Annotated in this window: 53 protein-coding genes and 2 riboswitches; of the genes, 30 read left to right on the top strand and 23 right to left on the bottom strand. The window is 53.9% G+C overall.

The annotated features are described in order from the left end of the window. Nucleotides 1-194: 194 nt before the first annotated feature. Nucleotides 195-728, top strand: coding sequence for a glyoxalase superfamily protein (locus JTJ32_RS09325; RefSeq protein WP_210042199.1), 534 nt, complete (start codon nucleotides 195-197; stop codon nucleotides 726-728). Nucleotides 729-830: 102 nt separating this feature from the next. Here JTJ32_RS09325 and gyrB read toward each other — a convergent pair whose 3' ends face one another. The 4 genes from gyrB to dnaA are packed head-to-tail and all read right to left on the bottom strand — an operon-like array spanning nucleotide 831 to nucleotide 7,055. Continuing rightward, nucleotides 831-3,248, bottom strand: coding sequence for a DNA topoisomerase (ATP-hydrolyzing) subunit B (gene gyrB, locus JTJ32_RS09320; protein ID WP_004882454.1), 2,418 nt, complete (start codon nucleotides 3,246-3,248; stop codon nucleotides 831-833). A gap of 4 nt (nucleotides 3,249-3,252) precedes the next feature. Next, the gene (gene recF, locus JTJ32_RS09315; RefSeq protein WP_004882453.1) at nucleotides 3,253-4,356 is read right to left on the bottom strand and encodes a DNA replication/repair protein RecF; all 1,104 of its coding nucleotides are present in this window, start codon (nucleotides 4,354-4,356) and stop codon (nucleotides 3,253-3,255) included. A gap of 21 nt (nucleotides 4,357-4,377) precedes the next feature. Continuing rightward, entirely contained in the window at nucleotides 4,378-5,481 is a 1,104-nt protein-coding gene (gene dnaN / locus JTJ32_RS09310; protein WP_099231076.1) for a DNA polymerase III subunit beta, read from the bottom strand. A 38-nt stretch (nucleotides 5,482-5,519) separates the two neighbouring features. Further along, on the bottom strand, nucleotides 5,520-7,055 hold the full coding sequence (dnaA, locus tag JTJ32_RS09305; RefSeq protein ID WP_210041860.1) for a chromosomal replication initiator protein DnaA: 1,536 nt from the start codon (nucleotides 7,053-7,055) through the stop codon (nucleotides 5,520-5,522). A gap of 584 nt (nucleotides 7,056-7,639) precedes the next feature. Between dnaA and rpmH the strand changes: the two genes are divergently transcribed. From rpmH to JTJ32_RS09195, 22 genes are all read left to right on the top strand, one after another. Next, nucleotides 7,640-7,774, top strand: a complete 135-nt coding sequence (gene rpmH / locus JTJ32_RS09300; protein ID WP_002551315.1) for a 50S ribosomal protein L34 — start codon at nucleotides 7,640-7,642, stop codon at nucleotides 7,772-7,774. Nucleotides 7,775-7,790: 16 nt separating this feature from the next. Beyond that, nucleotides 7,791-8,192: a ribonuclease P protein component gene (rnpA, locus tag JTJ32_RS09295; RefSeq protein ID WP_004882450.1), complete on the top strand. Its 402-nt coding sequence runs from the start codon at nucleotides 7,791-7,793 to the stop codon at nucleotides 8,190-8,192. Further along, nucleotides 8,185-8,430, top strand: coding sequence for a membrane protein insertion efficiency factor YidD (yidD, locus tag JTJ32_RS09290; RefSeq protein ID WP_004882449.1), 246 nt, complete (start codon nucleotides 8,185-8,187; stop codon nucleotides 8,428-8,430). The genes rnpA and yidD overlap by 8 nt, the downstream gene beginning before the upstream one ends. A 2-nt stretch (nucleotides 8,431-8,432) precedes the next feature. Next, nucleotides 8,433-10,118 carry a membrane protein insertase YidC gene (yidC, locus tag JTJ32_RS09285; RefSeq protein ID WP_099231082.1) on the top strand — a complete coding sequence of 562 codons (1,686 nt, stop codon included), beginning with the start codon at nucleotides 8,433-8,435 and terminating at the stop codon, nucleotides 10,116-10,118. Between the two features lie 78 nt (nucleotides 10,119-10,196). Continuing rightward, complete coding sequence (gene mnmE / locus JTJ32_RS09280) at nucleotides 10,197-11,567, top strand: tRNA uridine-5-carboxymethylaminomethyl(34) synthesis GTPase MnmE (protein WP_099231084.1); 1,371 nt, start codon at nucleotides 10,197-10,199, stop codon at nucleotides 11,565-11,567. 668 nt (nucleotides 11,568-12,235) lie between these two features. After that, nucleotides 12,236-14,128: a tRNA uridine-5-carboxymethylaminomethyl(34) synthesis enzyme MnmG gene (gene mnmG, locus JTJ32_RS09275; protein WP_099231086.1), complete on the top strand. Its 1,893-nt coding sequence runs from the start codon at nucleotides 12,236-12,238 to the stop codon at nucleotides 14,126-14,128. Then, nucleotides 14,125-14,781 carry a 16S rRNA (guanine(527)-N(7))-methyltransferase RsmG gene (gene rsmG, locus JTJ32_RS09270; protein WP_210041859.1) on the top strand — a complete coding sequence of 219 codons (657 nt, stop codon included), beginning with the start codon at nucleotides 14,125-14,127 and terminating at the stop codon, nucleotides 14,779-14,781. Before mnmG ends, rsmG begins: the two co-directional genes overlap by 4 nt. A gap of 18 nt (nucleotides 14,782-14,799) precedes the next feature. Beyond that, nucleotides 14,800-15,591: a ParA family protein gene (locus tag JTJ32_RS09265; RefSeq protein ID WP_083184967.1), complete on the top strand. Its 792-nt coding sequence runs from the start codon at nucleotides 14,800-14,802 to the stop codon at nucleotides 15,589-15,591. Nucleotides 15,592-15,600: 9 nt separating this feature from the next. Then, on the top strand, nucleotides 15,601-16,473 hold the full coding sequence (locus tag JTJ32_RS09260; RefSeq protein ID WP_210041858.1) for a ParB/RepB/Spo0J family partition protein: 873 nt from the start codon (nucleotides 15,601-15,603) through the stop codon (nucleotides 16,471-16,473). 146 nt (nucleotides 16,474-16,619) lie between these two features. Next, nucleotides 16,620-17,027 (top strand): F0F1 ATP synthase subunit I, encoded by a 408-nt coding sequence (locus JTJ32_RS09255; protein ID WP_004882442.1) that lies wholly within the window; start codon nucleotides 16,620-16,622, stop codon nucleotides 17,025-17,027. Between the two features lie 16 nt (nucleotides 17,028-17,043). Further along, a complete protein-coding gene (gene atpB, locus JTJ32_RS09250) occupies nucleotides 17,044-17,913 on the top strand; it encodes a F0F1 ATP synthase subunit A (protein WP_004882441.1) in 870 nt (289 codons plus the stop codon). Nucleotides 17,914-18,052: 139 nt separating this feature from the next. Continuing rightward, on the top strand, nucleotides 18,053-18,310 hold the full coding sequence (atpE, locus tag JTJ32_RS09245; protein ID WP_002555987.1) for a F0F1 ATP synthase subunit C: 258 nt from the start codon (nucleotides 18,053-18,055) through the stop codon (nucleotides 18,308-18,310). A 57-nt stretch (nucleotides 18,311-18,367) separates the two neighbouring features. After that, on the top strand, nucleotides 18,368-18,838 hold the full coding sequence (locus JTJ32_RS09240) for a F0F1 ATP synthase subunit B (RefSeq protein ID WP_004882440.1): 471 nt from the start codon (nucleotides 18,368-18,370) through the stop codon (nucleotides 18,836-18,838). A 12-nt stretch (nucleotides 18,839-18,850) separates the two neighbouring features. After that, entirely contained in the window at nucleotides 18,851-19,387 is a 537-nt protein-coding gene (locus JTJ32_RS09235) for a F0F1 ATP synthase subunit delta (RefSeq protein ID WP_004882439.1), read from the top strand. Nucleotides 19,388-19,408: 21 nt separating this feature from the next. Then, complete coding sequence (gene atpA, locus JTJ32_RS09230; RefSeq protein WP_025996048.1) at nucleotides 19,409-20,953, top strand: F0F1 ATP synthase subunit alpha; 1,545 nt, start codon at nucleotides 19,409-19,411, stop codon at nucleotides 20,951-20,953. A gap of 50 nt (nucleotides 20,954-21,003) precedes the next feature. Then, nucleotides 21,004-21,864, top strand: a complete 861-nt coding sequence (gene atpG / locus JTJ32_RS09225; protein ID WP_004882437.1) for a F0F1 ATP synthase subunit gamma — start codon at nucleotides 21,004-21,006, stop codon at nucleotides 21,862-21,864. Between the two features lie 27 nt (nucleotides 21,865-21,891). After that, nucleotides 21,892-23,271 (top strand): F0F1 ATP synthase subunit beta, encoded by a 1,380-nt coding sequence (atpD, locus tag JTJ32_RS09220; protein WP_025996049.1) that lies wholly within the window; start codon nucleotides 21,892-21,894, stop codon nucleotides 23,269-23,271. A gap of 44 nt (nucleotides 23,272-23,315) precedes the next feature. Further along, a complete protein-coding gene (locus JTJ32_RS09215; protein ID WP_004882435.1) occupies nucleotides 23,316-23,741 on the top strand; it encodes a F0F1 ATP synthase subunit epsilon in 426 nt (141 codons plus the stop codon). Nucleotides 23,742-23,862: 121 nt separating this feature from the next. Beyond that, on the top strand, nucleotides 23,863-25,230 hold the full coding sequence (gene glmU / locus JTJ32_RS09210) for a bifunctional UDP-N-acetylglucosamine diphosphorylase/glucosamine-1-phosphate N-acetyltransferase GlmU (protein ID WP_210041856.1): 1,368 nt from the start codon (nucleotides 23,863-23,865) through the stop codon (nucleotides 25,228-25,230). A gap of 145 nt (nucleotides 25,231-25,375) precedes the next feature. Then, on the top strand, nucleotides 25,376-26,143 hold the full coding sequence (locus tag JTJ32_RS09205) for a DeoR/GlpR family DNA-binding transcription regulator (protein WP_184322456.1): 768 nt from the start codon (nucleotides 25,376-25,378) through the stop codon (nucleotides 26,141-26,143). 9 nt (nucleotides 26,144-26,152) lie between these two features. Then, nucleotides 26,153-27,988 carry a glutamine--fructose-6-phosphate transaminase (isomerizing) gene (glmS, locus tag JTJ32_RS09200; RefSeq protein ID WP_210041855.1) on the top strand — a complete coding sequence of 612 codons (1,836 nt, stop codon included), beginning with the start codon at nucleotides 26,153-26,155 and terminating at the stop codon, nucleotides 27,986-27,988. 159 nt (nucleotides 27,989-28,147) lie between these two features. Beyond that, a complete protein-coding gene (locus JTJ32_RS09195) occupies nucleotides 28,148-29,254 on the top strand; it encodes a TniQ family protein (RefSeq protein WP_053481462.1) in 1,107 nt (368 codons plus the stop codon). Nucleotides 29,255-29,407: 153 nt separating this feature from the next. Here the strand turns inward: JTJ32_RS09195 and JTJ32_RS26395 are convergent, their stop codons facing one another. Both JTJ32_RS26395 and JTJ32_RS09185 read right to left on the bottom strand, forming a co-directional pair. After that, complete coding sequence (locus JTJ32_RS26395; protein ID WP_228394574.1) at nucleotides 29,408-29,575, bottom strand: antitoxin Xre/MbcA/ParS toxin-binding domain-containing protein; 168 nt, start codon at nucleotides 29,573-29,575, stop codon at nucleotides 29,408-29,410. 139 nt (nucleotides 29,576-29,714) lie between these two features. Then, nucleotides 29,715-31,358, bottom strand: coding sequence for a TnsD family Tn7-like transposition protein (locus tag JTJ32_RS09185; RefSeq protein WP_082638305.1), 1,644 nt, complete (start codon nucleotides 31,356-31,358; stop codon nucleotides 29,715-29,717). 954 nt (nucleotides 31,359-32,312) lie between these two features. Between JTJ32_RS09185 and JTJ32_RS09180 the strand changes: the two genes are divergently transcribed. The 3 genes from JTJ32_RS09180 to JTJ32_RS09170 are packed head-to-tail and all read left to right on the top strand — an operon-like array spanning nucleotide 32,313 to nucleotide 36,413. After that, nucleotides 32,313-33,038, top strand: coding sequence for a PDDEXK family nuclease (locus JTJ32_RS09180; protein WP_224791158.1), 726 nt, complete (start codon nucleotides 32,313-32,315; stop codon nucleotides 33,036-33,038). Further along, entirely contained in the window at nucleotides 33,035-35,068 is a 2,034-nt protein-coding gene (locus JTJ32_RS09175; RefSeq protein ID WP_057006249.1) for a TnsB C-terminal domain-containing protein, read from the top strand. The genes JTJ32_RS09180 and JTJ32_RS09175 overlap by 4 nt, the downstream gene beginning before the upstream one ends. Continuing rightward, entirely contained in the window at nucleotides 35,061-36,413 is a 1,353-nt protein-coding gene (locus JTJ32_RS09170) for a hypothetical protein (RefSeq protein WP_057006250.1), read from the top strand. The genes JTJ32_RS09175 and JTJ32_RS09170 overlap by 8 nt, the downstream gene beginning before the upstream one ends. 45 nt (nucleotides 36,414-36,458) lie before the next feature. On the opposite strand, the gene JTJ32_RS09165 is transcribed toward JTJ32_RS09170, so the two are convergent. From JTJ32_RS09165 to JTJ32_RS09140, 6 genes are all read right to left on the bottom strand, one after another. Then, the gene (locus JTJ32_RS09165; protein ID WP_082638307.1) at nucleotides 36,459-37,220 is read right to left on the bottom strand and encodes an SIR2 family NAD-dependent protein deacylase; all 762 of its coding nucleotides are present in this window, start codon (nucleotides 37,218-37,220) and stop codon (nucleotides 36,459-36,461) included. After that, nucleotides 37,217-37,555, bottom strand: coding sequence for a BPSL0761 family protein (locus JTJ32_RS09160; RefSeq protein ID WP_282955812.1), 339 nt, complete (start codon nucleotides 37,553-37,555; stop codon nucleotides 37,217-37,219). The genes JTJ32_RS09165 and JTJ32_RS09160 overlap by 4 nt, the downstream gene beginning before the upstream one ends. Before the next feature lie 250 nt (nucleotides 37,556-37,805). Next, the gene (locus tag JTJ32_RS26745; protein ID WP_408004592.1) at nucleotides 37,806-38,102 is read right to left on the bottom strand and encodes a transposase; all 297 of its coding nucleotides are present in this window, start codon (nucleotides 38,100-38,102) and stop codon (nucleotides 37,806-37,808) included. Nucleotides 38,103-38,751: 649 nt separating this feature from the next. Further along, on the bottom strand, nucleotides 38,752-39,132 hold the full coding sequence (locus JTJ32_RS09150; RefSeq protein ID WP_053481456.1) for a COG4315 family predicted lipoprotein: 381 nt from the start codon (nucleotides 39,130-39,132) through the stop codon (nucleotides 38,752-38,754). A gap of 327 nt (nucleotides 39,133-39,459) precedes the next feature. Then, nucleotides 39,460-40,452, bottom strand: a complete 993-nt coding sequence (locus tag JTJ32_RS09145; protein ID WP_057006251.1) for a YncE family protein — start codon at nucleotides 40,450-40,452, stop codon at nucleotides 39,460-39,462. Nucleotides 40,453-40,609: 157 nt separating this feature from the next. Beyond that, entirely contained in the window at nucleotides 40,610-41,506 is an 897-nt protein-coding gene (locus tag JTJ32_RS09140; RefSeq protein WP_017709553.1) for a LysR family transcriptional regulator, read from the bottom strand. Between the two features lie 117 nt (nucleotides 41,507-41,623). On the opposite strand from JTJ32_RS09140, the gene JTJ32_RS09135 reads away from it, so the two are divergent. Further along, nucleotides 41,624-42,793: a TDT family transporter gene (locus tag JTJ32_RS09135; RefSeq protein WP_010428856.1), complete on the top strand. Its 1,170-nt coding sequence runs from the start codon at nucleotides 41,624-41,626 to the stop codon at nucleotides 42,791-42,793. An 8-nt stretch (nucleotides 42,794-42,801) separates the two neighbouring features. On the opposite strand, the gene JTJ32_RS09130 is transcribed toward JTJ32_RS09135, so the two are convergent. The 10 genes from JTJ32_RS09130 to crcB all read right to left on the bottom strand — a co-directional run bounded on the left by JTJ32_RS09130 (nucleotide 42,802) and on the right by crcB (nucleotide 49,297). After that, nucleotides 42,802-43,404, bottom strand: a complete 603-nt coding sequence (locus JTJ32_RS09130; RefSeq protein ID WP_003317532.1) for a uracil-DNA glycosylase — start codon at nucleotides 43,402-43,404, stop codon at nucleotides 42,802-42,804. Continuing rightward, nucleotides 43,404-43,949 (bottom strand): inorganic diphosphatase, encoded by a 546-nt coding sequence (gene ppa / locus JTJ32_RS09125; protein ID WP_057006252.1) that lies wholly within the window; start codon nucleotides 43,947-43,949, stop codon nucleotides 43,404-43,406. The genes JTJ32_RS09130 and ppa overlap by 1 nt, the downstream gene beginning before the upstream one ends. A 115-nt stretch (nucleotides 43,950-44,064) precedes the next feature. Continuing rightward, on the bottom strand, nucleotides 44,065-45,348 hold the full coding sequence (gene eno / locus JTJ32_RS09120; RefSeq protein WP_057006253.1) for a phosphopyruvate hydratase: 1,284 nt from the start codon (nucleotides 45,346-45,348) through the stop codon (nucleotides 44,065-44,067). 73 nt (nucleotides 45,349-45,421) lie between these two features. Beyond that, entirely contained in the window at nucleotides 45,422-45,763 is a 342-nt protein-coding gene (locus tag JTJ32_RS09115) for a hypothetical protein (protein WP_057006254.1), read from the bottom strand. Between the two features lie 94 nt (nucleotides 45,764-45,857). Beyond that, nucleotides 45,858-46,124 (bottom strand): hypothetical protein, encoded by a 267-nt coding sequence (locus tag JTJ32_RS09110; protein ID WP_057006255.1) that lies wholly within the window; start codon nucleotides 46,122-46,124, stop codon nucleotides 45,858-45,860. Between the two features lie 42 nt (nucleotides 46,125-46,166). Beyond that, nucleotides 46,167-46,490, bottom strand: a complete 324-nt coding sequence (locus JTJ32_RS09105; RefSeq protein WP_053481452.1) for a DUF190 domain-containing protein — start codon at nucleotides 46,488-46,490, stop codon at nucleotides 46,167-46,169. Nucleotides 46,491-46,573: 83 nt separating this feature from the next. Beyond that, nucleotides 46,574-46,939 (bottom strand): hypothetical protein, encoded by a 366-nt coding sequence (locus JTJ32_RS09100; RefSeq protein WP_053481451.1) that lies wholly within the window; start codon nucleotides 46,937-46,939, stop codon nucleotides 46,574-46,576. Next, the gene (locus JTJ32_RS09095) at nucleotides 46,936-48,282 is read right to left on the bottom strand and encodes a voltage-gated chloride channel family protein (protein ID WP_053481450.1); all 1,347 of its coding nucleotides are present in this window, start codon (nucleotides 48,280-48,282) and stop codon (nucleotides 46,936-46,938) included. Before JTJ32_RS09095 ends, JTJ32_RS09100 begins: the two co-directional genes overlap by 4 nt. 80 nt (nucleotides 48,283-48,362) lie before the next feature. Then, a riboswitch (Fluoride riboswitch) is annotated at nucleotides 48,363-48,435 on the bottom strand. Nucleotides 48,436-48,543: 108 nt separating this feature from the next. After that, nucleotides 48,544-48,903: a DUF190 domain-containing protein gene (locus tag JTJ32_RS09090; protein ID WP_057006707.1), complete on the bottom strand. Its 360-nt coding sequence runs from the start codon at nucleotides 48,901-48,903 to the stop codon at nucleotides 48,544-48,546. Nucleotides 48,904-48,913: 10 nt separating this feature from the next. Further along, nucleotides 48,914-49,297 (bottom strand): fluoride efflux transporter CrcB, encoded by a 384-nt coding sequence (gene crcB, locus JTJ32_RS09085; protein WP_057006259.1) that lies wholly within the window; start codon nucleotides 49,295-49,297, stop codon nucleotides 48,914-48,916. Nucleotides 49,298-49,431: 134 nt separating this feature from the next. Next, nucleotides 49,432-49,493: riboswitch (Fluoride riboswitch) on the bottom strand. Nucleotides 49,494-50,396: 903 nt separating this feature from the next. Here crcB and JTJ32_RS26525 point away from each other — a divergent pair. The 3 genes from JTJ32_RS26525 (at nucleotide 50,397) to JTJ32_RS09070 (ending at nucleotide 56,764) form a co-directional block, all read left to right on the top strand. Continuing rightward, on the top strand, nucleotides 50,397-52,103 hold the full coding sequence (locus JTJ32_RS26525; protein WP_057006708.1) for an ATP-dependent nuclease: 1,707 nt from the start codon (nucleotides 50,397-50,399) through the stop codon (nucleotides 52,101-52,103). After that, nucleotides 52,096-53,529: a UvrD-helicase domain-containing protein gene (locus JTJ32_RS09075; RefSeq protein WP_053481446.1), complete on the top strand. Its 1,434-nt coding sequence runs from the start codon at nucleotides 52,096-52,098 to the stop codon at nucleotides 53,527-53,529. The genes JTJ32_RS26525 and JTJ32_RS09075 overlap by 8 nt, the downstream gene beginning before the upstream one ends. 82 nt (nucleotides 53,530-53,611) lie before the next feature. After that, nucleotides 53,612-56,764, top strand: a complete 3,153-nt coding sequence (locus JTJ32_RS09070; protein ID WP_210041854.1) for a phosphoribosyltransferase-like protein — start codon at nucleotides 53,612-53,614, stop codon at nucleotides 56,762-56,764. Between the two features lie 712 nt (nucleotides 56,765-57,476). Here the strand turns inward: JTJ32_RS09070 and JTJ32_RS09065 are convergent. After that, on the bottom strand, nucleotides 57,477-57,671 hold a 195-nt coding region (locus JTJ32_RS09065; RefSeq protein WP_210041853.1), incomplete at its 5' end, for a hypothetical protein.

The raw sequence follows: 57,671 nt of genomic DNA, 5'->3' as shown, positions 1-57,671 counted from the left end.
CCGAGTTTCTGCATACAGTTGCCGACTTTCGCTTCGAATGTTGCCTGTGTACTATCCAGCTCAGGCCGATGCTGCCCGCCGCTCGCTCCGCAAGGAAGGTGAAAGCATTGCGACTCCTAACTCAACTGCATCGTTATCGACCGGTCGAGGCTTGGCAACGCGGGCACCAGCATGCTTCGACTCAGGGAGAAATGATGTTATCCATCGAGAACGCCAAACTGCTGGCCAAGACGCTGCGTGCAGCGTTGGCAGCACGTGATCACAACGTGTCCCACTCCGAAGCGCTGGAGCTGGTTTCCCGGCAACTCGGCTACAAGGACTGGAACACGGCCTCAGCCCTGCTGCCACGAGAAACACCTCAGCCCACCGCCACTACCTTCAAAAGCCCTATACCGATACTTCGGATGTTCGACGAAGCCAAGGCCCGCGAGTTTTACCTGGACTTCCTGGCCTTCAGCGTGGAGTTCGAGCACCGCTTTGAAGCGGATCTGCCGTTGTATCTGGGCATCATCAGGGACGGTTTGCGGATCCACCTCTCAGAGCATCACGGCGATAGCAGCCCTGGATCGACAGTATTTATTCCCACTCAGAACATCGAAATGCTTCGCGATGAATTACAGGCCAAGCGTTATGGGTATGGACGTCCCGATATCGTGGAGCAGGGGTGGGGGAAAGTGCTTGAGGTTTATGACCCATTCGGGAACCGGATTCGGTTTTGCGAGAGTTGACGTGTCTCTTGCCTGATCCTGTAATCCGGTAACAATTCCAGAACGCATGCAAACAAAAACCCCGGCTTTCGCCGGGGTTGAGGGTGAAACATGCGTTCTGGATCAGAAGTCCAGGTTGGACACTGCCAGCGCATTGCTTTCGATGAAGTCACGACGTGGCTCGACCGCATCACCCATCAAGGTGTTGAAGATCTGATCAGCGCCGATGGCGTCTTCGATGGTGACCTTGAGCATGCGGCGCACGCTTGGGTCCATGGTGGTTTCCCACAGCTGATCCGGGTTCATCTCACCCAGACCTTTGTATCGCTGAATGGTGTGGCGCTTGGTGCTTTCGGCCATCAGCCAGGCGAGGGCGTCCTTGAACTCCGTCACCTGCTTCTTGCGCTCGCCACGTTGCACATAGGCACCTTCTTCCAGCAGCGAGCTGATCTGCAGGCCCAGGGCGGTGACAGTCTTGTAGTCGTTGCTGCCGAAGAAGTCGCGGTTGAAGGTGACGTAGTTCGACAGACCGTGGGAGATCAGTTCGACCTCTGGCAGCCAGACGTTACGTTCGCGGTCTTCGCGCAGGCTGGCCTTGTAGACCAGACCCGACTTCTCACCGGTGCGCAGGCGTGCATCGAACAGATCCAGCCAGGACTGCATGGCAGCGTGGTCGGAAAGCTGCTCAAGCGTGACAGGAGGCAGGTAGACAAAGTGCTCGGTCAGTTCCTGAGGGTACAGGCGCGACAGACGCTTGAGCGTCTTCATGACCATGCGGAAGTCGTTGACCAGACGCTGCAGCGCCTCACCGGAGATGCCCGGAGCCGACTCGCTGAGGTGCAGGCTGGCGTCTTCCAGAGCCGACTGGGTCATGTACTCTTCCATGGCCTCGTCGTCTTTGATGTACTGCTCCTGCTTGCCTTTCTTGACCTTGTACAGCGGCGGCTGAGCGATGTAGATGTAGCCACGCTCGATTAGCTCGGGAAGCTGACGGAAGAAGAAGGTCAGCAGCAACGTACGGATGTGAGAACCGTCGACGTCAGCATCGGTCATGATGATGATGTTGTGATAACGCAACTTGTCGATGTTGTACTCTTCACGGCCGATACCGCAGCCCAACGCAGTGATCAAGGTGCCCACTTCCTGCGAAGAGATCATCTTGTCGAAACGCGCTTTTTCAACGTTCAGGATCTTGCCCTTGAGCGGCAGGATGGCCTGGGTTTTACGGTTACGCCCCTGCTTGGCTGATCCGCCAGCAGAGTCCCCTTCCACCAAGTAGAGTTCGGAGAGGGCAGGGTCTTTCTCTTGGCAGTCAGCCAGTTTGCCTGGCAGACCTGCGATGTCCAATGCGCCTTTACGGCGGGTCATTTCGCGGGCCTTGCGAGCGGCTTCACGAGCGCGCGCAGCGTCGATCATCTTGCCGACAACAGCCTTGGCTTCGTTTGGGTTTTCCAGCAGGAAGTCCGAGAAGTATTTACCCATCTCTTGTTCAACGGCGGTTTTGACTTCAGACGAAACCAGCTTGTCTTTGGTCTGCGAGCTGAACTTGGGATCAGGCACTTTTACGGAGATGATCGCTGTCAAACCTTCACGCGCATCGTCACCGGTGGTGGCGACCTTGTGCTTCTTGGCCAGACCTTCCTGCTCAATGTAGTTGTTCAGGTTACGGGTCAGTGCGGAGCGGAAGCCGACCAGGTGAGTACCGCCGTCGCGCTGCGGAATGTTATTTGTGAAGCACAACAGGTTCTCGTTGAAGCTGTCGTTCCACTGCAACGCGATCTCGACGCCCACCCCATCGTCACGCTGGACGTTGAAGTGGAACACTTCGTTGACCGGCGTCTTGTTGGTGTTCAGGTATTCAACAAATGCGCGCAGGCCGCCTTCGTATTTGAACAGCTCTTCCTTACCGCTGCGCTCGTCCTTCAGCATGATGCCGACACCGGAGTTCAGGAACGACAGTTCACGTATCCGCTTGGCCAGGATGTCCCAGCTGAAGTGGATGTTCTTGAACGTGTCGGCAGACGGTTTGAAGTGGATCTGAGTACCCGTGGTATCGCTTTCACCTACGATCTTCATCGGTTCCTGTGGAACACCATGAACATAGGTCTGTTCCCAGATCTTGCCGCTGCGACGCACGGTCAGCAGCAGAATTTCCGAAAGCGCGTTTACTACCGAGACACCCACGCCGTGCAGGCCGCCGGATACCTTGTACGAGTTGTCGTCGAACTTACCGCCAGCGTGAAGCACGGTCATGATGACCTCGGCTGCCGATACGCCTTCCTCTTTGTGCACGTCTACAGGAATACCGCGACCGTTGTCGCGGACCGTGATCGATTCGTCAGGATGAATGATGATACTGATGTCGTCGCAATGGCCTGCCAATGCTTCGTCGATCGAGTTATCAACCACTTCGAATACCATGTGATGCAGACCGCTACCGTCGTCTGTATCGCCGATGTACATTCCGGGACGCTTGCGTACGGCATCGAGTCCTTTCAGCACTTTAATGCTGGACGAGTCGTACGTTTGATTTTCGCTCATGCAATCACTCCCGATGGTCGTGGGTCTGGGTGATACGGCCTTGTTCCACGTGGAACAAAGCGACTGGCGTTTCCGTCTGCCAGCCTTCCCTCAAAAATTCTTGATCTACACAGGTGATAAATACCTGGCAGCGTAATTCTTCCAGCAAACGGCAAAGCGCCCGGCGATGGTTGTCATCCAGTTCGGAAGGCAAGTCATCGACGAGATAGATACACTGCCCGCGCCGGACCTGACTAACCAGATGTCCTTGCGCGATGCGCAACGCACAGACCACCAACTTCTGCTGACCCCGGGACAAAATATCCGCGGCGTTGTGAGCGCCCAATCTAAGGCGCAAATCAGCGCGTTGTGGTCCGGCCTGTGTATGGCCCATCTGCTGATCGCGATTCAGGGAAGAAGCGAGCACGGTGCTCAACTCTTTTTCCTTATCCCATCCTCGGTAGTAGCTCAGGGTCAAACCTTCGAGTTCAACAAGTTCGCTCAAAGTTTGTTCAAAGACTGGCTTCAATGCCTTGATGTAAGCGCGACGAAACTCATCGATTTCATCACTCGCCAGGCACAGTTCTCGGTCCCATGCCGCCTGCGAAGCGGCGTCAAGTGTACCATGCCGAAGCCATGAGTTTCGCTGCCTCAAGGCCTTCTGGAGCCGCTGCCAAGTGGCCATGAAACGAGGTTCCACGTGGAACACTCCCCAATCCAGAAACTGCCTCCGAATCTTGGGCGCGCCCTCAAGCAATCTGAAACTGTCAGGATTGATGAGCTGAAGCGGAAGGATCTCAGCAAGCTGCGCAGCACTGCGTGCATTCTGCCCATCGATGCGAATCTGGAACTCGCCCTGCCTGTCACGCGCAACACCCAGGCTGCTATGGCCACCTTGCGCAAGTTCGACCTGGCCGAAGACCGTGCAAGATGGTTGCTCATACTGAATGACAGGAAGCAGACGGCTGCTGCGAAACGAGCGAGCGATACCCAGCAAGTGGATGGCTTCCAGTACGCTGGTTTTTCCGCTGCCGTTGGCACCGTAAAGGATGTTGATACGCGGGGAGGGGGAGAGGGTCACCGGGTGCAAATTGCGCACCCCGGTGACCGAGATGCGGCTGAGAGACATCTAGGTTGCGCTGTACATGAGTTACAGGCGCATCGGCATGACAACGTACGCCGAGTCATCGTTGTCTGATTCCTGCACCAGCGCACTGCTGTTGGAGTCAGACAGAATCAAACGCACTTGTTCAGTGGTCATCACGCCCAGAACGTCGAGCAGGTAGCTGACGTTGAAACCGATTTCCAGCGAGTCGCCGTTGTACTCAACGCCGATTTCTTCTTCCGCCTCTTCCTGCTCAGGGTTGTTGGCCTGAATCTTGAGCTGACCACTGGCCAGCTGCAGACGAATGCCGCGGTATTTTTCGTTGGACAGAATCGCAGTACGGCTGAACGCTTCACGCAAGGCCTGACGATCACCCAATACCAACTTGTCACCACCTTTTGGCAGCACGCGCTCATAGTCCGGGAACTTGCCGTCGACCAGCTTCGAGGTGAAGGTGAACTCGCCTGTGGTTGCGCGGATATGGTGTTGACCCAGTACGATGCTGACAATGCCATCCTGCTCTGTCAGCAGACGCGCCATTTCCAGAATGCCTTTGCGCGGCACGATGACCTGATGGCGATCAGCGTGTTCGATGTCGGCAGTCATGGAACACATTGCAAGGCGGTGGCCATCGGTGGCCACAGCGCGCAGTACACCTGCGCTCACCTCAAGCAACATGCCGTTGAGGTAATAGCGCACGTCCTGCTGAGCCATGGCGAAGCTGGTGCGCTCGATCAAACGGCGCAGCTTGCTTTGACCCAGCTGGAACGTCAGCGAGCCCGGACCTTCTTCCACGGTAGGGAAGTCGTTGGCAGGCAACGTGGACAACGTAAAACGGCTACGACCGGCTTTTACCACCAACTTGGCGTCATCGACCTTGATGTCGATGAGGGCATCGTTGGGCAAGCTTTTGCAGATGTCCATCAGCTTGCGCGCAGGGACAGTGATTTCCCCAGGTTCGGCTGGCTCTTCCAACTGCACGCGTCCAACCAGTTCGACTTCAAGGTCGGTACCGGTCAGCGACAGTTGCTGGCCTTCGACGACCATCAAGACGTTGGATAGCACCGGCAAGGTCTGACGGCGTTCAACCACGCCGGCCACCAATTGCAGGGGTTTCAACAGGGCTTCGCGTTGAATGGTGAAATGCATGGTCTAGTCCCTTGCCTTAATAAGCTGCACTGGCGTCATCACGTAGTCAGAGTGCGCAGCAGGTTCTTGTAGTCCTCGCGGATATCCGCATCGGATTCCTTGAGTTCGTTGATCTTTCGGCACGCGTGCAGAACAGTCGTGTGGTCGCGACCGCCAAACACGTCACCGATTTCCGGCAGACTGTGGTTGGTCAGCTCTTTGGACAACGCCATCGCAACCTGTCTTGGACGGGCTACGGAGCGGGAACGACGCTTGGACAACAGGTCGGAGATCTTGATCTTGTAATACTCGGCAACGGTGCGCTGAATGTTATCCACACTCACCAGCTTGTCTTGAAGAGCGAGCAGATCTTTCAGCGATTCACGAATCAGTTCGATCGTGATGTCACGGCCCATGAAGTGAGAGTGCGCGATGACTCGCTTGAGCGCGCCCTCGAGTTCACGGACGTTGGAGCGAATGCGTTGCGCGATGAAGAACGCCGCATCATGGGGCAGATCGACCTTGGCCTGGTCTGCCTTCTTCATGAGAATCGCGACGCGGGTTTCCAGTTCGGGTGGCTCGACCGCTACCGTCAGACCCCATCCGAAACGCGACTTGAGACGTTCTTCAAGGCCTTCGATCTCTTTCGGATAACGGTCGCTGGTCAGGATGACCTGCTGTCCACCTTCAAGGAGAGCATTGAACGTGTGGAAAAACTCTTCCTGCGAACGTTCCTTGCGGGCGAAGAATTGAATGTCATCGATCAGCAGCGCATCGACCGAGCGGTAGAAACGCTTGAACTCGTTGATCGCATTGAGCTGCAGCGCCTTGACCATATCGGCTACGAAACGCTCCGAATGCAGGTAGACAACCTTGGCATTGGGGTTTTTCTTGAGCAAGTGGTTACCCACAGCATGCATCAAGTGCGTTTTACCCAGGCCGACACCGCCATATAAAAACAGCGGGTTATAGCCGTGCTTCGGGTTATCCGCGACCTGCCAGGCAGCTGCGCGCGCCAGTTGGTTGGATTTACCTTCAACGAAGTTCTCAAACGTGAATGTGCGGTTCAGGTAGCTGGTGTGCTTGAGCGCACCTTCCACCTGAACGGTGCGTTGTTCGGCACGGGCGGGTGCCTGTTGCGAACTTGCACCGGCCATGGGATCGAAACTGTCGCGCGACGGCTCGTTGTGAACCGGCATCTCCTGGACAGGAGAGGGCGACGCTGCAGCCTGGGCAACCGGCGCGGGGACCGGCGCAGGTGCCTGAGCGCTGTTGGTGGAGCTGGCAGACAAGGCATGCGAAGCAGCGGCAGCCAGCGGCGCGTTGGGCGCTGCACGAGGAGCAGAGCTGCGTTTGCTTCCTATTAATAAGGAAAGCGCAGGCGCCATCCCCTGACCGTGTTCGCCAAGGAGCTCAAGCAATCGGCTGAGGTATTTCTCATTGACCCAATCAAGCACGAAGCGGTTTGGCGCATAGACACGCAACTCGTCGCCTTCGGCTTCGACCTGTAGCGGACGGATCCAGGTGTTGAATTGCTGGGCAGGCAGCTCATCGCGCAAAAGCTCCACGCACTGCTGCCAAAGTTCCACTGACACGGATATCCCCTAAGTCGAAAGCCGGTGAGGCAAAAACAGCCGCCATTGTAACGGTCCGCTGAAGACTTATCCACATGTAGGTTGCTAACAGTCGGCTATAAATCATTGATTTGGAGGGCTGACACGCGACGAACGGTATGTGCATAAGGTCTGTGGATAAGAACACTTCAGCCCATTGCATAAGTCGGGGTTGAAGTCTGTGGATAACGCGCCTGTGGATAAAACAGCTATTCATGCACAGCTTTTCCGAGGTTGCAGCACAGGCAGGGCACGGTTTCTCGACAGCCTTTTGAAACGCTGTACACCATGTAAAATCAGGTCTCTAGCGTTTTATCCACAGATATGAGCGACGTAAGAATTATAAGCTTTATAAAAAAGCTTTAAATACTCTCCTTCTTTATTTCTATAACAACGGTCAGGTACGTGAGGGTTCCCTCCCACAGAAGACGGAAAAATACCCCTATAGACCGTTATTGAAGAAAAGCTGGTTGGAAATTGACCTGCGGGCCTGCTTTCTCTAGAATCCCCGGTCTCTTAAAACGGGGGCCATTCCGGCCCGTAGTGGACGAACCAGGTAACACGCCATGAAACGTACTTTCCAACCCAGCACTATCAAGCGCGCCCGCACCCACGGTTTCCGTGCACGTATGGCCACCAAAAACGGCCGTGCCGTTCTGTCGCGTCGTCGCGCCAAAGGCCGTAAGCGTCTGGCAGTTTGATAAATCGGCACAGGAGGTGAGTCGAGACTTCAGTCGGGAAAAGCGTTTGCTGACTCCCCGGCATTTCAAGGCAGTCTTTGACTCCCCTACCGGCAAGGTTCCGGGGAAAAATCTCCTGCTCCTTGCGCGCAACAACGACCTCGATCATCCCCGCCTGGGGCTGGTTATAGGTAAAAAGAGCGTCAAGCTCTCCGTTCAGCGCAATCGTTTGAAACGCCTGATGCGCGAATCATTTCGCCAACACCAAGACAGCTTGGTCGGTTGGGATATCGTTATCGTCGCGCGTAAAGGTTTGGGTGATGTAGAAAACCCTGAACTGATTCAGCATTTCGGCAAGCTGTGGAAACGTCTGGCACGCAGCCAACCTGCTCCGCAGACAAAAACCGAACCTGCAGGGGTGGACAGTCCCGATGCGTAAACTGGCGCTCGTTCCGATCCAGTTTTATCGCTATGCCATTAGCCCGCTGATGGCCAGTCACTGTCGTTTCTACCCCAGTTGCTCCTGCTACGCGTATGAAGCCATCGATAATCATGGCCTTTTGCGCGGCGGCTGGCTGGCAATGCGCCGCCTGGGTCGCTGTCATCCGTGGAATCCCGGTGGTTATGACCCGGTTCCACCTGTCCCCACCTCCCGTTCTTCTTCGATGGCCGAGTAATCATGGATATTAAACGCACGATCCTGATCGTCGCCCTGGCAATCGTGACCTACGTCGGGGTTCTGAAATGGAACCAGGACTACGGTCAGGCAGCCATGCCGACCCAGAATGTTGCAGCCAGCAACACCGCACCGGGTATTCCGGATACGGCTGCTGGTAATAATGGTTCCGCCAGCGCTGATGTTCCAAGCGCGAACGCAACCAATGCCGCGGCTCCTCTTGAAACTCCGGCCGTAGCCAGCAAAGACCTGATTCAGGTCAAGACCGACGTGCTCGATCTGGCGATCGATCCGGTGGGTGGTGACGTGGTTCAGCTTCGTCTGCCTCTTTACCCTCGTCGTCAGGACCGTCCTGAAGTGCCGTTTCAGCTGTTCGACAACGGTGGCGAGCGTACTTTTCTGGCCCAAAGCGGCCTGACGGGTACCAACGGTCCCGATGCTCGTGCCGCCGGTCGTCCGGTTTACACGTCCACTCAGAAGACTTATCAACTGGCTGATGGCCAGAACGATATGGTCGTGGACCTGAAGTTCTCGGAAAACGGCATCAATTACATCAAGCGTTTCACATTCAAACGTGGCCTTTACGACCTGGTCGTGACCTACGTTGTGGATAACCAGAGCGCTCAGCCTTGGGCTGGTAATCTGTTCGCACAATTGAAGCGCGACGCCAGTTCCGATCCATCGTCGACCACGGCTACCGGTACCGCCACCTATCTGGGTGCGGCACTGTGGACAGCTGCAGAGCCCTACAAAAAAGTGTCGATGAAAGATATCGACAAGGGTCAGGTCAAGGAAACGGTCCAAGGTGGCTGGGTTGCCTGGTTGCAACACTACTTTGTGACGGCGTGGATCCCTGATCACAACGCGGCAAACCTGGTTCAGACTCGCAAAGACAGCCAGGGTAACTACATCATCGGCTTCACCAGCCCGACGTTGACCGTTGCTCCGGGCGCCAAAGGCGAGGCGACCGCGACCTTGTATGCAGGTCCGAAAAGCCAGGCGGTACTCAAAGAGTTATCCCCAGGTCTGGAACTGACTGTCGACTACGGCTTCCTGTGGTTCATTGCCCAGCCTATCTTCTGGCTGCTGCAACATATCCACGCAATTCTCGGGAACTGGGGCTGGTCGATCATTGTTCTGACCATGCTGATCAAGGGCCTGTTCTTCCCGCTCTCCGCAGCCAGCTACAAATCCATGGCACGCATGCGCGCCGTGGCTCCGAAACTGGCCTTGCTGAAGGAACAACATGGCGATGATCGCCAGAAAATGTCCCAGGCGATGATGGAGTTGTACAAGAAAGAGAAGATCAACCCGCTGGGTGGATGCTTGCCGATTCTTGTACAGATGCCGGTTTTCCTGTCGCTGTACTGGGTACTGCTGGAAAGCGTGGAAATGCGTCAGGCTCCATGGATCCTGTGGATTACCGACCTGTCGATCAAGGATCCGTTCTTCATCCTGCCGATCATCATGGGCGCGACCATGTTCATTCAGCAGCGTCTGAACCCGACTCCTCCGGATCCGATGCAGGCCAAGGTCATGAAAATGATGCCAATCATCTTCACGTTCTTCTTCTTGTGGTTCCCTGCCGGTCTGGTTCTGTACTGGGTTGTGAACAACACCCTGTCGATCGCTCAGCAGGCGTACATCACTCGCAAGATCGAAGCCGCTACCAAGAAAGCAGCTGTCTGATCTAACCTGTGAATAAGTTTCACAAAGCGCCCCCTCGTGGGGCGTTTTGCTATCTGTCAGTTGTCCAGGAGCCGGACCATGAACGTCCCTCGTGAAACCATCGCTGCCATCGCCACTGCTCAAGGTCGTGGTGGCGTCGGCATTGTCCGTATTTCAGGTCCGCTGGCCAGCAAAGCGGCTCAGGCGATAATCGGGCGTGAGCCCAAACCCCGTTATGCCCATTACGGACCGTTCGCAGATGCATCTGGCCAGACACTGGACGAAGGCATCGCACTGTTCTTCCCTGGCCCCAACTCCTTTACCGGCGAAGATGTTCTGGAACTGCAGGGCCACGGTGGTCCGATCGTGCTCGATATGTTGCTGCAGCGCTGCCTGGAATTGGGCAGCCGGCTGGCCCGCCCGGGTGAATTCAGCGAGCGTGCGTTTCTCAACGATAAGCTGGACCTGGCACAGGCCGAAGCGATTGCCGATCTGATTGAGGCAAGTTCTGCACAGGCTGCCCGCAATGCATTGCGCTCGTTGCAGGGTGCTTTTTCCCAGCGTGTGGATAAGTTGACCGAGAAACTGATCGGTCTGCGAATCTACGTGGAAGCGGCGATCGACTTCCCGGAAGAGGAAATCGACTTTCTTGCCGATGGCCATGTACTGAGCATGCTCGACGAAGTGCGTGCCGAGTTATCCACAGTCTTGCGCGAAGCCGGGCAGGGAGCATTGTTGCGCGACGGCATGACCGTGGTCATTGCTGGCAGGCCGAACGCGGGCAAATCCAGTCTGCTCAATGCACTGGCTGGACGTGAGGCTGCGATCGTCACCGAGATCGCCGGCACTACTCGCGACGTACTGCGTGAACATATCCACATCGACGGAATGCCATTGCACGTGGTGGACACCGCAGGCTTGCGGGACACACAGGATCAGGTCGAAATGATCGGTGTACAACGTGCGCTCAAGGCGATTGGTGAGGCGGACAGGATCCTGCTGGTGGTGGATGCCACAGCACCGGAAGCGAATGATCCCTTTGCCCTGTGGCCTGAGTTTCTGGAAGAGCGGCCGGACCCGGCCAAGGTCACACTGATTCGGAACAAGTCAGACCTGAGCGGCGACCTCACAGGCCTGGAAACCAGCCCGGACGGCCATGTCACCATCAGCCTGAGCGCCAGGGCCGGTGGCGAAGGTCTGGAACTTCTGCGTGAACATCTCAAAGCGTGCATGGGGTATGAACAGACGTCTGAAAGCAGCTTCAGCGCCCGTCGGCGTCACCTTGAAGCCCTGCGCCATGCCAGTGACTCCCTTGAGCACGGCAGGGCACAATTGACGCTTGCCGGCGCTGGAGAGCTGTTGGCGGAGGATTTGCGCCAGGCTCAGCAGTCCCTGGGTGAAATCACCGGTGCTTTCAGCTCCGATGACCTGCTCGGCAGGATCTTTTCCAGCTTCTGCATCGGAAAATAGTCCCTCAATAACAGATGCTTCTCATCTGACAGTGTCAGGCAACCAGCTTTCTCACCCCCTGAGTCAGTCTGAAGGGACGGCAACCGTCCCTGCTGCCTGTTGATAACCCCCTCCGCGCTACCAAAACGTTCCCCCGTCGCATTGCCTGATCATGATTCCTGTAGCCGACGATTGATCGCTTCAATACACAACGCGCTTCGAGATGCCCTCTCTGTGACGATCAGGCAGCCCCTTTTTGACTGACCATCCTTCGACAGAGCTCTGATTTCATCATTTTCCGTAAAATAAGCCCTGTGCATAACCACGCTTCAGCTCGGTTGATAACCGGGCCTGAAACCTGAAGATAAACCCGCCTGTGGACAAAGTGCACTTTAATCCACAGGCTCAGGGCAGTTATCCCAACCCCTCATTGGCACATGAACACAGACTTTTAATTCTCTGTACACAAAGCAGATAAAGGCCTGTAGCAATCTATCCACAGAAACGTTGCTCAGTAAGAATAAACATAAAAACAAGGCTTTATAAACTTTCTTTCCTTTTTATTTTCTTTATTCGCGAGTTTTCCACAGCTGGTTAAATTTTGTGCAACGGGTTTCATTCAGGTGGGGTAAGTCCCTATACTTGTCAGCTATCCCAATTTCCCATCGACAACAGGCACGAGGTGCGTGGTGGATTTCCCTTCCCGTTTTGAAGTGATCGTCATCGGTGGCGGTCATGCCGGTACCGAGGCCGCACTTGCGTCGGCACGCATGGGTGTCAAAACCCTGCTGTTGACGCATAACGTGGAAACCCTCGGCCAGATGAGCTGCAACCCTGCGATCGGCGGCATTGGCAAAAGTCATCTGGTCAAAGAAATCGACGCCCTCGGCGGTGCGATGGCCATGGCCACTGACAAGGGCGGCATTCAGTTCCGCGTGTTGAACAGCCGTAAAGGCCCGGCCGTACGGGCGACCCGTGCCCAGGCAGACCGTGTTCTGTACAAGGCCGCTATTCGCGAAACGCTCGAAAACCAGGCGAACCTGTGGATATTTCAGCAATCCTGCGATGACTTGATCGTTGAACAGGACCAGGTCCGTGGTGTGGTGACGCAAATGGGCCTGCGTTTCATGGCCGATTCCGTTGTATTGACCACCGGCACGTTTCTGGGCGGTCTTATCCACATCGGTATGCAGAATTATTCGGGTGGCCGTGCAGGTGATCCGCCGTCTATCGCGCTTGCACACCGTCTGCGCGAATTGCCATTGCGTGTAGGCCGGCTGAAAACAGGCACGCCGCCGCGCATCGATGGCCGCTCTGTGGATTTTTCGGTGATGACCGAACAACCGGGCGATACGCCGATTCCAGTCATGTCGTTCATGGGCTCCAAGGAACAGCACCCCTCGCAGGTGAGTTGCTGGATTACCCACACCAATGCGCGGACACACGAAATCATTGCGTCCAACCTTGATCGCTCGCCGATGTATTCCGGCGTGATCGAAGGGATCGGCCCGCGCTATTGCCCGTCGATCGAAGACAAGATCCACCGCTTTGCCGACAAGGAAAGCCATCAGGTCTTCATCGAGCCGGAAGGTTTGACGACCCACGAGCTGTACCCGAACGGTATCTCCACGTCTCTGCCGTTCGACGTGCAATTGCAGATCGTTCGTTCGATTCGCGGTATGGAAAATGCGCACATCGTTCGCCCTGGCTACGCCATCGAGTACGACTACTTCGACCCGCGCGATCTGAAGTACAGCCTCGAAACCAAGGTGATCGGCGGCCTGTTCTTCGCAGGACAGATCAACGGCACAACCGGCTACGAAGAAGCGGGTGCTCAAGGTTTGCTGGCCGGAACCAACGCGGCATTGCGCGCGCAGGGGCGTGACAGCTGGTGCCCGCGTCGTGACGAGGCGTACATCGGCGTGCTGGTCGACGACCTGATCACGCTGGGTACGCAAGAGCCTTACCGGATGTTCACATCCCGTGCCGAGTACCGTTTGATTCTCCGTGAAGACAACGCCGACCTGCGTCTGACCGAAAAAGGTCGCGAACTGGGTCTGGTCGACGATGCGCGTTGGGCTGCGTTCTGCACCAAACGTGAAAACATCGCGCTGGAAGAACAACGTCTGAAGAGCACCTGGGTTCGTCCGGGTACTGAACAAGGCGATGCCATCGCGGCGCATTTCGGTACGCCACTGACCCACGAATACAATCTGCTCAATCTGCTGACGCGTCCGGAAATCGATTACGCCAGCCTGATCTCCCTCACCGGTGAGGGTTGCACTGATCCGCAAGTCGCCGAGCAGGTCGAGATCAAGACCAAATACGCTGGTTACATTGATCGGCAACAGGACGAAATCGCCCGTTTGCGTGCGAGCGAAGACACGAAGCTGCCTGAAGACATCGATTACGCCGGGATTTCCGGTCTGTCGAAAGAAATTCAAAGCAAGCTGGGGATAACGCGTCCCGAAACCCTGGGGCAGGCGTCCCGCATTCCAGGTGTTACGCCAGCAGCGATTTCCCTGTTGATGATTCACTTGAAAAAACGCGGCGCCGGCCGTCAGTTGGAGCAAAGCGCTTGAGTTCGATGGTCACCCCGCAACACGCCGAAGAGTTATCCACAGGCGCACGCGCTCTGGGCATCGAGCTCACGCCGGTCCAGCACGAGCAGCTGCTGGCCTATCTGGCGCTTTTGATCAAGTGGAACAAGGCGTACAACCTCACGGCTGTGCGTAACCCGGACGAAATGGTGTCCCGGCACTTGCTCGACAGCCTCAGCGTGATTCCTTTCATCGACAGTGACGCCGAAAACGAACGTTGGCTTGATGTGGGCAGCGGCGGTGGGATGCCCGGCATCCCCATGGCGATCATGTTTCCGCAGATGAACGTCTCGCTGCTGGACAGCAACGGCAAGAAGACCCGCTTCCAGACCCAGGTCAAACTGGAGCTGAAGCTGGATAACCTTGAGGTTATCCACAGTCGCGCTGAAACCTATCAGCCGGATGTACCGTTCAACGGAATCATTTCCCGGGCGTTCAGCAGTCTGGAAGACTTTGCCGGATGGACTCGCCACATGGGCGACACACAGACACGCTGGCTGGCGATGAAAGGGCTGCATCCTGCCGATGAACTGGTAGCATTGCCCACGGATTTTCACCTCGATAGCGCACAAGCCTTGACCGTTCCGGGTTGCCAAGGCCAACGCCATCTGCTGATACTGCGCCGCACGGCATGATTGGGAACACAAGCGATAATGGCTAAGGTATTCGCGATAGCGAACCAGAAAGGTGGGGTAGGCAAGACCACCACATGCATCAACCTCGCCGCGTCACTGGTCGCTACCAAACGACGCGTGCTGCTCATCGACCTCGATCCCCAGGGCAATGCGACCATGGGGAGCGGTGTGGATAAACATAACCTCGAAAACTCCGTCTACGACCTGCTGATTGGCGAATGTGACCTGGCCGAGGCCATGCAGTTTTCCGAGCACGGTGGTTATCAACTGCTTCCGGCCAACCGCGACCTGACTGCAGGCGAGGTGGTACTGCTGGAAATGCAGATGAAGGAGAGCCGTTTGCGCAACGCGCTGGCGCCGATCCGCGAAAACTACGATTACATTCTCATCGACTGCCCACCCTCGCTGTCGATGCTCACGCTCAACGCCCTGGTGGCGTCCGATGGCGTGATTATCCCCATGCAATGCGAGTACTTTGCACTGGAAGGTCTTAGCGACCTTGTGGATAACATCAAGCGAATCGGCGAGTTGCTCAATCCGCAACTGAAGATCGAAGGCTTGCTGCGCACCATGTACGACCCGCGTCTGAGCCTGATCAACGATGTCTCTGCTCAGCTCAAGGAGCACTTTGGTGAGCAGCTGTACGACACCGTCATCCCGAGAAACATCAGGCTGGCCGAGGCGCCGAGTTTCGGCATGCCGGTGCTGGCCTACGACAAGTCTTCCCGGGGGGCGCTGGCTTATCTGGCGCTCGCCAGTGAGCTGGTTCGTCGTCAACGTCGCGGTGCGAAAACCGCTCAGCCAACCTAAGGAATTCCCATGGCCGTCAAGAAACGAGGTCTCGGACGTGGGTTGGACGCACTTCTGAGCAGTCCAACCGTCAGTACGCTGGAAGAACAGGCCGTCAAGGCGCCAGCAAGCGAGCTGCAGCATGTGCCGCTGGACCTTATCCAGCGCGGCAAGTACCAGCCGCGTCGCGACATGGACCCTCAGGCGCTTGAAGAACTCGCGCAGTCGATCAAGTCCCAGGGCGTGATGCAGCCGATCGTGATTCGCCCGATCGGCGACAACCGTTTTGAAATCATTGCCGGTGAGCGTCGCTGGCGCGCCAGTCAGCAGGCTGGCGTGGAGACGATTCCGGCCATGGTTCGCGATGTGCCGGATGAAACCGCCATCGCCATGGCGCTTATCGAAAACATCCAGCGCGAAGACCTCAATCCCATCGAAGAAGCGATGGCGTTGCAGCGTCTGCAGCAGGAATTCCAGCTGACCCAGCAGCAGGTGGCCGATGCCGTCGGCAAGTCGCGGGTCAGTGTGGCCAACCTGTTACGACTGATTGCGCTGCCTGAAGTGATCAAGACCATGCTCTCTCACGGTGACCTGGAGATGGGGCATGCACGTGCCTTGCTCGGTCTGCCGGAAGAAAGGCAGGTCGAAGGCGCGCGACATGTTGTCGCACGCGGGCTGACCGTACGCCAGACAGAAGCACTGGTCAGGCAGTGGCTCAGCGGCAAGGAAACCCCTGCGGAACCTGCCAAGACCGACCCCGACATCAGCCGCCTCGAGCAGCGTCTGGCCGAGCGTTTGGGGTCTGCAGTCCAGATCCGCCACGGGCAGAAGGGAAAAGGACAATTGGTGATCCGCTACAACTCGCTGGATGAGTTGCAAGGTGTGCTTGCTCACATCCGCTGAAACAATTGCTCTGTAGCGTATAGTCGGAAATCACTACCTGACTGTTGAATAGGGACTTAACCGCCCCTATACTCTGCGCGCATTTTGTCGGCACAAATTATGCCAAGTTACAGATGATGGCGACCGACAGCCAAGGAGCAAATGCGATGGAATCACGCATGCCAGACCGCTTGCCGTTTCATCGCCTGGCGGTTTTTCCGGTTTTGCTGGCTCAATTGATCGTCTTGCTGATAGCCGCGTTGGCGCTGTGGCAGTGGCGTGGAGTCGTAGCAGGATATTCGGGGCTCTGCGGAGGCCTGATAGCCTGGCTGCCCAATTTATACTTCGCTCACAAGGCATTCCGGTTTTCCGGAGCCCGAGCCGCTCAAGCCATCGTCCGGTCGTTTTACGCCGGCGAGGCGGGCAAACTTATTTTGACGGCAGTGCTTTTCGCACTGACGTTTGCAGGCGTGAAACCGCTGGCACCGCTGGCAGTTTTCGGAGTGTTCATGTTGATCCAGGTGGTCAACTGGTTCGCTCCACTGCTTACGAGAACAAGACTTTCGAGACCTTAGGGCGTTTGAGGCAACCATGGCAGAGCAAACAGCTTCGGGCTATATCCAGCACCACTTGCAGAACCTGACATTCGGGCACCTGCCCAATGGCGAATGGGGCTTTGCCCACACCGCAGCAGAAGCCAAGGAAATGGGTTTCTGGGCTTTCCACGTCGATACCCTCGGCTGGTCGGTTGCGCTGGGTCTGATTTTCGTTCTGATTTTCCGCATGGCGGCCAAGAAGGCGACTTCCGGCCAGCCGGGCGCCCTGCAGAACTTCGTTGAAGTGCTGGTCGAGTTTGTCGACGGCAGCGTGAAAGACAGCTTCCACGGTCGCAGCGCGGTCATCGCGCCACTGGCCCTGACCATTTTCGTCTGGGTATTCCTGATGAACGCCGTCGACCTGGTACCGGTTGACTGGATTCCTCAGTTGGCGATGCTGATCTCCGGTGACGAGCACATTCCATTCCGTGCCGTACCGACCACTGACCCGAACGCGACACTGGGCATGGCCCTGTCGGTTTTCGCACTGATCATTTTCTACAGCATCAAGGTCAAGGGCATCGGCGGCTTTATCGGCGAACTGACCCTGCACCCGTTCGGCAGCAAGAACATCTTCGTTCAGGCTCTGTTGATCCCGGTCAACTTCCTGCTGGAATTCGTGACGCTGGTAGCCAAACCGATTTCTCTGGCACTGCGTCTGTTCGGCAACATGTATGCTGGCGAGCTGGTATTCATCCTGATCGCCGTCATGTTCGGCAGCGGTCTGCTCTGGCTGAGCGGACTGGGTATCGTTCTGCAATGGGCATGGGCTGTGTTCCACATCCTGATCATCACCCTGCAAGCGTTCATCTTCATGATGCTGACCATCGTCTACCTGTCGATGGCTCACGAAGATAACCATTGAGATTCGCCTCCGGGCGCATCTGATGACCGTCCCGCGAACTGCGGGGCGGTGCCCGCAAGGGCTGATGTAACAAACGATTTTGCTTTACCGCTTTAATTAAAAAAACCTAACCAATACGACGTAAAAGTCGGGAGGAAAGATGGAAACTGTAGTTGGTCTAACCGCTATCGCTGTTGCACTGTTGATCGGCCTGGGCGCACTGGGTACTGCAATCGGTTTCGGCCTGTTGGGCGGCAAATTCCTGGAAGGCGCAGCGCGTCAGCCGGAAATGGTTCCAATGCTGCAAGTTAAAATGTTCATCGTAGCGGGCCTGCTCGACGCCGTGACCATGATCGGTGTTGGTATCGCTCTGTTCTTCACCTTTGCGAACCCCTTCGTTGGTCAACTCGCTGGCTGATCACTCGAATTTTCGAGTTGATTGGTGTGATGGACAACGAACGAGCGAGGTGTTGGCGTGAACATTAATGCAACCCTGATTGGCCAGTCCGTTGCGTTCTTCATTTTTGTGCTGTTCTGCATGAAGTTCGTGTGGCCTCCGGTCATCGCGGCTTTGCACGAACGTCAGAAGAAGATCGCGGATGGACTGGACGCTGCTTCCCGAGCAGCTCGCGACCTGGAGCTGGCCCAAGACAAAGTGGGTCAACAACTGCGCGAAGCTAAGGCTCAAGCAGCTGAAATCATTGAGCAAGCCAAGAAACGCGGTACTCAGATTGTCGACGAAGCCCGTGAACAGGCTCGCGTTGAAGCTGACCGTGTGAAGGCTCAGGCTCAGGCCGAGATCGAGCAGGAACTGAACGGTGTCAAAGACGCCTTGCGCGCCCAGTTGGGCAGCCTGGCAGTCAATGGTGCAGAGAAGATCCTGGGTGCCACAATCGATCAAAACGCGCACGCGGAGCTGGTTAACAAACTGGCTGCTGAAATTTAAGCGAGGGCGATCATGGCAGAACTGACCACGTTGGCCCGACCTTACGCTAAGGCGGCCTTCGAGCACGCGCAGGCCCACCAGCAACTGGCCAATTGGTCAGCCATGCTCGGCCTGGCTGCTGCGGTGTCGCAAGACGACACCATGCAGCGCATGCTCAAGGCCCCGCGACTGACGAGCGCACAAAAGGCCACCACTTTTATTGAAGTGTGTGGCGACAAGTTCGATGCCAAGGCACAGAATTTCATCCACGTCGTTGCTGAAAACGACCGTCTCCCGCTTCTGCCGGAGATCGCCGAGCTGTTCGACCTGTACAAGGCCGAGCAGGAAAAATCGGTCGATGTGGATGTCACCAGTGCTTTCGCATTGAACCAAGAACAGCAAGACAAACTCGCCAAGGTTCTCAGTGCACGGCTCGGCCGGGAAGTGCGCCTGCATGCTGCGGAGGATGCCACCCTTATCGGTGGTGTCGTAATCCGCGCCGGCGACCTGGTTATCGATGGCTCAGTTCGCGGCAAAATCGCGCAACTAGCCGAAGCATTGAAATCTTGAGTTTGAAGGGGCAGCAGAGCAATGCAGCAACTCAATCCTTCCGAAATAAGTGAAATCATCAAGGGTCGCATCGAGAAGCTCGATGTAACCTCCCAAGCCCGTAACGAAGGCACAGTCGTCAGCGTGTCTGACGGTATCGTGCGGATTCACGGTCTGGCCGACGTAATGTACGGCGAGATGATCGAGTTTCCGGACGGCGTCTACGGTATGGCGCTGAACCTTGAGCAAGACTCCGTGGGTGCCGTTGTACTGGGCGCTTACACGACTCTGGCTGAAGGCATGAGCGCCAAGTGCACTGGCCGCATCCTGGAGGTTCCGGTTGGTAAGGAACTGCTGGGTCGCGTGGTCGATGCACTGGGTAACCCAGTTGACGGCAAAGGTCCGCTGAACAACACCGAGACCGATGCGGTCGAGAAAGTTGCTCCAGGCGTGATCTGGCGTAAGTCGGTAGACCAGCCTGTACAGACTGGCTACAAGGCTGTCGATGCCATGATTCCAGTCGGCCGTGGCCAGCGTGAGCTGATCATCGGTGACCGTCAGATCGGTAAGACCGCTCTGGCCATCGACGCAATCATCAACCAGAAAGACAGCGGCATCTTCTGCGTCTACGTGGCAATTGGTCAGAAACAATCGACCATCGCCAACGTTGTTCGCAAGCTCGAAGAAAACGGCGCATTGGCTAACACCATCGTCGTGGCTGCAAGTGCTTCCGAATCCGCTGCGCTGCAATTCCTTGCACCGTACTCGGGTTGCACCATGGGTGAATTCTTCCGCGACCGCGGTGAAGACGCGCTGATCGTTTATGACGATCTCTCCAAGCAAGCAGTGGCTTACCGCCAGATTTCCCTGCTGCTGCGCCGTCCACCAGGCCGTGAAGCCTACCCGGGTGACGTGTTCTATCTCCACTCCCGTCTGCTGGAGCGCGCATCGCGTGTTTCCGAAGAATACGTAGAGAAGTTCACCAATGGCGCAGTGACCGGAAAAACCGGTTCCCTGACTGCACTGCCGATCATCGAAACCCAGGCTGGCGACGTTTCCGCGTTCGTTCCGACCAACGTGATTTCCATCACCGACGGTCAGATCTTCCTGGAATCGGCCATGTTCAACTCTGGCATCCGTCCAGCTGTGAACGCCGGTGTTTCGGTATCGCGTGTAGGTGGTGCCGCTCAGACCAAGATCATCAAGAAGCTCTCCGGTGGTATCCGTACCGCTCTGGCTCAGTACCGTGAACTGGCGGCATTCGCCCAGTTCGCTTCTGACCTGGACGAAGCGACCCGTAAGCAACTTGAGCATGGTCAGCGCGTTACCGAGCTGATGAAGCAGAAGCAATACGCACCAATGTCGATCGCTGACATGGCGCTGTCGCTGTATGCCGCTGAGCGTGGGTTCCTGACCGACATCGAAATCGCCAAGATTGGCAGCTTTGAACAAGCGCTGATTGCTTACTTCAACCGCGATCACGCCGATTTGATGGCGAAGATCAACGTGAAGGGTGACTTCAATGACGAAATCGATTCTGGCATGAAAGCCGGCATCGAGAAGTTCAAGGCCACCCAAACCTGGTAAGCCGCAGCGGGGGCCGGAAGGCTCCCGCTTGCTAACCTGATAGGTGTTACATGGCAGGCGCAAAAGAGATTCGCAGCAAGATTGCGAGCATCAAAAGCACGCAAAAGATCACCAGCGCCATGGAAAAAGTGGCGGTCAGCAAAATGCGCAAGGCTCAAATGCGCATGGCTGCTAGCCGTCCTTACGCGGATCGTATCCGCCAGGTGATTGGTCATCTTGCCAACGCTAACCCGGAATATCGCCACCCTTTCATGATCGAGCGCGAAGTAAAGCGTGTCGGTTATGTCGTGGTGAGCAGTGACCGTGGTCTGTGCGGCGGCTTGAATACCAACCTGTTCAAGGCTTTGGTCAAGGACATGGCGGTAAACCGTGAAAACGGCGTAGAGATCGATCTGTGCGTGGTTGGCAGCAAAGGTGCGGCATTTTTCCGCAACTTCGGCGGTAACGTCGTCGCTGCAATCAGCCACCTGGGCGAAGAGCCGTCGATCAATGACTTGATCGGCAGCGTCAAGGTGATGCTGGATGCCTACCTGGATGGCCGTATTGATCGCCTGTCCGTGGTATCCAACAAGTTCATCAACACCATGACGCAACAGCCAACGGTGGAGCAATTGATTCCGCTGGTGGCAACCCCGGATCAGGAACTCAAGCACCACTGGGACTATCTCTACGAACCCGATGCCAAAGAGCTGCTCGATGGCTTGATGGTTCGCTACGTTGAGTCGCAGGTGTACCAGGCGGTGGTCGAGAACAACGCAGCTGAACAAGCGGCGCGGATGATTGCAATGAAGAACGCCACCGACAACGCCGGTGATCTGATCAGCGATTTGCAGCTGATCTACAACAAGGCGCGTCAGGCAGCGATCACCCAAGAGATCTCGGAAATCGTCGGCGGCGCTGCCGCGGTTTAACGGTTCAAATATTAGAGGAACCAGCTAATGAGTAGCGGACGTATCGTTCAAATCATCGGCGCCGTGATCGACGTGGAATTTCCACGCGATAGCGTACCGAGTATCTACAACGCGCTGAAAGTACAGAGCGCGGCAGAAACCACCCTCGAAGTTCAGCAGCAGCTGGGCGACGGCGTGGTTCGTACCATTGCAATGGGCTCCACCGAGGGCTTGAAGCGTGGTCTGGAAGTAACAGACTCCGGCGCAGCCATCTCCGTACCCGTCGGTAAAGCGACTCTGGGCCGGATCATGGACGTACTGGGCAACCCGATCGACGAAGCGGGTCCGATCGCCACCGAAGAACGCTGGGGCATTCACCGTCCTGCGCCAACCTTCGCTGAGCAAGCGGGCGGCAACGATCTGCTGGAAACAGGCATCAAGGTTATCGACCTGGTCTGCCCGTTCGCCAAAGGCGGTAAAGTCGGTCTGTTCGGTGGTGCCGGTGTCGGCAAGACCGTAAACATGATGGAACTGATCCGTAACATCGCCATCGAGCACAGCGGTTATTCCGTGTTCGCCGGTGTGGGTGAGCGTACTCGTGAGGGTAACGACTTCTACCACGAGATGAAGGATTCCAACGTTCTGGACAAGGTTGCTCTGGTCTATGGCCAGATGAACGAGCCGCCGGGTAACCGTCTGCGCGTAGCCCTGACCGGCCTGACCATGGCCGAGAAGTTCCGTGACGAAGGTAACGACGTTCTGCTGTTCGTCGACAACATCTACCGTTACACACTGGCCGGTACTGAAGTATCCGCACTGCTGGGCCGTATGCCTTCTGCAGTAGGTTACCAGCCGACCCTGGCCGAAGAGATGGGTACTCTGCAAGAGCGCATCACTTCGACCAAGAACGGTTCGATCACCTCGATCCAGGCGGTATACGTACCAGCGGACGACTTGACCGACCCGTCGCCAGCGACCACGTTTGCCCACTTGGACGCAACCGTCGTACTGTCCCGTGACATCGCCTCCCTGGGTATCTACCCGGCGGTCGACCCACTCGACTCGACTTCGCGCCAGCTGGACCCGAACGTTATCGGCCAGGAACACTACGACACCGCTCGCGGCGTTCAGTACGTGTTGCAGCGTTACAAAGAGCTGAAAGACATCATCGCGATCCTGGGTATGGACGAGCTGTCGGAGACCGACAAGCAGTTGGTTAACCGTGCTCGTAAGATCCAGCGCTTCCTGTCCCAGCCTTTCTTCGTGGCAGAAGTCTTCACCGGTGCTTCGGGTAAATACGTTTCCCTGAAAGACACCATTGCTGGCTTCAAAGGCATCCTCAACGGTGACTACGACCACCTGCCAGAACAAGCGTTCTACATGGTCGGCGGCATCGAAGAAGCGATCGAGAAAGCCAAGAAACTGTAATCCCGGCGCCCGGAAACGGGCGCTAATCAGGTTGAGGCAAGCAAATGGCTATGACAGTCCATTGCGACATCGTCAGCGCGGAAGGGGAAATCTTCTCCGGTCTGGTCGAGATGGTGATTGCGCACGGTAACCTGGGTGATATCGGTATCGCTCCAGGCCACGCGCCGCTGATCACTGATCTGAAGCCGGGCCCGATCCGCTTGATCAAGCAGGGTGGGGAAGCCGAGGTGTTCTACATCTCCGGTGGTTTCCTTGAGGTTCAGCCGAACATGGTCAAGGTGCTTGCCGATACAGTGCAACGTGCTGCCGACCTGGACGAAGCCTCCGCTCAAGCAGCTGTAAAGGCTGCCGAGAAGGCCCTGAACGAGAAAGGCGCAGACTTCGACTACGGATCTGCTACTGCTCGTCTGGCCGAGGCCGCAGCCCAGCTGCGTACCGTTCAGCAAATTCGCAAGAAGTTTGGCGGCTAACCCCGCTGCTTCATGCGCGATTGAGAAAAAGGGTAGCCTCGGCTACCCTTTTTCTTTTTTCAGAATAAGCCCGTCCCCGGCTGCTGGTCTTGATTGCCGCGCCGCTCAGTTGGTAGTCCTCATGTCCCTCGATATCGTTATTCTTGCTGCTGGCCAAGGTACCCGGATGCGTTCGGCCTTGCCGAAGGTGCTTCATCCCGTTGCCGGCAACTCCATGCTCGGCCATGTTATCCACAGCGCCCGGCAGTTATCCCCAGTGGGCATTCATGTGGTGATCGGTTTCGGCGCAGAGTCGGTCCGTGAGCAACTGGCTGCCGACGACCTGAATTTCGTGATGCAGGACAAGCAGCTGGGCACCGGGCATGCCGTGGCACAGGCGCTGCCTGCGTTGACAGCGGACACCGTGCTGATTCTGTACGGCGATGTGCCGTTGATTGAGGTGGAGACCCTGCATCGTCTGCTCAAGCGGGTGACCCCCGAGCAACTGGGCTTGCTGACCGTTACCCTGGATGATCCGACAGGCTATGGCCGTATCGTCCGTGACGAACAGGGTCGGGTATCGGCCATCGTCGAGCACAAGGATGCCAGTGAGGCACAGCGCGCAATCAATGAGGGTAATACCGGCATTCTTGCCGTCCCTGGCAAGCGCCTGGCCGAATGGCTGGGACGGCTGTCCAACGACAACGCACAAGGCGAGTACTACCTGACAGACGTGATCGCCATGGCGGTCAATGACGGCCTGATTGTCGCCACCGAGCAGCCGCACGATGTGATGGAAGTGCAGGGCGCCAATGATCGCAGGCAGCTCTCGGATCTCGAGCGTCATTATCAGCGACGCGAGGCGCGTCGTCTGATGGCGGCTGGTGTGACATTGCGTGATCCAGCGCGCTTTGATGTGCGCGGTGACGTCAGTGTCGGACGTGACGTGATGATCGACATCAACGTGGTGCTGGAAGGCAAAGTGGTAATCGAGGATGACGTGGTCATCGGCCCGAACTGCGTCATCAAGGACAGCACCTTGCGTAAGGGCGTAGTGGTGAAGGCCAACAGTCATATCGAGGGCGCGGTGCTGGGCGAAGGTAGCGATGCCGGACCTTTCGCACGTTTGCGTCCTGGCAGCGTGCTGGGCTCTAAGGCGCATGTGGGTAACTTTGTCGAGCTGAAGAATGCCGTGCTGGGTGAAGGTGCGAAAGTCGGGCACCTGACTTACCTGGGTGACGCCGAAGTGGGCGCACGTACCAACATCGGCGCTGGCACCATTACCTGCAACTATGATGGCGCTAACAAACACCGGACCGTGTTGGGCGCCGACGTATTCATCGGGTCTAACAATTCGCTGGTGGCACCTGTGGATATTCTGGACGGCGCGACCACAGCCGCAGGTTCTACCATCACCCAGGCGGTTCCCGCTCAGCAACTCGGCGTCGCCCGAGCCCGTCAGCGCAACATCGAAGGCTGGAAGCGCCCGGTGAAAATCAGGAAAGACTGAGTTATCCACATCCAGTGTCCTCCGCTGATCCTCTCCTGTCGGTCAGCGTGTGGATATCTTTCTGGTTATCTTCGACGCTTGACCAATCCTGCCAAATAGGTTTTGATTGCCTTCGTTATCTTTCGAAACGAAACTTAAGGCAGTCATGTCGAAGCGCAATACTCCTCAACGCCGTCACAACATCCTTGCCATGCTCAATGAGCAAGGCGAGGTCAGTGTGGACGATCTGGCCAGACGCTTCGAAACATCCGAAGTTACGATTCGAAAGGACCTCGCCGCACTCGAAGCCAACGGCCTGCTGCTACGTCGTTATGGCGGCGCCGTCACGTTGCCGCATGAGCTGATCAGCGAGGGGGCTCAACCGGTTTCCAGATACAAACAGGCCATTGCCCGCGCTGCCGTCACCCGCATTCGCGAGCACGCCCGAATCATCGTCGACAGCGGCAGTACTACCGCAGCGTTGATCCCCGAACTGGGCGCGCAGCCTGGCCTGGTGGTCATGACTAACTCGATGCACGTCGCCCGAGCCCTGACTGAGCTGGAGCACGAGCCTGTGTTGCTGATGACGGGTGGAACGTGGGACCCGCATTCCGAATCCTTCCAGGGGCAGGTCGCCGAACAGGTGCTGCGCTCCTATGATTTCGATCAATTGTTCATCGGTGCCGACGGGATCGATCTGATCCGTGGCACCACGACCTTCAACGAATTACTGGGCCTGAGCCGCGTCATGGCCGAAGTCGCCCGGGAAGTCGTCGTGATGGTCGAAGCCGACAAGGTCGGCCGCAAGATCCCCAATCTGGAGCTGCCCTGGAGCAGTATCCACACCCTTATTACCGATGATCGTCTGCCCACCGAGGCGCGCGACCAGATACAGGCCCGCGGCATCAATCTGATTTGTGCCGCTGTCAGCTAGGAGAGAACCATGTGTGGAATCGTTGGCGCAGTCGCCGAACGTAATATCACGGCCATTTTGCTCGAAGGCCTGAAGCGTCTTGAATACCGCGGCTATGACAGCGCAGGCGTGGCCGTTTTCAGTAACGAAGGCACGCTTGAGCGTTGCCGTCGTTCGGGCAAGGTCAGCGAGCTCGAGCAGGCACTGGCCGGCGAGCCTCTGGTCGGTCGTCTGGGCATTGCCCACACCCGTTGGGCCACCCACGGTGCGCCGTGCGAGCGAAACGCCCATCCCCATTTCTCGGCCAACGAGCTGGCAGTTGTCCACAACGGCATCATCGAAAACCATGAAGCCCTTCGCGAGCGGCTCAAGGCTTTGGGCTATGTGTTCTCGTCCGATACCGATACCGAAGTCATCGTTCACCTGTTGCATCACAGGCTGAAGGACACGCCGGATCTGGCGACTGCCCTGAAATCTGCGGTCAAGGAACTGCACGGTGCTTACGGACTGGCAGTGATCAGCGCTGCACAACCGGATCGTCTGCTGGCGGCACGTAGCGGCAGTCCGTTGGTGATCGGCATGGGCCTGGGCGAGAACTTCCTCGCCTCCGACCAGCTTGCCTTGCGTCAGGTCACTGACCGCTTCGTGTACCTGGAAGAGGGTGATATCGCCGAAATCCGCCGCGACAGCGTGCAGATCTGGAGCGTGGACGGTCTGCCGGTCGAGCGTGAGGTCGTGCAATACCACGAAGGTGCCGAAGCGGCTGACAAAGGCGAGTACCGCCACTTCATGCTCAAGGAGATCCATGAGCAGCCCAAGGTCGTGCAGCGCACGCTCGAAGGTCGTCTCGGCCAGCAACAGGTGCTGGTCCATGCCTTTGGTCCACAGGCCGCCGAGCTGTTCGCCAAGGTACGCAACGTGCAGATCGTGGCGTGCGGTACCAGCTATCACGCCGGTATGGTTGCGCGTTACTGGCTCGAAGGTCTGGCCGGAATTCCATGTCAGGTCGAAGTCGCCAGCGAATTCCGCTATCGCAAGGTCGTGGTCCAGCCGGACACCCTGTTCGTTTCGATCTCCCAGTCCGGCGAAACCGCCGACACCCTGGCCGCACTGCGCAACGCCAAGGAACTGGGCTTCCTGGCCAGCCTCGCGATCTGCAACGTGGGCATCAGCTCACTGGTGCGTGAATCCGACCTGACCCTGCTCACCCAGGCCGGACCGGAAATCGGCGTCGCCTCCACCAAGGCATTCACCACCCAACTGGTTGCCCTGTTGCTGCTGACCCTGTCGCTGGGGCAGGTCAAAGGCTCACTGGAAGCGGGCGTCGAAGCGCAACTCGTCGACGAACTGCGCCGTCTGCCAACCCGCCTGGGCGAAGCACTGGCGATGGACACTACCGTCGAGAAAGTCGCCGAGCTGTTTGCCGAGAAGCACCACACCCTATTCCTCGGTCGCGGCGCGCAGTTCCCGGTCGCGATGGAAGGTGCGCTCAAGCTCAAGGAAATCTCCTACATCCACGCCGAAGCCTACCCGGCCGGCGAACTCAAACACGGCCCGCTGGCGCTGGTCGACGCCGACATGCCTGTGGTCACCGTCGCGCCGAACAACGAACTGCTGGAAAAACTCAAATCCAACCTGCAGGAAGTCCGTGCACGTGGCGGGGAACTGGTGGTGTTCGCTGACGAACAGGCCGGCATGAAAAACGGCGAAGGCACTCACGTCGTCGCGATGCCACACATCATCGATGCCCTGGCGCCGATTCTGTACACCATCCCGTTGCAGCTGCTTTCGTACTACGTGGCGGTGTTGAAGGGCACGGATGTGGATCAGCCGAGGAACCTGGCGAAGTCGGTGACGGTGGAGTAGTTATCCACAACGCTATAGTTTGTTGAAGCTACGAAATAAAGTCTGTCGGAAATAAATAAAGTCTGTCGCTGGCGCCTTCGATCCCCCGCGATTGAGGAGCCGGTGACGCTTTGTCCGGGCCACCGTGCTCGGGACGCACTTCAAGGTTTAGACGAGCAAATGATCTTAGCTATTCAGCCTGAGGAGACGGTGCGTTCCTTTGTGGCAAGAACTCTTTTTATTAAAGGGAAACATTCTTCCGAGGAGGTTTTTCGGAAGTTTCCCAAAAACTGCATCTTAAGCACGGATATTTTGTCAATCGCCGGAACGCAGGGATGGATTGGTTGCTACGGCTTTAACAAAATTCTTCATAAGCATACTGATTATCCGTTAAAAGAGATTTTTAAAAATATTCAAGATATTTCCTACTCTAGGGACGAATATATAGGTCGTCCGAATCTCTATAGTTCCGATAGTACCCAGGCCGGATTTTGCCCAGTTTGTGTTGCCGAAGATGTTGAACGCTTAGGGTTCTCCTTTTGGCGACGTGCTCACTGTTGTGAGCTGAAAGTCTGTGCTGAGCACAATGTAGAGTTAGTCAAACGCTGCCCATACTGTGACAAGCCGTTCCGCCATGGTGGCCATGATCTGAATGTGATGTGGGCTAACTGTGAGGGACAGCAGTTTAAAGATAGCTCAGTGATGTTGAACGCAGACCAATTTGAGCTGAAGAAAGCTCAATTCTTTGCAGAGATCCTGTCAGCCACCCATCACCTCTCTGAGGAGGCAGTTCTTGCAGCCTTGGATGAGAAAGTCCATCAAAATGACAAACTAAAGCTTAAAATTTGGAACTCCAGATACAACCAGCCTCTAGGATATACAATTAAACGGCGGCTAGAGATTGTCCAAGAGGCCAGGTCTAGGAACAGGCTGCCACATGGAGAAACTACTGATTTTATTATTCAGGCTATATTGGGAGTCTATGAAAGATTTGCTGACTTTGTCATTGACGTGAAGTCGTATGGGGACGAAGTTCGCCCAGTGGAGACATTATGGTCTACTTATATAGCAGGACATCAAGAGTCAACACATTTCGTTGAAGAAAACTATGACCAAGGTGTTGGTGTCTGGTGTTGTCCGTTCCCTGCTAGGGACTTTTTACGGATGTGGGATTGGCGGCCAGTGTATTATCCCTGCTGTAGTTTTGAGCGACCAAAAAGAAAAGGTCCTCAACCTCGACCCGAGCTAGTCAAGAAAGCGCCGCCGGGTGTTTACAGACGGAAATAGGTTTCCGCTCTAAATGTACGCTACGAGGACTAACCTCCAATAAAGTGATTCCCATGAGTATCGATATCCCCGTCATACTATAGGATCAACAGCTCAATCCCTGGCGGTGAGCACCGCTTTTCCTCTCTCAGGCCGCTAGGGAGCCAGAACAGGTCACATATAGACTCCGTGTTCAATTCTGAGCAATACGTCTCGAACCTCGGGATACCCGCTAGGTTTGGTCAGCATCTCGCAAGGGCTGCGTCGGTTGAGCGCAAGTACTGGTGAACCGAGCCACCTATCGGCGCTTTTACGGTTTCCTAAGGTGTGACTTGCCTGCATCAAGACTTGTACCCGTCTGAACTCGTAGCCACGGTATGTTGAGCTCCAGCATGCTGGCGGGCGCGAAAGGGCCAATCCTAGGATCGAAATCTTACTCATGTCCTTACACCTCGTTCGTTTCTTCAGCTAGCGTGAGGGGCTACCGAAATCCGCTGGCCTTACCGCATTGCACGTGGTCGTGAAGGACCTTCGACTTGGAGCGATGCAGCACCGTGGATAAGAATGCTCTTGAGGCGGGGTATCGGTTCCGATTTTCCAAGCAAGACGAGAGCATGGGAACCCGGGCGTAAAGCTCGGTTGTAGTGACTGGACCGCGCTGCAGTCCAGTAATCGCCTCGTACGCCGTTCGTATCATGCTGAGCAGCCGAGAATCCCGGGCCTCCCAGTCAATGGGGTGTTTTTCCACTTTGGCCGGTTTGACGAAGGTTTGCTCTTTGGCCATCAACCATGCTTTGTCGTTTCTATAAAGCCAGGCATAGATAGAAGGAATGGTGTTTCTCAAAGCCTGGACCCCCAGTTCAGGATGCAAATTGTGTAGGTATTGCCACTGCGCTCTGTGCTCCGCTAGTTCCCGGCTGTTCCTAGCTTCAATAGCCAGGGCATTGGTAACTGGATTGGCACGCAACAACCTATTGATCGTTGAGACCGAGATATCAAGCTCTTTACAAAGCTTCTGTTTCGGAATGCCCTTGCCCAGTTTTGAGAGCAGAACCTCTTTAAGCTGGCCTTTTAATCGTTTGGGCCTTGGAGTGTTTTTGGTTGGAGCCGCAGCGTTTGAAAGCGAGACTTGCTCATCAGGTTTTCGCGATGGAGTGCTAGCGACTCGCTGGACTAATCTGGCGACTTCAGCGTCGTAGGCCTTCAGGAACGAGCGCAGGTCATCAAATAGCCAATCAATCAGTAGCAGATGCTTCAAAGGATGAATGCTTCTGCGGGGGGTACGGATAAGCTGGTTCATAAATGACTCAGTGCTTTTCTCATCTTCCGGCAATGATTCAAACAGATGAAAGCGGCGAAGCGGCTCTATGCGATCAAGCAGCGATGCAGATCTACCCCCTTGGAGCACAGCTTTTCGATAGGTCGCAGCGACGGTGCAGGACTCGAGGGACATTACTCTGCCGATGACCGCAAGATCGATGACATTGTTTGCCAAGTTCAGGAAAGCCGGGCGTAACCACAGCTTCTGTGAGGAGGCCTGTTGGATCAAGCAGTCCTTGGTAGGTAGCGACCATTCAAACCTACCTGACCACCGCCTACTTTTGGTGGATACCATGAGCCAAGCTTGGTGGCGTGGACAGATCAACACACCTGGATATTGGTGTGTGAGGTGCCAGTAAGCTATACCATGTGCGTACACATCCTCGCGCATACAATACGGACATGCTTTCAACGGATGTTCAGCGCCAAAACCACTTGACACCAAGCCAAGTCGATATTTAAGTGAATCAATTCGATCGCCTTTTATAGTTATTATTGCATCTTCAATTTTGGTTTTATTTTGGAACGGTATAAATACTGAGAATATTGTGTGATGTAGGAGAATCGATTCAGCGTTTCCCCAATAATGAAATCCATTCTGTTCTAAAGCTGCTATGCCGCAAGGAATATCATGCTTTATAAATTTCTCAGATAGGCCCAGCACGGAAGTCGATGTAGTCGCAGGGTCCAGGTTACCCATTACCAGATGCTGTCGACTGCATAGGCTGAATAGTGTTTCGTCGGGTAGCCAGTCCAGCCGAGGGAATTGCCCTCTCACCCATTCCTGACCTGAAGTGACGCTCATGTGGCCTCCGAGCGGAAACAGAGGAAATGAGTTTAGCTGCCAGCTACTCGTGCTACGGATCAATTTCGCCTAAACAGGTAGGCGATTATTCACGAATCGTAGGTCCCATAACTGGGGGGATTTACCAGATTTTTTTAATTACCGGGTCATCTATGCATGTGGGTTTTTGGCGCTACAAGCACCGAAAATACTGGGAAGTCAGTAAAAAAGCGCCGGCGGAGGCGCAACTTAGCTGTTTTATTCCAGTTGTCAACCGACATTTTTCAGCGGTACCATGCATCATTAATTGACGTTTACTAAAGGCAGTACTGAATCTGAAGATGCATTACAAACGACCGATGCAAATTCTGCCTAATTAACGTCGAGGTTGCTATGAAAGTGCAGCTATCTCAAACGAGATAGTTTGAGTGCCTATTACTGAAGCTTGAGGAACCACAACATGGAATCTGGATAGAAAACCCAGGAGCCAGATAGACAAAGGCCCAAGTGTGACCTTGGGCCTTTGAGGATAAGTCAGCTTTCGACTCCTGACGAATCCATTGTCTATCCCCTCGCGTAGGGCGTCAAGCCCTGCACGGCTCCGCTCGTCTCCAGAAAAGTATACTGCGCGTGGTGTAGCTATCGCCGTGCCCGCGCTATTGGATGGCTTATTCAACCGATGTAGGTGGACTGTTATTCGTCACCTGCTAAGGATTGAATGGATGGTAGATAACATAAGTGGATCTAAAAAAATCGTTACTCCGCATAATAGGCCGACAAGGCCGTTTCAAATGGGGAGATATTTACTTATCCGGAATTTATGCGGTCCCTGGTGAAGCGCCCAAGGGCTCTCGTATATGCCGCCTTAATAGCAGGAAGCTTGGACGAGCACTGCATCTTCTTTCTACCCCTGAAAGAATCTTCGCACAACTCGCTCTTTATAATCCCGACGTGTTCGAGTTGCATGAGCAGAAAATGCTCAGCCCCATTCCACAAGTTCATCCACTTCAAGGAAACCCCTTAGCTGCTGGGCTGAAACTTCTGCCAGTGAAGGGAACATCATTGGTTGCAGAGGAAATCGGTCTCAAACACGCTACAGCTGTCGTGACCTACGATGATGGTGAGCGCCAGAGGGTTCCCCACCCCTATTTGGGCGATCTGCTTCTCTATATCCAGCCGCAAGGCTCGGACCCCTATGCCGTGAACTGGACAGTAAAGTTGAATGCGATGGATTTTGATGAGGTCGCTCGGGGAAGTTTGAAGAGCTTGGCGAAACAGAAAGAAAACCGCGAGAAAGCTCGCTTACGGCACGCCTTGGAAGAGATTTACTACCACAGTGCAGGCATCAGGACTGTGAGGGTTTCCAGGGATCTGCTGGACCCAGTCCTAGTGGCCAACTTGGATCTTCTGTATGGCTACCATGATCGCGAGATCAGCCTCGAATCAAATCTTCTCGAGGATTTCTCACACGACATCGAAGACTGTGTCACCCAAGGGAGACCAGTAGCGTCCGTTGCGTTGATGTACGGACAGCGGTGGGGGCGGCGTGATCTGTTTCTGACGAAGATCTACAAAGACATATGGGAGCGCAAACTACCGGTCAGTTTGTTTGACCCGATACTTATCGATCATCCATTGGTGACGGATGCGCCGGATGTTCTGCGGGTCTATAGCTCACTTTTTGCCGGGCTGCCCGAATGATCACTGGTTCTAAGCTGAGAGCACCTGAAGGATTCAAAGGGCTGACGAAGGATGTCGAATACTATTTCCTTGCAGGTGACGGCAGGGCAAACAGGGCACGCCTTGTATTTTTTGATGAAGAGGGCACCACTGCGAGTTTGCTAACGCTTTCCCGGCCTGAATTTGATCTGGCCCTGACCAATGGTGATCTTGTGGAATGCGGTAGTGACGCCACACCTCCTTGGTTAATGGCCATCCGGGGCATTTCAGTGGATCAATTGGAAAAAGATCGGGTAAGGGCAACGAAAAGCTACGATGAGATGGTTAACAAGCGTTACCTCGCCATAGCGGAGTTGGTAGATCATGCTGAAGAGATCCTCTCGAACGACAATCCCGAATCGATCATCAACGCTCATGCTGCCAATCAGTCACCTTCTCAGAATGCAGCCCGGTTGAGGTTTTGGTTTTTTAGCTATCTAGTGTTCGGCCGCTCGAAGTGGGCGCTTATGCCCAAGTTCGACCGCTGCGGTAGAGGCAAAAGGGAACAGAACGCAGACGGGCAAATGTTGGGAAGGCCGCCAAAGTCAGGACGCAAATCCCGATCCCCTGCTACGGCCGAAATGCAGGCTTCTATCCTGGACGGGTTCATCAAATACAACGATAAAACTAAATCTGACGCTGAAATCTTTGGTGCAGTGCTGGTCGGTGAATTCGGTTGTGTTCCTTTTACAACATCGACAGGAAATAAGAAGTTCTATCATCCCGAAGGTAAGCCTTTCCCCACAAAAGGACAGTACGATTACTACCTTGGTCAGGCGATAAGTACGAAGGCGTATAGGAAAGCACGTAGAGGTACCAGTGGGGCTCGAGCTAAGTCCGGGTTTGTTGGGAGCTTTTCCCATGACTTGGTCAATGTAAACCAAGTTGTTGAGTTTGACGGCTACAACCCCAAAGGCAAGATATCTGGCTTGCTCGAAGGATCCGCTATGGATTCGGCCTGTATAGTTCGAGGGGTGTGTGGCCAGTCTGGTGCCGTCGTCGCCTTGGGTTTCTCCGAAAACAAAGAAACCATGGAAGCTTACCGCATGGCCCTGTTCTCGATGGCCATAAGCAAGGTCAAATTTGCGTCGTTGTTCGGCCTGACTATCAGAAAAGAAGACTGGCCTACTTACGGTCTGCCGCAAAACATCGTCTTCGACCGTGGGCCAGGCTCTACCATGGGCGTACCGACTCGTTCAGAAGCAGTGGCCCGTGACGAAATGATGAGTTGGTTATCCAGACTTGAGCTGACTCCTACCCACTCGGGTCAGTCGAAGGCCACGGTTGAATCGTCACATCCTCGGACTAAGTCCGACAATGATCAGCCAACACACTTTCATAGCTCGCTCAACTTTGTGGAGATATGCAAGCGGCATATTCTACAAGCTATTTACGATAACCATGCTTCAGATGCTGAAGGGAAGATGACACCTGAGATGCTAGATGTGGGCTTCAGCCCCACCCCACATAACATTTACAAGTTCTACAGTGATCTTGGTTACGATTCCGGCACGGAGGTAACTTTTGACTACGCCGTGAGAGAATTCCTGACACCTCATCCGGCGCACATCAAAAGGAGTGGGGTTTATTTTTATGGTCGTAAGTACAATTCATCGAAGCTGATTGATACCTCGGTTTTTGACCGCATTGCGCTCAATGGCCAGATACCGGTCACAGCTTATGTGATGACCATGTGTGTTAGACATATCTGGATCGAATTAGAAGGCGTTTTGTACGAGTTGGACTTTGTAAAGCCGGCGAGCGTCCATCCCAGCAGCGTCGACATTTCGCTGTCGGATCTTCAGGTGCTCAATGAGAATCGGCTGCGTGGCAATGCGCAGCTTCGTGAAGAGCAGCCCGCAATCCTTCAGGATCGCAATGCCCAATTTCTTCACGCTACAGGCAAAGCCTGGGACAGTGGTACCCGCAAGCTTGGGCGTCCTGCGAAGGGAGGAGCGTCTGAACGTGATGCCGCCGACCAGAAGCGGTTGATGGGGAAAGGCAATGACTAACATCTTTTCTGCGCGCTTTGACGGGCTGGACACGCTGGCTGATATCCGGAGTTTGATTACAGTGCAACCTGATCCGGTGACCGGGCTTGAAGAGTTGAGTCCTGGATTGGCCGCTGAGCGTTTGTCAGAGGTACTGAAGACGATTTTCCTTCCCAACCAGTTTTCTTTGGACTTCATCAAAGACAGCGTTGATCGTGCGCGCAGCTTTTCGGCTGAGAGTTTCTCCACGGACCAGCAATATCAGCGTCGGCTGTATCACCCCCCTGAGAACGAGGCCTTTCCTATCTGCCTCACCGGCCTTGCAGGGGTTGGGAAGAGCCAAACTATCAGTGCGCTGATGAAGGTGATGCCTGGACCTGCACCATATGCATCCGCTCATTACCACGAACCTCATATATTAATCTCGTACTGGTACGCCAGCGCGAGGGGTAAAGCTGGCGGCAGACAGCTGTTGGAAGACTTCCTCGGTGGCGACGCGACAGGAGTTAGAGCGAATACATCAAAGCTACTGACGGAGTGCCGGCGTAGGGTTAATCGTGATGGTGTATCACTAATGATGCTCGAAGAGATGCAGCATCAGAGCACTGGCCAAGGGGGGGCCCGCGTTACGGATATTCTCCTCACCATGGCCGGGCTTGGGGTTCCGATGATCTATGTAGCCAACTACAGCCTGGGTCACAAATTGCTGACAAGGAACAGTGAGGACAAGCAACGGCTTCTCTCTGAACCCCGTGTGATGCTACCGGACCATCCTGACTCGAAGGCCTGGAAGGAGTATGTTCTAGAATGCATACGCGTGAGCGGGGGGCGCGTATCTGCAGATCCCTGTGCCCTGGTACATGAGCTGTATCGCTGGACGTTCGGTATAAAGCGTCTGGCGGTTCAACTGATCAAGGTGGCGTATCTTGAGGCCCGTGCAGCCCGTCGCCATACGATTACTTTGGAGGACGTCAACAAGGCATACCTTTCAGCCGCTTACTCCAGCAGTAGGGACGACGTCGAGGAGCTAATTCGCCTCAGCGTTCATAAGAGCAAAACCGGGGGCAGGCCTGACCTTCGTTGCCCGTTCCCGGTGCCGATGCCATCAAACGTCTTGAGCTTTGCCAAGGACGATCGTGCTTTACGGGTGAGCGAGAAGATTTTTGTTTCATCCCTTACAGCCGAGGAGCGCAAGACTTTCGAGCTGCTCCATCCACCGGGTTCACCGTCCAATCTCCCTTCGAAGCCCAAGCGAGAGAAGAAACCAGCATTGCCCGCCCAAACTCGAGAAGGCTTAGAGGATGCGTACAGCCGATTGCTATCAGAGTCCAAAGGGCCACCTAAGCCCAGAGGCCCTACAAAGTAAGCGCTACGAAAGCGGTCCCATTGTCCTCCCAAGACATTGTCAGTCCTATGAAGAGGGTGTGGCCAGCAACAGCGCAGGCAACACTTGCTCGGCCGAACCCATGAGCATCAGCTCGTTTGGAGCCCCTAGGCAAACGTCTGCAATGTTTACGTGGATGACCGTCGCGCCAGATGTCGACGCGATTTCAGGTATATCCGCCGCAGGCCTGACGATTCCTGAGGTCCCGACGGAGATCAGAACGTCGCAACTTTTGACGTCAGCCAATGCTGCTTTCCAACATCCTGAAGGCAGATCCTCTCCAAACCACACAACTCCGGGTCGGAGTTTCCCATTGCACCGGGTACACCGTGGAGGCTCTACCCATTGTCCTTCTGCAGAAACCTGGAGTTGTTCAGTTGTGAGTTCAGCCGGACGCTTGCAGGCAAAGCAGATCGGATTGATCAAGCTGCCGTGCAAATGCACAACGTTTTGAGATCCCGCGCGCTTGTGCAGGTCATCAATATTCTGAGTGATAACTGAAACCTGTATGCCGGTGCTCGCCAGTCGGCTAATCGAAAGATGAGCGGCGTTTGGTTGGGCTTGGCCAGCTTGGGAACGCCGCCAGAGGTACCATCCCCAGACCAGTTGAGGGTTCTCTCGAAAAGCCCGTGCTGTTTCCAACTTTTCAGGGGCATGCTTCTCCCAAAAGCCTGTGAGCTTGTCGCGAAATGTTGGAATCCCACTTGCAGCAGAGACGCCGGCGCCGGTGAAAAACACGACTTTTCGAGCAGCAGCCAGGGCTCCGATAGCTCTATCCCAATCGTTCATCTGGGGACTTTCGCGTCTGTAGCGTAAGTGACCGGGGAGTGATAGCTGCTTTCGGTAGAAGAGCTGAAAACCGGACCCATTGGGGACACGTCAGGATCTGACGCTTCTTCGATCCGACCCGCCAGCAGCATCTGAAACGGATTTGGATAGTGGCGCAGGAGAAATTTGGCGTCACGGCGTATCCGTTCGGGCAAAGATGAATCTTGGGATAGCTCGAGCAGAAATTCCCCCGTTTGGATGACTGCTTGGGTGCGTTCATTCGGCATGGTCATTTTGAGGCCCTCAAAGTCATCACTCAGTAATACTTGGGTACTCAATCTCGGCAGTTGCGTCATTGCACAGACTTGACCGCTCGTTTGCATTCGATTTTGAGCTGCAAGTCCAAGAGTTATCGTGGTGCTGTAGATGGAGGATTTGGGAAAGCGTGAAGCCACATCGTCACAATTGCACTGTACGGAGCTTTAACGGCATTCTCAAGACTCCCCGTGGCACGCGGCCTCTTGCGTTGTTCAGTGCGCAGGGTACGACTTGCGAATGGAGTTGCTCACTCGACCGTTTCTGGTTGCTCAGGCATGCGGCCCTATCCTAGCTAGCCTGGGTGCTGGACACCTTCGCCTCGGTATAGATGCGGTTAGCTCGGGAAGCTTTCCCAGTGGTCGAGTGAATCAGCGAGCCTTGCAGACGCTGGAACCCGGGGGGCGAAATCGCTAATGGAATAAATGCAGGTTGCAGCGCTGTGCTTTTCTGCGATTGCGGCCGAATCCATTTGTGGACGAGGTTATGGCTGAGTGCGATGCTGGCAATCGAAGCACCAGGCTGGGCACACTCTTGAATGACTTGGGCTCTGAAGGACTTGGAGTAGGAACGGCGTGTTGGTTGCACGAAATACCCGCTTAAAAGGCTAGAACTGGTGTCCACTTAATTTAAGTGAACACCATGTCTTGGCTTTTCGGGGCTGGGTAGATGACTTGGCCGGACGCATATACCGTATCGTTCACAAGTCCCACATCATCGAACTGAAAGGCGAATCAATGCGAAGAATCAAAATTCGCAAACGGCCGTAAGAGCATCTGACGCTTATCCAGGTGGGGAATACGAATGCAATTGGTCAAGTTGAATGCAAGCAGGTGGTCAAATACAACTAAATCAGATTTTTTAAGTAATTTTTCCTTAACGGAATTAAGTTTTTTGCTATGCTCCTTGGATCATCCTACCTAATCAGATCTGTGGGTTGAAACCGTAATAAATCCCAGTCCCGCTGCTAGCCCCTATTGGAGTTCAACAGTCCAGAGGTGATCCAGGTGGGTTGTGTAGATGCGGCTTAGTTTCTGGATGCTTCATACCCCAGGCTGGCGTTACGGGAATACGTCCAAGGTGTACCGTACCTCGGCCTCATTTTTCGTTGAAATGATCCATCAAAGATTTATGAGGCGCGGCGGCTGTATGTTGGCGAAAATATCAGGTGTGTATTCTTCTGGTTTGCGCCACTGACAAAGCCAGTGGCGTAAGCCAGCCTATTAATTATCTGACGTTACGGCTTGGCAACGTGCCAGACTTGGTTGACGCCGTCACCGGTTGTATCCCCTGGCTTGGTATCTTTGACCCAGCTGTAAAGTGGCATGCCTTTGTATGCCCATTGTTTTGTGCCATCGTCTCGAGTGACGACAGAGTAATCATGACCCGCTTTCGCGTCTGCGGATACCGGTAAAGGTGGCCAGTTTGAAGCGCATGGCCCATTGCAGACCGACTTGCCCGAGGTGTCCTTACCGAAGGTATAAAGAGTCATACCTTTCGCGTCTACGAGTACTTTTCCCTTGTCCGTTTCAGCAAGCTTGACTGGCGCATCGGCGAGCGCCAAACCCGACATGCAGTTGGCGGCAACAGCGACGGTGAGAATCATCTTTTTGAACATATGTATTTCCTTTGGTCATTTTTAATTTTTAGAAGACCCACCTGCTTTTGAAACGGCAAGCGATCAGACAATAGACGAGCCACAAACAGGTTAATTCGATTCCGTAGAAAAAACGTCCCGATATCATTTTTTGCTGGAATGCTGGGCTCCCCCCCCCCCGACCCTGTGCCTTCCTCAATTGAGCAAAGCGACGCTCACGGTCAAGCATCATTGGCTCATCTCAATGAGCGACGGCGATCCATCATCCAGGACTCATCATTTTCACTCATTATTATTCACTTGGTCGTGGAGTATCAGCAGGCCCCCATGAAGGCCTGCGCTGTTCAATCAGTCGGCCTTGAGCGTCGACACCACCTTGTTGCTGGCGAGATTGACTGTGGAGATACTCAAGTCCTCATTGAGGACATACGCCTTCGACTTGTCTTTGGTGAAGACAATGGCCTGGCGGGGTGCCTTCAAACCGGTCACAGTGGTGGTCACTTTCAGCGTTTTGGTGTCGATCACTGAAAGGCTGTTGTCACCGAGGTTACCCGAGTAGACGTGCAGCCCGTCTGGAGTGAGGGCTGCGCCGTAGGGGTCTTTGCCAACCATGACGGTGGTTGTGATGGCGCGTTTTTGAGTGTCGACAACTGCGATGCTGTTACTGCCGCTGTTAGCCGCGTACAGCGTATTGCCGTCCGCCGATATGGAGATGGCGCGCAACTTGTTGAAGCCAGTGATCTCACCTTCAATCGTATTGGTCTTGCTGTCGACCAAGGTAATTTTGTCCCCAAGAAAGTTGGTGACATAGACGGTTTTGCCGTCAGGGCTTACTCGGATGCCCTGGCGCGGTTGGGAGAAGCCAGGTACCACAGCTACTGGCCGCTGGTGATCAAGGTCAATGACCGACAGCGTGCTGGCCGCTTCATTGTTGACGTAGAGCAGGCTTCCGTCCTTGCTGAGTGTGGTACCAAAAGCACCTGCACCCAACGGAATATCTGCGATCACTTTTAAAGTCTTGGTGTCAATCTTGCGCACGACCCCCAAACTGCTGTCGGAGAGGTAGAACACATCGCCAGTTGGCGAAAACACAATATTTCGCGGCGTGACGTAGCCGGTGAGAACCTGGCGAACCTTACCGGTTTTCAAATCATAAACCACTACATCTGGACGCTGACTGTAAGAGACCACCGCCGTCGTTTCATCAGGGCTGACGGCCAGCGAGTTGTTGTGAATATCGCCGTCAAACGTCCAGCGATCTTGCGCGGCCCACGCGCTCATCGATGCGGCCAACGCAACACCCAACGTCAGGGCTGTGACGGTTTTCTTTATCACATTCATCAGAGTTTCCTCATAGGGTAAGCAAGGCATCCAGTCGCGCCTTGGCATATACAACTCGTTCATCGCTGCAAGGCAATGAGTTGACTTTATGCGTCGTTGATAAATTCCGCAAACAACTTGTTTTGGTAGCTCTTACCTGTTTTATAAATAGGTCTAGCTATTCCTGGCTCACGAATTGACTGCAGTTTTCCCAGAATCGCTCAAGCCCAGGCGAGATGTATTTGTCCCGGTGGCGGATCAGAAAAAAACGTCGGGTCAGTGCAGGCAACGCGTGCGGCAGTTCAACCAGAACTTCAGAGGCCAGTAGATCCCGAACGACCCAGCGGGACAGGCAACTGATGCCGATGCCTTGTGCGAGGGTATGCTTGATGGCCTCCGAACTGCCGATCTGGCGCGTTTCGGCGAGATCGTGCAAATGACGCAGCAGCAATTGTTCGACTTCTTCACGGGTACCAGAACCTGGCTCGCGCAGTAGCCATTCAGCGGTACGAAGATCATCAAGTGTGACCTGCTGCTTTAGTGCCAAGGGGTGCCGTTGGCCTGCGACAATAAGCAACTCATCAATAAGCCAAGGCTCGGCACTGAGTTCGGGCAGGTGGCAAGGCCCCTCGATCAGGCCCATATCAATCTCGAAATCAGCGACTCTTCTTGCGATAGCCATGCTGTTGGCCATGTCGACATCGACCCTCAAATGTGGTGTTGATTGACGTAGCTCACCGAGAATTAATGGCAGAACATAATTGCCTATCGTGGTACTGCATCCTACCCGCAAGCGTGTCTTCAGCCCGGCATGGCCGGGTAAGAAACTGGCCTCTATCTGTTGTGCATTCTCAAGCATCCTTCTGGCTTGAGGCAGTAAGGCATGGCCGTTATCGTTCAGCACTAAACGCTTGCCTACACGGTCGAACAGCCTGGTATCCAAGGCGCTTTCCAACTCGTTCAGTGCGGCGCTGGTTGCAGATTGGGACAGTGATACCGAAATGGCGGCGCTGGTGGTGCTACCGTGCTGCGCGACGGCGCAGAAAATTTGTAGCTGGCGTAGGCTTAGCTTCAAGTAATCTACCTTCTTAATAGGTAATATAAACCTATACTATCCGTTTTTACCGCTATGCCCATCAAGCTATACTTCAACCATGTCATATTGAAGGCACACTGAAGCGGGAGCGCGAAAATGAGTGAGACACGACTCGCAGCTATAATGGGCGGCAGCCATCCACTGGCGGCTTTGTCCAATCCACGAGAAGCGATCCGGCAGTTCACACCCAACTGGTTCGCCGCCACGATGGGCACCGGGATTCTGGCGCTGGCTCTGGGCCAACTGCCCTTTGTTGCGCAGTGGCCCAAAGCGTTAGGGGAAGCCTTGTGGTTTTTTAATATCGTGCTGTTTTGCCTGTTTACGCTGATGTACGCGAGCCGTTGGGTATTGTTCTTCGACGAGGCCAAACAGATCTTCGGCCACTCCACTGTATCGATGTTTTTTGGAACTATCCCCATGGGATTGGCGACCATCATCAACGGTTTTCTCCTTTATGGTTTGCCACGCTGGGGGGGTGGGGTAGTCGCTTTAGCGGAAGTGTTGTGGTGGATCGATGTCACCATGGCATTGGCCTGCGGGGTGCTGATCCCGTATATGATGTTTACTCGCCAGCAGCACAGCATTGATCAGATGACAGCAGTATGGCTGCTGCCAGTAGTTGCGGCTGAGGTGGCTGCCGCCAGTGGCGGTCTATTGGCTCCGCACCTCGCTGATGCGAGCGCACAGTTCACCATGCTCATCACCAGCTACGTGCTGTGGGCCTACTCGGTGCCCGTCGCCTTGAGCATACTGGTGATCCTGTTACTGCGCATGGCGCTGCACAAACTACCTCATGAAAGCATGGCAGCATCGAGCTGGCTGTCTTTAGGGCCGATCGGTACCGGGGCTTTGGGGATGTTGCTGCTGGGCAACGATGCTCCAGCAATCTTTGCTGCTCATGGAATGGCAAGCATCGGCGGCGTAGCCGAGGGCATTGGCTTGATCGGTGGTGTGCTGTTCTGGGGGCTGGGATTGTGGTGGATGGTATTGGCGCTGCTAATTACCGGGCGCTACTTCAGGGAGGGCATTCCCTTCAACCTCGGCTGGTGGGGCTTCACCTTTCCGCTGGGAGTGTACGCTGTAACAACCCTCAAATTGGGCTCTATGCTGCACCTCACGTTCTTTAGCTTCTTTGGCGTGGTGCTGGTGTTGATGCTGACTGTCATGTGGATGATCGTCGCGGCTAAAACCCTGGCTGGTGCCTATCGCGGCAACTTGTTCGTCTCGCCGTGTATCCACTCGCTGAGCAAGGCGAGCAAAACCTGAGCCTTTGGCTACTTGATCGACTGTTTGGCGTGACGCAGTGTGGACAAAATGCGCTGCCTAACATTCGGGTGAGTGCAAACAGAAAGGGGACTTGGGTGTGGCATTTCCAGCAATGAAAAATTAGGGAAGGCGAGCCGAACACGCGGTATGGCTTTCTGGGCAACACGTCCGGCAAACACGATAGTGACGAGATCAGGGAAAAGCGTCAGTAGCGTGATCAGCATCTCGATACCTTCCTCAATTTGCGCTCTGCGGAGCGGACCCTTGGGCTTATCGAGATCTGGTAACCAAGGGTACAAATTCCAAAGGACGGTTTTGTGACGTGCCAGTCCAACCTGCTCAATGAAACCTTTCAGGTTGCGTTGTGCAGGCCCCGGATTGTCTCTTGAGACATACCGTGGAAGACTGACCGTTCGAGCGGGCGATTCCAACAAGATCAATACCCTTGCGAAGACGCCGCCATCCAGTGGATCGAAATACGGTAATGTTCTTTCGCCCGTGGACTGGGCCATTACCCAGCGCGTCAATTCAGCAGTTTTCGGCAGCAGCAAAAAGTCTTCTCTTACCTTCAGAGAAATTTCCTGCTCTGCGCTCTTCTGATTGAGTAACACTACTTGGAAGCCTCCTTCTTCAGGTTATAGGCCGCTACCGATTTACGAATATCTTCCCGCGCTTCGTCTGCGCTCCCCCAGCGGCCCATTTTCACCCACTTACCCGGCTCTAACGCTTTGTAGTTTTCGAAGAAGTGCTGAATCTGTGCGAGGAGTAATGCTGGGAGGTCAGAGCATTCCTTTACATTGCTGTACATAGAGCTGAGTTTTTCATGAGGCACTGCGATTACCTTGGCATCCGCACCAGCTTCGTCCGTCATGTACATCACACCTACTGGGCGACTGCGGATGACAACGCCAGGTGATACCGGGTAAGGGCAAATCACGATGACGTCCAAAGGATCGCCGTCATCGCTCAAGGTATTTGGAATGAACCCGTAGTTAGCCGGGTAGAACATCGGCGTGCTGAGGAAGCGATCAACGAAGATCTGTCCACTTGGCTTGTCCACCTCGTACTTGATCGGCGAGTGGTTTGCAGGAATCTCGATAACGGTGAAGAAGTCATCGGGGATCGCGTTACCAGCTGGAATATCCGTGTAGCTCATGCTCATATCTCCAAGCGTCTAGGAAAGGCCAGTGCCACTGACATTTTTGCCAACAGCTATACGTGGTTCGTTTTTTTACGGTAACCAGTCCAACAGGTTTACCGGCGATAGGCCGTCAGCGCACGAATGCATCATGTCCTGCATAAAACGCACGGCTGCCAAGATGCTCTTCTATTCGCAGAAACTGATTGTATTTCTCGACCCGCTCCCCCCGGCATGGAGCTCCTGTCTTGAGATGGCCAGTCCCCATCGCGACAGTCAGATCAGCGATGGAGCTGTCCACCGTCTCCCCGCTACGATGAGAAACCATCGCCCCCCAATTTGCCCCATAGGCCATTTCGATGGCGGCTTTGGTCTCAGTCAGCGTTCCGATTTGATTAGGTTTGATCAATACGGCATTGGCGACGTTTTCTGTGATGCCTCGCTGAATCCGTTCGACATTGGTGACAAATAGGTCATCTCCAACCAACTCGATCCGGCCACCCAGAGCAGCATTCAATAGCTTCCAGCCTGACCAATCGTCTTCCGCGAGGCCATCTTCCAGTACCGCAATCGGATACTTGTCGACCCAGGAGGAATAGAGACTAATCAGCTCTTGAGCATCGACCTTACGACCCTCAGAGCGCAGATGGTAAAGCCCGTTTTCATAGAAGCCGCTGGATGCTGGATCGATAGCGATCTCGATCTGAGATCCAGAGGCGTAACCAGCCCTTTCGATTGCCTTGATGATCAGCTCAATGGCGTCTGAGTTTTTCTTGAGTGCCGGCGCAAAGCCGCCCTCATCTCCGACCGCTGTTGAATAGCCGACGTCCTTAAGCACCGCTTTCAGCTCGTGGTACACCTCGGCGCCCCATCGCAAGGCTTCCTTGAAACTGCCAGCCCCTGTAGGTGCAATCATGAATTCCTGAAAGTCAGGGCCTTGCCAGTTGGCGTGGACACCTCCATTGAGAATATTGAACATCGGGACGGGCATTCTTGCTACTTGTTCGCCGCCCAGATATTGGAACAAGGGCAAGTTCAGCGCAGAAGCCGCCGCTCTGGCAATGGCGAGGCTCACGCCCAATATCGCGTTTCCTCCAAGCCTGGATTTATCAGAGGTTCCATCCAGCTTAATCATCAAATGATCAATTTGTTCCTGGTCAATCGCATTCATGCCCCTCAGAGACTCAAGTATTTCGGTATTCACATTGCTAACGGCCTTTAACACTCCCTTGCCGGAGTACCGCTGTGTATCTCTGTCACGCAACTCAACTGCTTCGTGAGCGCCTGTAGAGGCACCGGACGGTACTGAAGCCCGGCCCATGGCGCCGCACTCCAAGGTGACGTCGACTTCAACGGTAGGGTTGCCGCGTGAATCGAGAATTTCACGTGCATGAATGGCCTGGATTTGCGTTTTCATAGATCTTCTCCAAGTAACGATTCGGGAACGTCATTAACGATGTGAAACCGTTGAGAGGCCTCTATGTCGGACGTCAGCCCTCCATGAGTATCCTGAACAGCTGCACTGCCGACACCGCAATTGCGGGAACCAAGAAGCCTCCAATAATTAGTTCAGGAATCTCTCCCACCAAGGGCATGAACTGCCCTCTTTTTGCCATCTGGAAAAGCTCCATCATTTGGTTTGAAGCAACCATTACAGAGCAGCAATACGCCGTCTGGGCTTGTAGCCTGACGCGCCTTTGATTTAGCAGATGAAAGGTCAGCAAGGACACTCCAACGCTTACGATGAAAAGCGCGGCGAACTCATAGACGGATCCTGTGAAAAACCTGCCCATCACAAGCCCGAATACTATGCTCAGCGTCACTGCGCTCATGTGGTCTCCCAATTCTCTAAAATGATTTTGATGAGCCGACGTCGGTGAGCTCCATTTCGCGATCTCATCTTTGGATTGCCAACCGCCATCGCGCTCAACGTTGCTGTGCTCTCAGCTTGTAGCCCGGTACGCAGGTCTGGGCTACGTCGGCCTTGCAGGACTTCTCACTGGGCATACGCAGCGTGACCAATGCGCCTTCGAGCGAGGTGACGATGTACCACCCCTCGCTCGAGACCTGTTGACTGCCTGCGATGCCGGCCAGAAAAAGTGACCAGAAAACCAGTCCTACGAGAAGCGGCTTGTTGTCACGAGCCCAGTTAGCAGGGGCTGGCTGTGGACGTAGGTTATAAACTCGGTACATGGCGCTTATCCTTTTTATTGGTTGTCCAACAAGGTGCGTTTTTTAGTTTTTCGCCTGGCCCACTCGACCGTATTCGATGGGCAGTTTGATATAGCTCAGTGAAAACGACTCCTTGGCCAATGCCTCCAGCAACCTGTCGCACCCAATTTCATCAGTGGATATAGTCACCGTGACGGGATGGTCGGCACCGCCGAGGAAATGCGCCGTATGCAAATGCCCCAAATGATCTAGCCCCTCTGTACCGCTCACCAACGTCGCACCCAACGCGCCCTCTCGCTTGGCGAATTCGACCAACCACTCTCCCAGTGGAAGGTGCTGGTAGTTGGTACTCTGTTCAGTGAAAAACGTCAGTTGAAAGCCTTTCATAGAAAATCCTCTTAGGTTGCAAGAGCGACCGATGCTTCGGTCGACCATGCATCTTCATTTACGAGCTGTTTCTTCAAGCTGAATTACGACGCGTCACTAAGTGGTAACTCGCATAACAGGAGGACTGCTCGCACCTTGCGTAATTCGTCAGCGTGATCGCGCAGGAAGGCGCGCAGCTTGTCCTCTGTATCCAGCAGTTCCAGGCACTGGGGGTGACGCATATCACCCAGCTCCGGGTGATGATGCGAGATGCGATGCCCCGGCAAATAACCTGCCGAAATCGTCTTGAGCATGACCTGCTCGATTTTTGCTTTCTGAGCAACTTTAAGGAGGTGCTGGGCTAGCGCAGGTGCGCTCAGGTGGTGCCAGAAGCTGGTAACCCGAGCGCGACTAGCGCCAGGGAAATAGAGTTGCAAAGCTGTCAGGCGATCTTGACGATCCTCGGTCATTTCTCTTCCCCCTCCAGAGCCACTTTCCGCTCGTTTTCAGATTTAGTTTGTGCGTGGAACTGCTTGATATCGGAGAGCCGGATTTCCTCCGGCAGCGGACGGTGATGCTTGCTGTGACCAACGCGCTGTGCGTGATAGATCCCGGTGTGCCCGGATACGAGGTAACTGGCGATACAAGCAATGGCCGCGAGGGGGGCGATTTCAGGCCCGAACAGTTCCATTGCCATGACAATGGTTGCCAGCGGCGTATTAGCTGCACCAGCGAAGACGGCGACAAAACCGATACCAGCCAGCATGCCGAAGGGAAGATGTAACAGGGGCGCTAGCGCGTTCCCCAAGGTGGCGCCAATGTAAAACAGCGGTGTAACTTCGCCGCCTTTGAAACCAGTGCCCAGTGATACGACGGTGAACACCATCTTTCCAAACCAATCCCAAGGAGCCATTGGCATTTGAAAGGATTGGACGATGCTTGGAATGCCTAAACCGATGTACTTATCGACCTCGATGTAATGATTGCCAGTGAGTGTCCACACAGCGATTGCGATCAGCAGGCCGCCGACGAAGGGCCTTAATGGTGAATAGGTGATAAGCCGCTTAACGAAGGCCCCGAGCTTGTGGGTCGCTGTAGCGAATAGCAGACCGGTGAGGCCAAAGACAATCCCTGCTGCCACCACAGCCATGACGCTCCAAAGCTGCACGGGAACTACTTCGCCGATGACGTAATGCGTGTGAACCACTCCCCAGGCTTGCCCCACTTGGTCAGCAACTATGGCCGCAACCACACAAGGGAAGAGCGCGTCGTAACGCATGCGTCCAATAGCCAAAACCTCAAGCCCGAACAAAGCACCGGCAAGAGGGGTGCCGAAAACGGAGGCAAAGCCTGCACTGATACCGGCCATGAGAATCACCCGACGATCTTCTCGGCGTAGCCTGAAGACATGCGTCAGTTGATCGGCAAGAGCGCCGCCCATCTGCACTGCCGTACCCTCACGTCCAACAGATGCACCGAAGAGGTGGGAAACCACGGTTCCGATCAGCACCATCGGCACCATGCGCAAAGGAATAATTTTTTTAGGATCGTGGATCTCATCAATGATCAGGTTGTTTCCGGCATCAACCGGTTTACCCATCAGATGGTAGGCGAGCCCCACGACGAAGCCAGCAACAGGAAGTAGCCAGATCGCCCAGCGATGAGTTTCCCGCCATTGCGTGGCGTGATCCAAAGAGAAGAGGAATAGCGCAGAGGCAGAACCCGCCAACAGAGCCACGAGACCTGCAAGCGCAAGCCATTTTGCTATGTAGGGCAGTAAGTCGAGTTGTTCAGGTCGTCGAAGTTTAGACATTTGGCCAGCCACAAAAAGTAAGTGGGCCTGACCAAAAGTGGGATTCTGAGCGCGAACGCCTACAGACCTGTTTTGATCAGGTTTCTGTAGGCATCATCAGCTGCTACGGGCGCAGCGGTTGGTTAATGGAGGAATGCCATCTCCAATGGATCGATCTTAGCGAGCTGCGATGAAAATGTAAAATCTTGTTACGGATGCCGCAGGCTTGGTCAGGGAAGATGCTCTGTCGGCGGGCATTTCCGTGAATAGCATCAAGCTAGCTCACCCCAAATCTTTAGCGGGTTTTGGTTGGTGTGACTCAATCTCGCCCTGACCGACAAAGCCCATCTCAATGGGAGACTTTATGTAGAACAGGCTAATCTGCTCTGCCTCTAATCTCTGAAAAAGACTGTCGCACTCGTCCTCCGTGATGGCGAGCTGAATTTCCACCGGCTCATCAGCCATCTCAAAAAAATACGCGGAATGTAATTTACCTGTTTGGCCGAAGCCTTCAATGCCTGTTGAAAGAGTGGCCCCCCGAAGCCCCAGATCTTTCGCCAGGTCTACAACCCAATCCCCCAACATTTTTCCTTTATAACGGCGATTTTGTTGAGTAAAGAAAACGACCAGGAAGCCTTTCATGATTAGCACCTCAGCTTGAGCTCAAATATTGATATGTCAGCAGTCCGAGTGCAGTCATAACCAGCGATCCCGTGACATGGATGCCGATGGCTCCCAACGCCCAGACAATTCGACCTTCTTGAATTAGCGTCAGCGTTTCTGCGGAAAACGTAGAGAAGGTTGTAAGACCGCCGCAAAAGCCAGTCATGATCAGGAGGCGCCACTCTTGGCTGACCGAAGGAGTCGAAGCAAAGAATGCTAGCGCGAGACCGATGATGTACCCCCCAACAAGATTGGCTATGACTGTTCCCGGAGGAATTGTCGGGAACAGAGCATTCAGTCGCATACCTAATCCCCAGCGTATCCAGGCGCCGAGGGAAGCTCCTACGGCTATCGCAAACAGTGATTTCAACATCGCTTCAATCCCTACCAATAAATTGCGATAGAACTGAGAAACCGCGAAGGCTTGGTATGCAGAAAGATATGAGATGGGGAATCATGTCCTATCCTCGATTGGGACAGGGAGCGCACCTACGCACCCTGTCTAGGGTTCACGTAGGCATCATCAGCACGAAGGCGGTTACAGGAGGAATGCCATCTCCTGATCTGATCCTATAGCATCCTGACCGAAGACATCAACAAACTCATTCACACGTCACGACAACCTCTGCAGCCGCTTAAGTCCAAAGTACATGGCTTAGAAACCATTCAAGTTATATACAACCCAAGGCGACAAGCCACGGGGAGCGCTTGGCCGACCGCGACAACGAGCGGGCTCAAATCTCCACCCAGATCCAGAGGCGAATAGATCAGCAAGCTGTAGTCAGGGAACAGCTAGGGGCCAAGATGACTGCGGTTTAATTACAGAATCTAGGGTGCTCAGCAGCCTACCGCCGTGGTTTGCTCTATCGCTTCTTCAACGTGCTGGAGATTCATACTGATGGCCAAGCCGCGACGCTGGAGGCCGGTCATCTCTATCACCGCGAAATGAGGCATTCGGAGCTATCGATCAACCATCGCAAGCTGATTGGAGCAACGTTGCGGGCCTAAGACCTTGAGTACAACCACGCCGTTACCCGGCGAGAAGTGGGTTGTGGTCGTAGTCATGCAGGATCGTGACTGGAATCCCTCGGCTGTAGAAAAAGGAACAGTATTCACTGGTGGTTACGGTGGCCGACCGCGACAACGAGCGGGCTCAACTCTACACTCAAATCCAGACGCGAATAGATCAGCAGGCTGTGGTCAGGGAGCAGCAAAGGGCTAATATGACTGCTGTTCGATTACAAAACTGAGGGTGATCGACATTCGCTGTGATTCCTCTCCAGTAAGTATCCCCAAGCCTGCGGGATAATGCGATCTTCGACGGATTCGTGCGGCGAGTTCCCCGGCTCGCTGGATGTCATCTATGATGGGTAAGGCGAATGGCCACTCCCGCAGCTCTCCTTTAGAGCCAGGTGAGGCGCTACTAATGGATTTCGCCTCACTCATAGATGACGATCAGAGGATACCGGTCGGTGAAAATCAGAAAGATCGTGATCAAGAACTTTCGAGGGGTGAAAGCGCTTGATTGGAACGTGCCAACAGCCGACATTTTTTGCCTTATAGGCAAGGGCGACTCCTCAAAGTCCACCATCCTAGAAGCCATCCGTTACACGTTCCATCCCCAGTGGAATCTTGCTCTCAGCGACTCAGATTTTTACCAATGCAAGATCGCTGATCCCATTGTAATTGAGATCACAATTGGGCATTTGGCAGATGACTTCTGTGCACTCAATAAGTACGGACTTCACCTGAGGGGCTGGGATGCTGCAGCTCAGAAGCTTCATGACGAGCCAGATGATCATTTTGAAAGCGTAGTGACCGCCCGGCTTACCGTCGAAAAGGACCTGGAGCCGAAGTGGACAGTCGTGTGTGATCGCAATCCTGACGGAGTGCAGTTCAAGCAGGCAGACAGAAACAAGGTCGGCGTGGGCCTCATCGGAGTATTTAGTGAACGAGAGCTTTCCTGGGCAAACGGAACTGCTCTTGCCAAGCTGACCGCGGCGCAGAGCTTGAGCGAGCTATTGGCCAATGCATCGAGGACCGCGAGAGGTTCACTCGACGTCGACCGCGCTGTCACCCTGACAAACTTCGACAATGCAGCAACCAAATCACAAGAGATTGCGAAGCTCTTGGGTATCCCTGTACTTGATGCCTATAAGGCCCATCTCGACTTGGCGTCCATCAACCTGAAAGTTGGCGGTCTTTCCCTGCATGACGGCGAAATCCCGTTACGCCAGTTAGGTCTGGGATCTCGCCGAATGCTTCAGTGTGGAATCCAGAAAGCAGGTCTGGAGGAAGGCCATATCACCTTGTTCGATGAGTTGGAGTTCGGCCTCGAGCCCCATCGCATTACGCGTCTCGTCAAGCACATTAGGGAGGACAAACGTGGGCAGTATTTCCTAACCACTCATTCGCCCATGGTGCTTCGCGAACTCACGGTGCAGGACCTTCATATCGTCCACAGCAAGGGCGGGGTCGTGACGATCGTCTCTGCTGCCGAGAAGGGCCTCGAAGAGCATGAGGTTCAGGGGAAGATTCGTTCTAGCGCTGAAGCATTCTTGGCCAAAAAGGTCGTCGTATGTGAAGGCGCTACCGAGGTAGGTTTCATAAGGGGCTTTGACGATCACCAACTCGAGAATGGGCAAGATCCATTGTCGTATCACGGTGTGGCGTTGCTGGACGCCAAGGGAGCCAGCAAAGTGAAGGGCATGGCCATTGCTTTCAAAAAACTTGGCTATGACGTGTCGGTGCTAGCTGATGGCGATGCCGAGAAGCAGTTCTCAGCCGCTGATGCTGCTGGGCTTGTGGCGTTAGGAATTCCCACCTACGTCTGGAGCGACAAACTTTCGCTTGAGGAACGGGCTTTTGCAGATCTACCCTGGGCTTCCGTACTTGCCAGTTTGACGCTTGCCGGAGTCGAACTTTTCTACTCGGTATACGATCAAGTGCGATCGCAGTATCAGGACGTGCTCGACCCTGACATCAGCGAGTGGCGGGATAGCCCCAAGCTGCGGACTGCAATTGGTGCTGCAGCAAAGAGTGCGGGGTGGTTCAAGGACACTACTAGAGGCGATCAGTGGTTCAAGTCGGTGAGTGCTGCTTTCAACGATCCCATGTTCGGCAAAACAAATCTCGCCGTAGAGTTGGGAAGGCTTTGGGAGTGGGCCAAGCGTGTCTGAAGACCTCGCAATCAAGCTCAACGACTGTACCTCCAAGGGCTATGTAATCGCGCCAGCGGGGTTTGGAAAGACTCATCTCATCGCAATGGCGGTGCGAGCGTCCAGCGGCCGGCAGCTTATCCTGACGCACACCTTTGCCGGCGTGAACTCGATAAAAATGAAGATGGCAAACTTGGGCGTTCGCGGTTCCCAGTACCAAGTCGATACGATCGCGAGTTGGGCACTTCGCCTCTGTTTGGCATATCCGAAGGCATCAGGGTGGAAAATTGAAAACCCGACCAGTAAACAGTGGTGTAAGTTGTACGAGTGCTGCACCCGTTTGCTGGGCAAAAGGTTCATCCGTGAGGCGGTGTCGTCAAGCTACATAGGTCTCTACGTCGACGAGTATCAAGACTGCTCAGACCTGCAACACGATCTGGTGTGTAGCCTGGCGGAGTTCCTCCCGAGCCGGATTTTGGGTGACCCCCTGCAAGCCATATTCGATTTTGACGACGGCAAGCCCGTTGATTGGGAAGCCAGCATCTATCCCGAATTTTATTGCTTGGGACAGTTGGAGGTCCCTTGGCGGTGGATCAACGCGAAGAGTCCAGCCCTTGGCGAGTGGCTAAAAGAGACAAGGCGAAAGATTGAGCTCGGCCAAAAGATTGACCTTCTTGCCAAACTGCCACCAAGCGTAATCAGTGCCCACACCCAGCCCGAGTATCTAGTCGCTGAACAGTACTCAGCGCTGTGTGGGCTGTTGAACCATAATGAGAGCGTCATCGCCCTGCACGGTGGCGATCAGCAGTCCAAGAACAAAACGCATCTCTTGGCAAAATCCATGGCCGGACGCTTTTCGTCAATCGAGGAAATCGAAGGGAAAGATCTGCACTTATTCTTTAAAAAGCTAGGGGCTGTAAAGAGCGCTCAGGATGGCTTTCTGCTCGCTGTGACGTTTGCGATGAAATGCTTTACAGGCGTACCTGGCACGTTAACGGCAGGCACTAGACGAGGCGAGGTGACCAAGCTTCGCCAAACTACCAAATATCCGCTGGTACTCCAGGCGGCAAATGACTATCTGACTGTTCCGTCCAGCAGCAATCTCAAGGCTTTTTTTCATGCATTAAAGAGTAACCCTGAAACTTCAGCCTATCGCCGTGATTTGCTCTATCGTTTCTTCAGCGTCATCAAGATCCATATTGATGGCCAAGTTGCGACGCTAGTGGAGGCTGGTGTCCTGTATCAGCGTGAAATGAGGCACTCCGGTCGGCCGATCAACCACCGCAAGTTGATTGGAACGACGTTGTTAGTCAAGGGACTTGAGTATGACCACGCCGTCATTCTCCATGCCGACTCGCTTGATGCGAAGGATTTATATGTAGCGATGACCCGTGGGGCGAAATCTCTGACGATCATTGGGACATGCAGACATCTACCAGTATTTTGAATACGCCTACGCCTACGCCTACGCCATTGCATGCGCAATCTAAGGTTTTAATAACTGCATAATTTATCTGAAAGGGACATCGATGAAAGGTATACCTGTAGGAAGTAACGAAATAGAAAAAGATTTCGCAGAGTTCACGAAAGCTAACTCAATTGAAGGGTTGCATGTTTTTTTTCGAAGGATATGTCTTTACTTAGGCCTTGATGAAAGGCACCCACTAGTTTCAGTTTTTGACACCGCTAACGGCGAAGCTATAAAAAAAATGGTAGCCTCTTGTTTGCTACGAGTTGTTAGTCAACATTCTAAGATTCTTTGGGAAGATACTGCATTACGGCTAAAAGTCTCGACCTTGTGGGATGATGTTTATTCTAAAGATATTTATAAGATATTGAAGCTTACAGGAAAAATCGCTAATCATGATCTTTTTCGGAAAATGGAAGAGGTTGAATCAACTCAATTAAGACAGTTCGAAGATTTAGCTGGATCAATGATTAGCGTGGAAACTGCTTCGGAGGTCCGTCGTAGATACCAAAAGCTTTTGAGTAGTCCTCTAACGAAAATATTTTCCGAGAGTCAAATTTACGATAGATCCTTAGTGTCGCCTGAGCGTGTGGCTGAAGTATTCAATGCTTTAGATGGTTACATTGAATCTGATAGGGTAAATTCATCAAAATCTTTCTCAAGGCTTGAGGACGTAATTACAAAATATGACGAGGATATTCGTAGGCACGGGGCGAATATATACGTTGAAACATTTGTTAGTAAAATAATACATGAAGTGCTTTCTGTGACTGCGCTGCACTTTGAGCTTAGTGGATCACAACAGTCTGCCGAATTGGTAATAGCCGGAACGGACAGGAAATATCCTCTTCACACGACAGGTGAGGTGTTTTCTTATAGAATGAATTTGGTCAATGTTGGGCCAGGCATTGCATACAACGTTCAAATAAATATTTTGGAGGTGGACAGCAGTATTGAAGTTGAATCTCAAGAGCTGTCTTTGGGGGCTTTGGATGTAGGGATACATGAGTTTATTGTAAACATGAGGTCGAATTGTGACGCCTATAGAACACCAAGCATTTTGGGTTTAATGTCTTGGACAGACTATTCTGGTGTAAGAACTGAGATCGATTTTGAACTCCTCATCATCCCTCAGAATGGAACTTTAGATTGGCAGAAAATAAAGTACCTACAGCCGTACAGTTTGGAATCTGTCGACAGCGAAGACGAGCTGATTGGCCGTAAAGATATGCTGGAGAATATCTACTCTAAACTTTCTTTGAGAAAGGGCGAGTCCTCAATAATTTACGGTCAGAAACGGGTAGGTAAGACTTCTTTGGCTAAGACGATACAGAATAGATTTAAGGCTAAAGCCAATCACATCGCGATCTTTATTGAAACTGGAAGTCTCGATAAGACTTCACCGGGTCGATTTATAAAATCATTAGGCGATAAGGTCATTCGCTCGTTAGCTCGGCATGTTTCAATTGATCCAGAAAGCTACAAAGTAGACTCATCTTTATCTCCACTAGTTTCTTGTATAGAAGATATTGTTCACGCACATCCTGATCTTAAAATCGTCTTAATAATAGACGAATTCGATGAAATTCCGTCTCAGCTTTATCCTTATACTATTGAGGGTGATTCTTTTTTTCATAATTTGAGAAGCTTCAGCGGTGAAAGTGGTGAAGGACGAGTCTCCCTAATACTAGTAGGTGGTGAGAATATGGGAGTTATCATGCAGAGTACGGATAAATTGAACAAGTTTGATGCGTCCAATGTCGGTTACTTTAATAAGTCAGAATACTGGGAAGACTTTAAAGAGCTTCTGGTAACGCCGGTGCGTGACGTTATGGAGTATAGCGATGAGGCAATTTTGAAACTTTATGAAGCAACCGAAGGTAACCCATTTTATACAAAGTTTGTCGCGAAAGTTCTATATAAGAAAATGTGTGATAGACGGTGTTCATTTATTTCTGCGGATGAGATTGAAGATGCCGTCAGGGATAGCGTACAAACAATGGAGGCGATTAATTTAAATCATTTTTGGAGTGATGGCATCAGAGTAGAGGATCCTGAGCGACGAGATCTTATAGAGACGGAACGTAGAAGATTTTTGATATCTTTTGCTGACAAACTCCGTGAGTATGGCACTGTAGATAAAAAAATGATGTTTGGGGGGGCAGACTTTGGCGTGCAAAAGGAAATACTTGATAGTTTCGTTAGCCGAAATATTCTCGTCGAAGAAGAAGGTAGTTTGAGAATTAAGCCAAAGCTATTTGAACGATGGTTAGTAGAGAAAGGCGTTCATACATTAAGGGCTGCATTTGCTGATGAAGAAGCGCTGAGTGCCTTTGAGGCGAGAGAGAGCGCTGCATATATACCAGACTCCAGCTTGATTTCATTAGCAGATAGTTGGGAACTCTATAGAGGGCGCAGAGTGGGCTCAAGCGAAATTAGAGCGTGGCTAGCTCAATTCGAGAGTAATGCAGAGCGTTGTCTAGCATTCAAGATTCTAGAAAATATAAATTTTTATGGAGAGGCTAGAGTCAGAGAGAAATTAAAAATAATACATGATGTGGTCAGGCGAGAAGTTGTTTACTCTGTTAAGAGCGGAGAGCGTTCCAGGCGCGATATTATTGTTAGTGCTTTCGGTCCACCTTCTAAAAGCGGTTCATCCTATCTGAGAATGTATGTTTCCGAAAATGGAATTATTTCAAATGGTGTAAAGAGCTCTGCTGATATACCGAAGGCTTTGAGCGGCGACGAGCAAACTAAAGCAGTCGTCTTTATCGATGATATAATTGGTTCTGGCACTACTATGATTGACTGCCTCCGGGAGTTTAGCGAGGCGGCGGGAGAGATGATTTCGCAAAGAGATATCCTAGTAGTGGTCGGGGTTATATGCGGACTTCGAAGTGGTGTAGAAAAAGTCTTACAAGTTATAGACTCTGGTGAGTTTCCATTTCGTGTAGAGCTCAAGGTTTGTGATGTCCTTGACGAAGGGGACAGAGCATTTTCACAGGTGTCACAGCTATTTGATGAGGGGGATAAGCATAAGGCACAAGTAATGGCACGCAAATATGGGTCAAAGCTCCAGTCCCGTCATCCATTGGGTTACGCCGACTCACAGTTACTAGTTGTATTTAAAGATAATTGCCCGAACAATACATTGCCTATTATCTGGTGTACCGGAGAAAATCCTAAATGGGTACCAATCTTTAAACGAATCTAGAAGCTGAGCTCGAGCGACCCCCTGAGATTACTGTTGTGTAATTGGGGCTTTAGTGCTTAGAGGTAGCATATAAAACTCTGTATGCGATACCGACGGTTTATGAGGGCTTGCCCCTGACCAGCCTCACCGCAAGGCTCAGTAGGTTGGCCGATTCCGTTGGCTGCGGTGACGGAGGAGATAAGTTGCATGGTGAGCCACTGAGTTCAGAAGGCTCGCAGTCTTCGAGCTTGATGTAAACTCAGTGTATTTGCGCTCGGCGCGCCTGCTGTTTTATGACCGAAAAAAGCATTTAAAATCAGTAAGTTGCGCGTTTTCGACAGACTTTATTTAGTAGGTTGAACAGCAGAACCTCTAAAACTAGGTGTCGCGACAGACTTTATTTCTGATTAGTACGCCGGCTGGCCCCTGAAATTGCTGGGCTCGATCCGACAGACTTTATTCCGTAGGATCAGCAGTGTTTGCATAGAATAAAGGTTGTCACAAGTCACAAAGTGTTTGGTAGGCCTCTATCCCGGAGCTTCTGCCGGGATCGTGGCAGGTTCTGTATAGTGGATCATCATATACTCCAGCACTCTAAATGCTTTGCTGGCTGAGCCCGCTCCTGAATTTCCCACACCCGCACTCTGCTGTTCTGATTGAGTGGGTCGTCTAACGATGAGCGCCCCGTGAAATGACATCTGCGCCCCGTTGCACCAAACCTTCTGCCTCCAGACTAATGACTCAGCGAAAGATTAATAGGGAAATCTATCCAGTCGAGGGAGCGAAATTTCGGCAGTAGGTTCAATTCTGCATCAGCGGCAACAGCCATGATCGGCAGAGAATGGCCAAAAGTGTAGTGGTCAACTGATCCCGGACACGACGTTAAGTTTTTTCTCGTACTGAGCGGGTGCCAGTCCATCATTGAACT

Origin of the sequence: Pseudomonas alliivorans (assembly GCF_017826695.1) — a bacterium.
In the GTDB taxonomy this organism is placed as follows: domain Bacteria; phylum Pseudomonadota; class Gammaproteobacteria; order Pseudomonadales; family Pseudomonadaceae; genus Aquipseudomonas; species Aquipseudomonas alliivorans.
The sequence above is the reverse complement of the archived record's forward strand: the minus strand, read 5'-3'. Positions and strand labels throughout refer to the sequence as shown.

Coding starts and splice junctions, on each gene's coding strand:
- JTJ32_RS09325 (WP_210042199.1), top strand. CDS start 195: ATGTTATCCATCGAGAACGCCAAACTGCTGGCCAAGACGCTGCGTGCA.
- gyrB (WP_004882454.1), bottom strand. CDS start 3,248: ATGAGCGAAAATCAAACGTACGACTCGTCCAGCATTAAAGTGCTGAAA.
- recF (WP_004882453.1), bottom strand. CDS start 4,356: ATGTCTCTCAGCCGCATCTCGGTCACCGGGGTGCGCAATTTGCACCCG.
- dnaN (WP_099231076.1), bottom strand. CDS start 5,481: ATGCATTTCACCATTCAACGCGAAGCCCTGTTGAAACCCCTGCAATTG.
- rpmH (WP_002551315.1), top strand. CDS start 7,640: ATGAAACGTACTTTCCAACCCAGCACTATCAAGCGCGCCCGCACCCAC.
- yidD (WP_004882449.1), top strand. CDS start 8,185: ATGCGTAAACTGGCGCTCGTTCCGATCCAGTTTTATCGCTATGCCATT.
- yidC (WP_099231082.1), top strand. CDS start 8,433: ATGGATATTAAACGCACGATCCTGATCGTCGCCCTGGCAATCGTGACC.
- mnmE (WP_099231084.1), top strand. CDS start 10,197: ATGAACGTCCCTCGTGAAACCATCGCTGCCATCGCCACTGCTCAAGGT.
- JTJ32_RS09265 (WP_083184967.1), top strand. CDS start 14,800: ATGGCTAAGGTATTCGCGATAGCGAACCAGAAAGGTGGGGTAGGCAAG.
- JTJ32_RS09260 (WP_210041858.1), top strand. CDS start 15,601: ATGGCCGTCAAGAAACGAGGTCTCGGACGTGGGTTGGACGCACTTCTG.
- JTJ32_RS09255 (WP_004882442.1), top strand. CDS start 16,620: ATGGAATCACGCATGCCAGACCGCTTGCCGTTTCATCGCCTGGCGGTT.
- atpB (WP_004882441.1), top strand. CDS start 17,044: ATGGCAGAGCAAACAGCTTCGGGCTATATCCAGCACCACTTGCAGAAC.
- atpE (WP_002555987.1), top strand. CDS start 18,053: ATGGAAACTGTAGTTGGTCTAACCGCTATCGCTGTTGCACTGTTGATC.
- JTJ32_RS09235 (WP_004882439.1), top strand. CDS start 18,851: ATGGCAGAACTGACCACGTTGGCCCGACCTTACGCTAAGGCGGCCTTC.
- atpA (WP_025996048.1), top strand. CDS start 19,409: ATGCAGCAACTCAATCCTTCCGAAATAAGTGAAATCATCAAGGGTCGC.
- atpG (WP_004882437.1), top strand. CDS start 21,004: ATGGCAGGCGCAAAAGAGATTCGCAGCAAGATTGCGAGCATCAAAAGC.
- atpD (WP_025996049.1), top strand. CDS start 21,892: ATGAGTAGCGGACGTATCGTTCAAATCATCGGCGCCGTGATCGACGTG.
- JTJ32_RS09215 (WP_004882435.1), top strand. CDS start 23,316: ATGGCTATGACAGTCCATTGCGACATCGTCAGCGCGGAAGGGGAAATC.
- glmU (WP_210041856.1), top strand. CDS start 23,863: ATGTCCCTCGATATCGTTATTCTTGCTGCTGGCCAAGGTACCCGGATG.
- JTJ32_RS09205 (WP_184322456.1), top strand. CDS start 25,376: ATGTCGAAGCGCAATACTCCTCAACGCCGTCACAACATCCTTGCCATG.
- glmS (WP_210041855.1), top strand. CDS start 26,153: ATGTGTGGAATCGTTGGCGCAGTCGCCGAACGTAATATCACGGCCATT.
- JTJ32_RS09195 (WP_053481462.1), top strand. CDS start 28,148: ATGATCTTAGCTATTCAGCCTGAGGAGACGGTGCGTTCCTTTGTGGCA.
- JTJ32_RS26395 (WP_228394574.1), bottom strand. CDS start 29,575: ATGCAGGCAAGTCACACCTTAGGAAACCGTAAAAGCGCCGATAGGTGG.
- JTJ32_RS09185 (WP_082638305.1), bottom strand. CDS start 31,358: ATGAGCGTCACTTCAGGTCAGGAATGGGTGAGAGGGCAATTCCCTCGG.
- JTJ32_RS09180 (WP_224791158.1), top strand. CDS start 32,313: ATGCTCAGCCCCATTCCACAAGTTCATCCACTTCAAGGAAACCCCTTA.
- JTJ32_RS09175 (WP_057006249.1), top strand. CDS start 33,035: ATGATCACTGGTTCTAAGCTGAGAGCACCTGAAGGATTCAAAGGGCTG.
- JTJ32_RS09170 (WP_057006250.1), top strand. CDS start 35,061: ATGACTAACATCTTTTCTGCGCGCTTTGACGGGCTGGACACGCTGGCT.
- JTJ32_RS09165 (WP_082638307.1), bottom strand. CDS start 37,220: ATGAACGATTGGGATAGAGCTATCGGAGCCCTGGCTGCTGCTCGAAAA.
- JTJ32_RS09160 (WP_282955812.1), bottom strand. CDS start 37,555: ATGACGCAACTGCCGAGATTGAGTACCCAAGTATTACTGAGTGATGAC.
- JTJ32_RS09150 (WP_053481456.1), bottom strand. CDS start 39,132: ATGTTCAAAAAGATGATTCTCACCGTCGCTGTTGCCGCCAACTGCATG.
- JTJ32_RS09145 (WP_057006251.1), bottom strand. CDS start 40,452: ATGAATGTGATAAAGAAAACCGTCACAGCCCTGACGTTGGGTGTTGCG.
- JTJ32_RS09135 (WP_010428856.1), top strand. CDS start 41,624: ATGAGTGAGACACGACTCGCAGCTATAATGGGCGGCAGCCATCCACTG.
- ppa (WP_057006252.1), bottom strand. CDS start 43,949: ATGAGCTACACGGATATTCCAGCTGGTAACGCGATCCCCGATGACTTC.
- eno (WP_057006253.1), bottom strand. CDS start 45,348: ATGAAAACGCAAATCCAGGCCATTCATGCACGTGAAATTCTCGATTCA.
- JTJ32_RS09115 (WP_057006254.1), bottom strand. CDS start 45,763: ATGAGCGCAGTGACGCTGAGCATAGTATTCGGGCTTGTGATGGGCAGG.
- JTJ32_RS09110 (WP_057006255.1), bottom strand. CDS start 46,124: ATGTACCGAGTTTATAACCTACGTCCACAGCCAGCCCCTGCTAACTGG.
- JTJ32_RS09105 (WP_053481452.1), bottom strand. CDS start 46,490: ATGAAAGGCTTTCAACTGACGTTTTTCACTGAACAGAGTACCAACTAC.
- JTJ32_RS09100 (WP_053481451.1), bottom strand. CDS start 46,939: ATGACCGAGGATCGTCAAGATCGCCTGACAGCTTTGCAACTCTATTTC.
- JTJ32_RS09095 (WP_053481450.1), bottom strand. CDS start 48,282: ATGTCTAAACTTCGACGACCTGAACAACTCGACTTACTGCCCTACATA.
- JTJ32_RS09090 (WP_057006707.1), bottom strand. CDS start 48,903: ATGAAAGGCTTCCTGGTCGTTTTCTTTACTCAACAAAATCGCCGTTAT.
- crcB (WP_057006259.1), bottom strand. CDS start 49,297: ATGTTGAAATCACTGTTTGCGATAGCCGTAGGAGCTTCCCTCGGCGCC.
- JTJ32_RS09070 (WP_210041854.1), top strand. CDS start 53,612: ATGAAAGGTATACCTGTAGGAAGTAACGAAATAGAAAAAGATTTCGCA.